The following is a 57,671-nucleotide window of genomic DNA, read 5'->3' on the forward strand; positions in this document are numbered from 1 at the left end:
TCGAGGGTTGAAAAGCCTATATCAACGATATGAATATCTGCGTCAAACTTAATTGAACCGCCGTATACCGAACGGTACGTACGGTGGTGTGAGAGGTCGGGGGTTAGTCACCCCCTCCTACTCGATTCATTAATATTTTTACAAGGGTAGAGGTATCCATTTCTTAAAACGAAATGCTTGTATACTCCTTTACAAATTCCCAGGGTATTCGATTCTGGCAAAAATTATTAAATCTATTATTACTAATGTTAATTTATATTGTTTTGATCTTACCTCGTAAAAGTAAGGAATAACCATTAAATCAATATACAGTATTTTGTTAGATTTGTATCTACTATATATTGATGACTCAGAAAACGGCTGATATAATATGATATCAGCGAGAGGGGGGGATTTACTAGTGGGTAAAATAATAGGAAAGGAGGGAAATGAATGGTAAAACGTATTAGTGCTTCAAGGATCAAAAGTCAAATTCGTAGTGTTGAAAACAAGATGAAGAGAGACTTTAAAAAGGCAGAGCGTGATTTTAATAGAGAATTAAAGAGATTTGAAAGAGAAATAAAAAAGAGTTTTTAATGTGCTGCAACACATAAAAACTCCCAAGAAAAATTTAGATAACCCTATCTTAACTTTTATCTAAGGATAAAAAAAGAGAGAACAAAAGTTTTAGTATTCTAGCTTAAGGAAAAGCAAGTTAGGAAAAATTAAAGTGTAATGAATGATAAAATTTTGCAAAGAATGGAGCTAAAATAATGCCGAGCGTATCAATTTTGGAATTTAAAATAAAAAATCTACGTTCTGATATAAATCGTTTAGAAGGAAAGCGTGCAAATGCGATAAAGGACGAAAGTAATTCAATAAAAAAAATCAATAATGCTAACACGTCGTTAAATAGAACGAAGAGTGTGGCTGCAATTTCTTCCAAATTAAAAGAACTAGAAAGGGAAAATAGAAAAATAGAAAAAGCAAAGGGAGAACAGGCAAAAATTATGTCAGAAATCTCGAAAAAAAGCACACAATTAAATAAAGCGTTAGCAGATTTAGGCAAGGCTCAACAAAAAGAGGTTGAAAAAGTAAATGCCCAACAAGAAGAAAAGATTAACAAGTTATACTCCCAACAAAAATTTGAATTAGAAAAACTCAGTTTTTTACCAAGCGATGAATCAATAGAGTATAAGGAATATGATGTTTTTATATCCCATTCTGCTGATGATAAGGACAGTTATGTTTCGGAATTGGCTGAAGCGTTAAAAGCAGCTGGGGTTACAATCTGGTATGATACGGACAATATCGGTTGGGGGAAAAGTATAAGAGAAGAAATAGATAAAGGACTTGCTTATTCAAAATATGGAATAGTAATTATTTCCCCTAGTTTTATAGAAAAATATTGGACAAACTATGAATTGGATGGAATATTAAACAAGGAAAGCACAACTAGAACCCAAATGATACTGCCTATATGGCACAACGTGACAGCAGATGAAGTTAAGAAATATAGTTACTCTTTAGCAGGTAAACTAGCTCTTAACACGGCTGTAAATACAATAGATGATATAGTTGATAAAGTAAATGCTCTGATAAAATAATAAACTCGAGGAACAGTTCAATACAGATTTTTGTGAAATGAACTCTTCTAGAGAAAGCTTCAGGTCTATTCTTCTGCAAAATAGCTTAGGTATAATTCCTAAGCTATTTTCTTTGCGAGGATTAGCGCTGTCATTATGGAGACTAATGGGAACTTTTTTACCTAAGGTTCTCAACTAATAAATCTTTTAATTATTAATTTATATACAAAAGATTTTCCACATTTAAATATAGTCAAACCTCTGTACTATTTATAATTAAGTACAGTTCTGAATAAGAAGAGTACTGAATATATTATTTTGATGAATGGATTTGTTTAAGGAGGAGGAGTTTTATTTGAAAAGGAAGTTATTAATTGCTGTATTGGGTCATCGGAACTCTGGGAAATCAGAAACATGGAAAAAACTTTTCAATGATCCCAACATACGAACAGCACAGAAATCACTTAGATCACTTCAAGTTGGTCCAAATGGGGAATATACCGATGTTTTTCTGATTAACGGTTCACCACAGGAAAGAGGGAGAACAGTTGATGAAATCATTCAAGTAAATTGTGATCCTGAAATTATATTATGTTCAATTCAATTTAAGAAAGATGCAATCAATACTTTAAAGTATTTTCAGGACAAAAATTATTTTATATATTTACATTGGCTTAATCCTGGATATAACGATAGTTACGAATACCCTGATTCGGAAAGTATTATCCCAGAGATTTTAAAAATGGAATCCGTTATTGGAAAAAGAAATGGGAAAGTTAATGCAGATAAGCGAGTATTAGAAATCCGGAATTATATATATGACTGGGCTACAAGAAACGAATTATTAAAGAAAAAAATTATTAAGAGTAAATAGCCAAAGAGCGGATCATTACTATGATGGTTCGCTTTTTTTATACCGCACTATATGTATGACGGTATATTTAAGGGTCACCCCAGGGGTATATATAAAACATAAGATATTTTGAAAGGATAATTTCTATAATTTGAGTTATATAAGTGAATAAAATTTCCTATAAAATGGATAAAAATTACTGAGCTTTTGTTATAATGGTGGTAACTATTTATCTGGGCAAGGGAGGGCTTGGCTATGGAGATTTTTAACAACACTTCTAAAATTGTTAAAGATGATCTGGTTAAAGAAATAACACCTGGGAGTCGTATTTCTATCGCGGCTGCTTATTTCTCTATTTATGCTTACCAAGAACTAAAAACACAACTAAAAGATATAGAAACTTTGGAATTTATCTTTACTTCTCCCACATTTGTTACTGAGCAATTTCCAAAAGAAAGACGAGAATTTTACATACCAAGATTAAAGAGAGAAACTAGTATATATGGTACTGATTTTGAAGTGAAATTAAGAAATGAGTTAACACAAAAATCAATTGCTCGAGAATGTGCAGAATGGATTCAGAAAAAGGTTACTTTTAAAAGTAATTCTACGCAAGATAGCATGGGTGGGTTTCTTAATCTTCAATCGAGTGATAAGCAAATTACATATATGCCCTTAAGTGGATTTACAACAGTAGATATGGGTTGTGAACGAGGAAACAATGTTTACAATATGGTAAATAAATTTGATGCTCCTTTTAGTAATGAATACATACGATTGTTTAATGATATTTGGGATGACAAAAGCCGTCTTCAGGATGTTACTGAACAAGTCATAGAGATTATTTCAACTGTTTACCAAGAAAATTCTCCTGAGTTAATTTATTTTATGACACTATATAACATCTTCAATGAGTTTTTAGAGGACATAACAGAGGATGTATTACCAAACGAAGCTACAGGATACAAGGAGAGTATAGTATGGAATAAGCTATATAACTTTCAGAAAGATGCTTCACTGGCTATCATTAATAAATTAGAACAATATAATGGTTGTATTCTAGCGGATAGCGTTGGCCTTGGTAAAACATTCACTTCGTTAGCAGTTATAAAATATTATGAAAATCGTAACAAGAATGTTCTTGTACTTTGTCCAAAGAAGTTGAAAGACAATTGGCTCACATTCAGAGGGAATTTAATTAATAATCCCCTTGCTAAAGACCGTTTAAGGTATGATGTTCTCTTTCATACAGATTTGTCACGGGAAAAAGGTGATTCAGTGATTGGCTTACCTCTAGATCGCATAAATTGGGGAAATTATGACTTAGTAGTAATTGATGAATCCCATAACTTTCGTAATGGTGGTGCTACAACTGGGGAGTATGGAGATAAAGAAAATCGATATTTAAGGTTGCTTAATAAAGTAATAAAACCAGGTGTAAAAACAAAAGTCTTAATGCTGTCGGCAACCCCTGTAAATAACCGTTTTCTTGACTTGCGAAATCAATTAGCTCTTGCGTATGAGGGCCACTCGGACTTAATAAATAAAAAGCTAAATACTAAAACAGATATTGATACAATTTTTAGACAAGCACAGAAGGTATATAACTCCTGGAGTAAACAACCACCCGAGACACGTACTACAAACTCATTGCTAAAACAATTAGATTTTGATTTTTTTGAAGTGCTTGATAGCGTCACAATAGCCCGCTCAAGGAAGCATATTCAACGTTACTATGATACTACTGAAATTGGTAGTTTTCCCAAACGCAATGAACCAATTTCAAAACGTCCCCAACTGACTACTTTAAATAATGCAATTAATTATGAACAGATATATGATCAACTTTCTCATTTAAACCTATCTTTGTATACACCAACTAATTATATACTCCCAAGTAGGTTGAGTAACTATATTGATTTGGACTCGGAAGATAGCAAACGCCTATCCCAAAGTGGACGTGAAGAGGGTATTCGTCGTTTAATGAGCATCAATTTGTTAAAGCGGATGGAAAGTTCTGTTCATTCATTTAAATTAACTGTAAAGCGTATTTATAATCAAATAATAGAAACGTTGAATGTTATAAAAGAATATCGTACTAACCAGGAAATTATAATACGAGATTATAGCGCATTTGATGAATTCGACTTAGATGACCAAAATATAGATTTATTTACTGTAGGAAAAAAATATAGAATTGATATAAACGATATGGATTACTTATCCTGGCAACAGGATCTAGTTGCTGATAAAGAAATTTTGGAGTTACTGATTTTAATGGTTGAAGACATTACTCCAAAATTTGATTGTAAACTGAATGAACTTATAGACGTTATCAGTCATAAGGTTACAAAACCTATAAACAACGGTAATAAAAAGGTTATTGTTTTTACAGCATTTTCTGATACAGCCGAATATTTATATGAAAATGTTAGTAATTATGTTAGGCAAAAATTCGGGTTAAATAGTGCACTAATTACAGGTTCAATTGAGGGGAAAACTACAATTCCTAAGTTTCATAATGATATGAATACTATCTTAACCTGTTTTTCGCCTGTTTCAAAAGACAAAGCACTAGTTATGCCGAATGATGAAAATGATATAGATATCTTAATAGCAACTGATTGTATTTCTGAAGGTCAGAATTTGCAGGACTGTGATTACTGTATTAATTATGATATACATTGGAATCCTGTACGTATCATCCAACGTTTTGGACGTATAGACCGTATCGGTAGTAAAAATTCAGTTATACAGTTAGTCAACTTTTGGCCGGATATAACACTAGATGATTATATTAATTTAAAAAGTCGTGTAGAATCTAGAATGCGTATCTCTGTTATGACATCAACAGGTGATGACGATTATATTAATCAGGATGAAAATGGAGACCTAATTTATAGACGAAAACAATTGGAAAAGCTTCAAGATGAAGTAGTCGATCTTGAAGAAATGACAACAGGCATCTCAATTATGGACCTTGGTTTAAATGAATTTCGTATGGATTTACTTGCGTATATTAAAGAAAACCCGAATCTCGAAAGAACCCCTCTTGGGATTCATGCGGTTGTCACTGGAGAAACTCCAGGAGTTATTTTTATCTTAAAAAACACAAATAAATTAGGTAATGAAGAAAGTCATAATCGTTTACATCCATTCTATATCGTATATATTTCAGACGAGGGTGAGGTTGTTACAAATCATCTTGAACCGAAAGAAATTTTAGATTTAATGAGATATTTAACGCGTGACAGAAAAGATGCTGATATGAAGGCATGTAGTATTTTTAACAAGGAAACCAATGACGGTAAAAATATGAAACATATATCAAATTTATTGCATGCAGCAATTTCAACCATTATCAGTGTTAAAGAAGAAAGTGATTTAGACAGCTTTTTTGGAACAGATCAAACAACATTCTTAACAGATACCATTTCTGGACTTGATGATTTTGAATTGATCTGTTTTATGGTGGTGTTAAAATGTTAACATTTCCGAAAAAGTCTAAAGTTGGTCGTATCATGCCAAAAGAAGCTTTTTACAAACACCTTACACTTAAAGGTGATATTCGAGAAAAGTTCGTTTCTGATATTAAACGAATCGTGTTAGAGTATAAACTATCACCTGATACACTAAATATGGAGAAAGGTGAAGAAGTAGCTGAAATCTTGGTGCTCTCACTTGAACTAAAGAAGAAAGAGCTTGATTATCGAACAGTTGAGGCTATTGCAAGGCAAAATTCGCATAAGCTTCTTTTCATAATTAAGTATCAAGACCTGGTTCAGTTATCACTATATTATAAGAAGATATATAAAACTGACTGGATACCAGAACAAGATACTTCTCTGAAGGTGACTGGTTTCAATCTTGATTCAGTTTGGAATGGTTTAGTTGAGCAGGTAGCTGTAAGAGAGGATATAAAAATTACTCAGGATAATATTAGTGTTTCTGAAAGGCTAGAACAACAAGAGAGAATAATAAAATTACAAAAAGAAGTAGACAAATTAGAGAAAGCTTCGAGAAATGAAAAACAACCGAAAAAGCGGTTTGAGTTGTATACAAAATTACAAGATTTAAAAAAGAGATTAGAGGACGAGAAGGGAGATTGAAAATGGATAAACTCAAAATGCAGTCAACAAATAAAGTGGCTGAGAATGTAAAAAAAATAGCTGAACTTTTTCCAAACACATTAACAGAAGTTATTAAGGAATATCGAAAAGATGGCTCGCCCATCATGGAGTATGCTATAGATTTTGACTTGCTAAGACAGGAACTATCCGACGTATTAGTAGAAGGTCCGGAGGAAAGATACCAATTCACATGGCCAGATAAGAAAAGTTCTATATTGTTATCCAATGCACCAATTGCTAAAACTTTGAGACCTTATCGTGAAGAGAGTGCTGACTTTGATAATACAGAGAACCTATATATAGAGGGGGATAATTTAGAGGCATTGAAGTTACTGCAGGAGACCTATCTGGGTAAAATTAAAATGATTTTTATAGACCCTCCCTATAATACCGGGAATGATTTTGTTTATGAAGATGATTTTGTACAGGATACACAACAGTATCTTGCGAATAGTGGTCAGTATGACGAAATGGGCAATAAACTCATGCAAAATACTGAAAGTAATGGTAGATTTCATACTGATTGGCTAAATATGATCTATCCACGAATGAGGTTGTCAAAGGATTTAATGGCTGATGATGGGGTAATTTTTATTAGTATAGACGACAATGAAGAAGAAAATTTAAAAAAGATATGTAATGAAATCTTTGGGGAAGCAAATTTTGTTGCAACAATAGTTTGGAAGCACACTCAACAAAGTAAAAATGATGAAAGACATTTTTCACGCCAATTTAATTACATATTAGTATACTCCAAGAACAAGGCGTTATTGAAAGACTTTTATTTTGATAGAACTGAAGAAGATAATAAAAATTACAGTAACCCAGATAATGATTCAAGAGGATTATGGAGAAGTGGTGATGTCAGAAGTCCAAATTATAGAAAAACGCTTTGTTATAACATAGTTGCTCCTAATGGATCGGTAATTAATCCACCAGCAAATGGGTGGAGATGGTCTGAGGAAAGTGTAAAAGAGAAACTTAAAACTGGAGAAATCATTTTTAAAAAAGATTTCACCGGAATTATTAGGAAAATTTACCTTTCTGATCAAAAGGGTAGAATACCAGAAAATTTATGGGAAGGAGGAAGGTTTGGTACTACACGTCAGGCAACAGCAGTAATAAAGGATTTGTTTGGTGGCAAGCAAGTATTTGATACTCCTAAACCAGTTGAATTAGTAAAGAGTATGTGTAAAATTGGTACGAATAAAGAAGATATTGTGTTAGACTTTTTCTCTGGATCAGCTACTACTGCACATGCAGTTATGCAGATAAATAATGAAGATGGCGGAAAACGTAAGTTCATTATGGTTCAATTACCTGAGGAAGTAGATGAAAAAACTGTTGCATATAAAACAGGTTATAAAAATATATGTGATATAGGAAAAGAGCGTATACGTCGAGCTGGGAAAAAATATTAGAAGAACAACCAGAAAGCAAAGGTAAATTAGATACTGGCTTTCGTGTTTTAAAAATAGATACAACTAACATGCAAGATGTGTATTATAAACCTAGTGAATATGATCAAGGGTTACTATTAGCGCTTGAAGAAAATATTAAAACAGGTCGAACTTCAGAGGATTTACTTTTCCAAGTCATGTTAGATCTGGGGGTACTTCTCTCCAGTAAAATTGAGGAAATAGTTATAAAGGGTAAAACGGTTTATAATGTTGCAAATGGATACTTAATGGCTTGTTTTGATACCGATGTTACAACTGAGTTAATTACTGAGATTGCAAAAAAACAACCGTACTATGCTGTTTTCCGTGACAGTAGTATGGCTAATGATAGTGTAGCGACAAACTTCGAACAGGTCTTTAATACCTATAGCCCAACAACTATAAGAAGGGTTTTATAGAGGAGGGGCTTCTGTGAAAATCAAATTTAAAGTACAACAATATCAAACGGATGCTGTAAAGAGTGTAGTTGAGATATTCTCTGGACAACCTTATATTGACCGCATAAAGTACAGAAGGGATTTAGGGATAAAGCCCCAACAAAAACAACTCACATTAGATGGAGAATTAGAAGATAATAACGAAGATAGTTCTGCTGGTTTTAAAAATGCTGATTTAGCATTGGCAGACGAGAAATTACTATTAAGTATTCGGAATATGCAGGCACAAAATAACATAAAACTTTCGGAGAGCTTGATAAAACATCTTGGTAAATGTAGCTTGGATGTTGAAATGGAAACTGGTACTGGTAAGACATATGTTTATATTAAGACTATTTTTGAACTTCAAAAGAAATATGGTTGGAGCAAATTTATCATTGTTGTTCCTTCAATTGCTATAAGGGAAGGTGTAAAGAAGAGTTTTGAAATGACTCAAGACCATTTCATGGAGCACTATGGAAAAAAAGCCCGTTATTTTGTTTATAATAGTAAGAACCTAGATGAGCTTGATAACTTCAGTTCTAGTGCAGGAATAAACGTCATGATTATAAATATTCAGGCATTTAATACCACGATGAAAGAAGGAGGTAGAAGTAAAGAAGCGCGCCGAATTTATGAAAAATTAGACGTTTTCGGAAGCAGAAGACCAATCGATGTTATAAAAGCCAATCGACCAATTCTTATCTTAGATGAACCTCAAAAAATGGGTGGAGAAAAGACACAAAATGCTCTAGCTAATTTTAATCCACTTTTTTGTTTAAATTATTCTGCTACTCATGCACATCAACATAACCTAGTGTATGTTCTAGATGCCGTAGATGCTTATAATAAAAGATTGGTAAAGAAAATAGAAGTAAAAGGGTTTGAAGTGAAAAATCTTAGAGGGACGGACAGATATTTATATCTAGAAAATATAATTATTTCCCCTACTAAACCTCCAATGGCAAGGATTGAATTAGAAAGAAGTTATCAAAAATCTATAAAACGTGAAACTCGCATGCTTGCTATAGATGATAATTTATACTCGATATCAAATGAAATGGAGCAATACAAAGGTTATCATATAAGTGATATAGATCCAATTCAAGGTACTGTTATATTTACTAATGGTCAAGTTTTATCTCGTGGCGAAGTTATTGGGGATGTCTCAGAGTCTGATATGCGCCGAATTCAAATTCGTGAGACTATCATCTCGCATTTTGAGAAAGAAAAACAATTGTTTGAACTAGGTATAAAAACACTTTCCTTATTCTTTATTGATGAGGTTGCTAAATATCGAAAATATAATGATGATGGTGATGAGATTAACTCTGAATATGGCGAAATGTTCGAACAAGAATATATAAATATCTTAAATGATTATATTACACTTGAAGATACACCTTATGTAAAGTATCTACAAAACATTGAACCAAGTAAGACTCATACAGGTTATTTCAGTATTGATAAAAAAGGTCGAATGATAGACAGTACTACAAAAAGAGGTTCAGATGAAAGTGATGATATTTCGGCATACGATTTAATTCTAAAAAATAAGGAGAGACTTCTTTCATTCGAAGAACCTGTCCGCTTTATTTTTTCACATTCAGCATTACGCGAAGGATGGGATAATCCGAATGTGTTCCAAATTTGTACATTAAAGCACGGGGGGATTAGCCCTACGCAAAAGCGACAAGAGGTAGGAAGAGGATTAAGACTTTCTGTAAATAAACATGGTGAGCGAATGGATGTTGAAAGATGTGGCAGTTCAGTGCACGATATAAATATGTTAACTGTTATTGCTAGTGAGGGATATAGAAACTTTGTTTCCGACTTACAGGTGGGTATCAAAGAAGCATTGTATGATCGACCGTCCAAAGCTACACAGGAATACTTTACAGGTAAAACGGTAATAGTCGAAGGACAGCCAGTAATCTTAGATGTTACAAATGCTAAATCTATTTATCGATACCTTATTAAAAATGACTATATTGATGATCATGATAATGTAACAGAGTCTTATCGTGTAGATTTAGAAAATAATTGTTTAGCACCAGTTCCAGATCTGTTACGACCGATGGTTGAGGGTGTACACATGCTAATTCAGAGTGTCTTTGATGAGAGTGTGCTTGATGATATGATTGATGATGGTAATCAGACAAAAATTCAAGATAATCCATTAAATGATAACTTTTACAAGAAAGAATTTCAGACTTTATGGAATTATATAAACCACCAATATGCCTATTCGGTTGAATTTGATAGTGAGGAACTTATTAAAAAGTCAATTAAACATCTGAATGAGAATTTACGTGTATCTCAACTTAAATATACTGTCACGAGTGGGAATCAAATTGTAGACCTTGATGAACATTCCATAGCTCGTAAAGATAGCTTTGTGGAGGAAAATACCAGAACAGAAACATTAAAGTATGCTGAAACAAGTCAGATTAAATATGACTTAGTTGGAAAAATTGCTGAAAGTACAACACTGACACGTAAAACAATTGTAGCAATATTAACTGGAATTGAAAATTATGTATTTGCTATGTTTAAACACAACCCAGAAGAATTCATTACAAGAGCAATTAGGCTAATTAAAGAACAAAAGGCAACTATGATAGTGGAGCACATCTCATATGATCAGATTGAGAGGCAATACGATAGTAGCATATTCACAGCTGGAAAAGGTACTGTTGAGATAAAAAAAGCTTTCAAAGCAAACAAACACGTTCAAGACTATGTAGTTACAGATGGATTAGCAGCAAAAAGTGTTGAAAGGCGTTTTGCAGAAGATATGGACAGAGCAGACGAGGTTTGTGTATATGCGAAATTACCTAGAGGCTTTTCAATTCCTACACCAGTCGGCAATTATTCTCCAGACTGGGCGATTGCATTTAACGAAGGAACAGTAAAACATATCTTTTTTATTGCAGAAACAAAAGGCTCCATGGAAAGTATGGACATAAGACCAATTGAAAAAGCTAAAATAGCATGTGCGAAAAAGCTTTTCAATGAAATCTCAACGAGTAACGTTAAATATCATGACGTTGATAGCTACCAAACAATGCTAGATGTGATAAGTGGATTATAATTGAATAAGCAATTTGTAACATTTGACAGGGTACAATATGTATCCTGTTTTTTTATATCACAGGTGTGAAGTTGAATTACATTATAATTCACGTTAGCTTGCTGTGACTCTCAACTAGGTAATTAACTTTTTAGGTTGAAAGTTTTTTGTTATGTTAGCAAAAATGTCGCAATAAATCGGTTGCTACCTCCTTTTCCAAGGTCTTGTCACAAATAGAATGAAGAATCGCCAAAATTTTACAAAAACTTTCAAATCTATAGTATTATAAAAGGGAAATAATGGTTTGTTGGGTGGAAGTAGAAAAACTTTATATACTTATAAACTTTTGAAAGGGGTTTCTTTTATGATTGAGATTGAATTTCCGGTTTTAGAAACAATTCATTTTAAAGAACCAAAAAATAAAAATATTATTAAGCAAATTATCGCTCCCTCTAAGAAGATCCAAGTGAAGGTTTTATCTAAAAAAGATGGAGCAATTGTTGTAAGCAATAATAAAACAAAATTCTATATAACAAGCTTTTCAAGAGATATCCCTGAACAATATGACTATGTACTTTTATCAAGTGTAAATCCTGTAAATGAAATTTTTTTTATAAAAACTGTAAAGTGGTTAAAACATCCAAAATTAAATGGATATAGTTGTGAAGCGGTTTTACAGTCATGGGAAAGTGCTTTTAATTATAAACTGGAAGATAGTAAAAATAATATTTTTGGTCTGCGTAAACCACAGTTAGGTGGATTACATAAAATAATGGGGCACCTTCAATTACCATTAGATATAGGTACTGTGGTTATGCCAACGGGTACTGGAAAAACAGAGACAATGTTATCTACTCTTGTAGCAAATAAATGTGAAAAGTTATTAATTACTGTACCGAGCGATTCTCTAAGAGAACAAATTGGGGAAAAATTTCTTTCGTTAGGCCTCTTAAAAAAGTTTGGTCTAGTGGATAAAAAAGCTTTATATCCTAGAGTTGGCATTCTAAAACAAAAATTTAATTCATCGAAGGAAGTCTTAGATTTTTTTAATCAGAGTAATGTTATAGTAACAACAATGAAGCTTGTTGCAGAAAGTATTGAAGAACACCAAAATATAATATCGAAAATAACTACAAATATCTTTATAGATGAAGCTCACCATGTTAAAGCTGCAATGTGGGATAATTTCAGAAAGTATTTTTCAAATAGCAAAGTACTTCAATTTACTGCTACCCCGTTTAGAAATGATGGACAAAGACTAGATGGTGAAATTATTTTTAATTTTCCCTTAAAAATGGCTCAAGAACAAGGATATTTTAAAAAAATAGAATTTTTACCGATTAGAGAGTACGATGCTAGTAAGGTAGATAGTTTAATAGCCGAAACAGCTGTAAAGCGGCTTAAAGAGGATACTTTTAAGGGGTATCCGCACATACTTATGGCGAGGTGCTCTACGAAGCAAAAAGCAATAAGGGTATTTGACTTATATAAGAAATATGTAGAATTTAATCCAGTACTAATCTATTCAAACATAGCTGGGAAAAAAAATATTTATGAATCTATAGTAAATAAAAATCATAAAATAATTGTTTGTGTTGATATGTTGGGTGAAGGGTTTGATTTACCAGAATTAAAAATAGCTGCTTTCCATGATATCAGAAAAAGTTTACCAATTACACTACAGTTTACTGGTCGATTTACTAGAACAAAATTTGATGAAGATCTAGGGAGTGCGTCATTTATTGCTAATATTGCTGATCTAACAGTAAAAGGGGAACTTGAAAATCTTTATGCTACTGATGCTGATTGGAATTCGATTCTTTCAGATGTTAGTAACAATAAAATTGATGAGGAGTTTGAATATAAGGATTTGTTAAAGGGATTTTCAAAGCTCAATCATTCTGAGATACCATTTCAAAATATTCGCCCGAAGTTAAGTACAGTAGTTTATAAGTCTAATAGAAAGGTTTGGAATCCAGATAACTTTTCAAATGGAATGCCACAATATAACAAGTACAAGTACAAGTTTTTTGATATTAACAAAAGTGAAAATATGGCTGTTTTTGTGTATGCAAAAGAGCATTACCCAGATTGGGTATACAATAAAAATATTTATAATTTAAGTTGGGATATTATTGTGGTTTATTGGGATTCTGATAGCAGTTTGCTATATATCAATAGTTCAGATAATGGAAGTCTATATAAAGCATTGGCCGAATCACTTGTTGGAAAAGATTCAATATTAATTAATAAACTAGAAGTTTTTAAAGCCTTTCATGAGGTGAAGCGTATAAAGTTGCAGAATGTAGGACTTAGATTATTTTTAGGAAGAGATATAAGGTATCGAATGAGTGTTGGAAGAGACGTTGGAGAAGCAATGAGTCTGGCAGAAAAACAAAGCGGTCAGAAAGCATATATAGTTGGTAGTGGTTATGAGGGAGGTTCAAAAGTAAACATTGGTTGCTCTTACAAAGGGAGGATATGGACAAGAAAAGAAGGTGATTTACTTCAATTTAAAAATTGGTGTTCTAATCTAAGTAAGAAGTTAACGAATGACGATATAGATCCTAACCAAATATTGAAGGAGACACTTGTTCCGGAAATGATATCTGAAAGGCCTAATTCTTACCCAGTTTGGATTGATTGGGATTTAGATATGTATGACTCATCGGAAACAAGATTTAAGTTTATGATTAATAATAACGAATATGATTTGTCAAAATGCGAAATCAACCTTCATAATCCAACGGAAGATGGGGATTTGTTATTTGCATTAGAGTCTATGTATGATCGCATAATATTTAAAATTCACCTATTTGAAAGAATAGTAGATGAAATAGCATATTCTGATTACAAAATAACCCAAATTTCCAAGGGGAGTGTTAAAGTTAAATATGGGAATAAAGAGGATGATGTTATTGATTTTTTTGAAGAGTTTTTACCAACCATTTGGTTTGCGGATGGATCAGCATTAAGAGGTAATGAATATGTAGTATTAAAGCAAACTATTGGATTCTATCCCAAAGAGGAAATTGAAACAATTGAATGGAAAAATGTTGATTTAAGTAAAGAGTCACAAGGTGTCTTTCCAAAAATAAAGGAATCAATACAGTATTTTTATATTAATGAATTAAAAAAGCTTGATTTCGATATCATATATGACGATGATTACTCAGGAGAAATTGCTGATATTATTACTATAAAGGTAGAATCTAAAGAAATATGCGTTAGATTTTACCATCTAAAATATGCATTAGGTGGGGTAGTCAGTAATCAAATTAAGAATTTTTATGAAGTTTGTGGACAAGCTCAAAAGTCAATTCATTGGAAGCATAAGAGTGGGGAAGAATTTATATCTCACCTATTAAGGCGGGAACAAAAGTCAATGAAAGGCGTGAAGTGCTCTAGATTAGAAAGAGGTACTAAAGATGACCTTGAAAAGATTTTTAACTTAGCAAAGAAGAAGCTTCCAATGAAATTTGAGGTATATATTGTTCAGCCCGGTTTATCAAAGTCCAACGTATCAGGAGATATATTAACGCTATTAGGTGTAACCGAGAGTTATTTAAAAGAAACATCAGCTACGAACTTAAGAGTAGTTGGTAGCCATTAGGTGTTAAATAATGAGGGGAATAAAAAGATAATTGCTGGGAGGCTTCTTTTTTCATTTCTTGTGTAACATTGAGATAAACTTTTTTTCGAATTTGAACATGTGTATATCCAAGTCTGTCCATAAAGTACATTAGTACATTTTACTTTGGATGATTTTAACAAATTTTTGTCGAAGTAGGTTTATTGAAAGCAAATAACAGAGTATGAGTTTAATTGTGAAATTAACTCTGGATTATTTTTATAGCAAGTCTGTAATGGTAGTGGTTTTATTGGAGGTGCAAAATGTCTAATGTAACACTATTGATATTGCGAGCGCTTTTGGAGTAATACTTTTTGTTCGTTCATTTATTCAACTTCACTGAATTAAAATACTCAACAGTTGAGCTCAATGCTTATAGTTGTTGTAAATGAATTTTTGGATCAAATTGAAAAGAGTTGACTCAGAATTAAAATTTTTCTTTTTTAAACCTTTTTACAATTTTCAAAATCAGTTATCAAGAAAAGGAATGAAGTAAATGTCAAATGATAGCGAAATACCAATTCTTTGTGAGGAAAGGTTTACAATATGTCTAACAGATTTTATTGGTGAACAAATAGTTACTGAAAAAGTAATTGTTGAATTATTAAATAAGAATATTACAGGTACGATTAATATAGCTGTTCTTAAATATTCTGTTAGTAAATTTGCTGACTTACTAAAGAATATTGCTGCAAGAAATATAGGTGTTGCTGAGAACATTCATAGAATTAAGTTATACCAACCAACTAAATTGAATTCAAAAGTCATCGTTGATGAGGCTAATCTAAACTTAGAGGAAGATATGGTACTGATCTATGGTGCCGAAAGGCTTTCTGAATTTTCTTTAATGCCAAATGTTGAAAAAGAATACGGACAAATAAAAATAAATTTATATTCTTCAGATCAAGTAGACATTGAAACAGGCATCTCACAGCTTGCTGAAATAAACGATTTGTTAGACCATCGAGTTTCTAACTTCGTATCTATTTTTGAAACTGGTTTAAATATCGCTAGAAAAGTTTTTGAGAAATACGAAGATGATAAGGGAATGGAAATTAATGTAATGTTCCGAGTTCAAGAAGAACCAAATAATATAAATATAAGTGAGTGTATCAAAAAAATAGAAAATATGAAGGTAAAAGAAGCAATTACCTTTATAGATCAACAAGACAAGTTACTCAAGGAGGATAAAGACTTATTAAGATTTATTACATATTTAAATAATGGTTATAAAGAAGAATGCCTAAAGGTTCTTCAGTCCAACTATGGTTCATTAAATAATTCAATGAAGTTGATATATGCGGAATTACTAAATAGTGGAGAACAGTATTGTGTATCCTACCAAATTTTAAAAGAGTTATATCATGAAGATAAATGGTTAGTAGGTTTGCCGAAAGCACTTATTATTTCTTCAAGGTATTTGAATGCCAATGAAAGAGAGAGTTTAATTGAAGAAATATTGGAATTGGGTTTAATAGATATTTTCCTATTGCAAGAATGTGCTAATTTTTACAATAAAATAAAAGACTATAAAAAATCAGGTGAATTATTCAGAAAATTATTTAGTGTAACTAATGATAAATATTTTGAGTTGTTAGCTAGAACTTCTGAACTTCAAAGTAACCCTCCAAGTAAGGGACATGATGCAGAAGGGTATCTCCTAGCAGTTTCTATAGATGAACCAGAATTGCAAAATGAAGTTTTTTATAGATGTGCATTAATTTGGAAGTTTATTTACAATAGTGCATATAAATTTGCAGAGTATATGTTTAAAATAAAACTTTCTTATAACTTTGATCACTCTAATGAAGTAATAAATCAAAAGATGGAAATTTTAGGAGATCTATATAATGTAGAAAAAGGATTAAAGCTAAAGCCTTTAGATAAAGAACGAGATAACGATATATTAATATCAAAAAGAATTGATCTAGTTATTGATGAACTTGAATACCTATTCATAGAGGATAACGGACATAACTTATTAAGAGGTTTTATAGATGATACTCAAAGTAAAGGTTCTTGGGAAAAAGGTTTAGTAAAAAAACTAAGGCAGCAAATCTTTGATTGGAACAATGTAGATTTGGCAGGGATAAATGATAGTTTTGATAGATATACTGAAAGTGACTTGTCTGAGCTTAATTCAAAAAATGCAATTCGTTTAATTAGAAAATATAAAACTAAAAAAACTCACGCGAAGAAAGATATTGAAGAAACGATTAATGGATCCATTATATTAGCCAACCAAGAAGGGGGAAAGCTTAATGAATTGTGGTTAAGATTTGAAGCCGCAACTTGGTATTCTTATTTAGGTTATTATCAAGATGCAAATAACATTGCTTTAACACTATTAAATTATTCCAACCGTATAACAGATGATTATGTTCTTAGGGATTATTCTTTTGCATTAGGAATTGCAGCTTGGGGAGATTCTCAATATAGATTGGGTAGAGAAGTTGAAGGAGTAATTTGCGCCATCGTTGCAATCAAGAAAGGAATTATTTTAAAAGATTATTATCTTATTGATAAGGGTCTAACAATTATACAATTATGGATTTCTAATAATAGTATCTTTGGTTCAGAAGATCGGGATAAGTTCCAAAACTTCCAAGAAAAATTCACAGGTACTATCGAGGGTACGGATAATAAGTTAGTTAAGATTCAAGGTTTTATATTGAAAAAAGAATGGGAGAAAGCATATGAGCTATTAAAACAATATATAATAGTTTTTGAAAATGAAGAAGATGAAGAATGGGCAATTCATTTCTCAAATTATATATCGGTATGTATTGAAAGTGGGAAAAAAGATGAAGCATTGGAACTACTGTACAATAAAGCATTGAAAGCAGCTCAGTTATTAGAGGTCCGAATGGACATTAGATGGAAAAGCCTGCTAATGTGGTCCCAAATTTTGTTTGCAGAGCGGAATTCACATTACAATTTATTAGACATCTTACTAATAAATAAAGATTTATTAAAAATAGCTGTAGAAGATGTTGAAAAGCAAAGGGTTAGTATGTTTCATAGAGAAGAAAGAGCAAATTTAAGTGATCAAACAAACTCACTCTTAAGAACCTATGTTGAAACCCTTTCTATTCTACATAAGTTAAGGGAGACTCCTGAAGAATTAAAGAGTAGTCTTGAGCAAGAAGTAATACTAAATTTAATAAAGGTTGCTCCGAGAACTATTGCTGAGAAGAAGCTTTACAATGGGGAAGTTTCAGAGGAAACAGAGAAGAAATTTAATCAGTACCTTACTTTGTATGATGAACTTATGAGAATAGAAGCTGATATTGAGAGTCATGAGTATCAAGAAAAAACTCAAAAGTTTGATTTATTGCAACAAGAGTTATTGTTAAGCCACCCCTATTTAAAAGCTTTACCGGTAATAGAAGTAAATGATATTTCAAAGATTCAAGATAAATTACTGGATAATGAAATATGTTATCAATATTGTTTAACACCAATGGGCATGGTATATTTATTGATTACGAAAAATGAAAAAGAATTTGGACATATATTTTTAGATTCTAAAAAAATAAAACAGATTGCTAATCAACTAGGTGAAACTTTCTCATCAAGTTTTGATATTAAAAACATTAGTCAGGTAGAAGAATTATGTAGTAATCTTTCAGAACCAATATTTTATCCTCTTCTTAATCAAAAGTATGTAGAAAAAATTGAAAACCTATTTATTTGCCCAGATATGTCAATTCCTTATTTCTCAACTTCTTTAATTAGAACAAAAACAGAATGGTTCTTACACTCTGTGGATGGTATTTATAATCTTCTATCAGTTGCTAATCTATTAGAACGCACAACAATAAGTGTTGAAGCAGAAGAAAATTGCAATATATTGACTATTGGATCAAGGTTGCCAAAAGGAGATGGAGCAATTCCGATAGCAGAAAGATGGGCTAAAGAAAATAAAACTTATTTTAAGGAAATAATAAACGATTTTGGGAAAAGTAATAAAATAGTTATAGATACGTTAAAGATAGAAAAGCCAACTTTATATACTATGATAGCGCACGGTGTAGAAGAACCTGATGTAAGCAGTGAAAATGGAGCGTTTCTAATTCTAGGTCCAAATAAACAATACTTATCAATTAGGGATATAGAAGATATAAGTACATATTCAGATAATATGTTTTTAATTACCTGTAGGAGTGGTCAACCCTATACTGATAATATGCAATCAAGCAACAGTGTATGGACCAATATGCTGTCTCAGAAAAATAATTCAATACTATGTAGGTGGGATGTAGATATAAGACCATCAATAATTATCCTAGAACATCTTGTTTCCAATGACGATAAACCGATTTGTCATCTACTTTGTGAAGCACAAAAAAAATTAATCCAATCAGAAGAATGGAAAATGCCATCTGCTTGGGCTGGATTCGAATATTGGGGTATCTAAATATCTAATAGAGGAATAAGAAATTGCTAACATTTTGCTAACGCAATCCAGTAAAAAACGGTAAAATAACGTTAAAGATGTTACAGTAAGAATTTAACAAAATCCTGATATACGGCACTCTAGGCACACCATGTTAAAGATATTACACACTCTCACCTTAGGGGAGGCATGATGTGATGACCACTCAAACCCTTGATATATAAGGGTTTTGAAATGATTTGCTAACAAAATGCTAACATAGGTAAAGAAATAGGGGCTTCTCATGGTTGAACAAACTAGTGAGAAGCCTCTTTTGTATTTTAGGTTCAATTGTTGATACTTCTGTCTGATTTAGTAGTGTTGAAACAGAGTTGGCCACAACACTTTATCACCACCTTGCATGACATAGTAAGCAATAAATTTTTCGCTAACTTGCTTTTGAGTCACTTGCTTTTTAATGTAAATGCAATCTGTAAAAAAATAGATTTATATTGGATAAATTTGTTATATATTGTAGAATTATATTTAGGACAAAGACGCAAAGAAGGTACATCGAAGAACAAGCAGAAGTTTACACTCTTTTTTATTAAGGGGAACTTCTGTTTTTTTAGTGCTCCGTATGCTCTTTGCTAAATGTAAAGAAAAGGAGTGAAGAATTTGAAATATTACTTCAAACAATTTATTAAAGAAAACTACTCTAGTAAGTCTGATGGTTATCTCTTCATATTATGGGCCGTTATTAAAAATATTGGTAAAGAGAATAGATTACATCAATCTATAAAGAAAGAATTAGAAAAGTTAGATATTGATAATTTCAACTTTGATAAAAAGAAAGAAATATCGAGTAGGATTGTAAACCGAATGAAGGCATCACCTGAGAAAGCTAGTGGTAAAGATTATTCAGGCCTAAAATCTATACAAATCAAAAACTTTAAAGGTTTTGGAGAATTAAGTGAACAGGATAGAGGTACATATATAGCGCTTAATGCAAATAAAAATATATTCTTTGCTCCAAATGGTGGCGGTAAAACTTCCTTTTGTGAGGCGTTTGAATATGCATTAACAGGTGATGTAAAAGAGGCTAAAAGGCGTGGTGTTAATAAAAAAGATTATATTACTCGTAATGGCAAAAAAGAGGAAATTAGTCTTCAATTTATTGATTCTCAACTAGAGTTAAAAAAGTTAGATGAACACGATAAACAATTTTTCCAACAATGTTTTATTGAAAAAAATAGATTACAAGAGTTTTCCTTGCTAGGCTCTAAAGATACTGGAGTAAAAGAAAAGGATGTAATTGCTATATTACTAGGATTGACTGACCTAGATGAACTGATTTCTTCTTTTGCTCAGTCAACAAGCTTTAATGTTTTAAGAAACGATATTCAAGATAAAATTAAACAGTTGGAATCGGATAATAAAACAAATGTTTCACTTCTTAAAGAATATAGTGAAGATTTATTAAACTTGAAAAAGGAAGTATTTAAATATTTAGAGGAAGGAGAAGAAGTTACAACTGAAACAATTAACGAAAAAGCTGATAAAAATAAGGAAAAAATAAAAGAGTATGAAGAGCGGATCAAAAAGTTATCTGAAAATCAATTACCTGAATTGAATATGGAAACATTAAGAAGAGAGATTGTTGATTTTAAAAGTAAGGTTAACGAATACCATGAGCTACAGAAAAGTTTGCAAGAACAAGTAGAAAAATTAAATCTTGAAAATTTCTATAGTGTATTATTAGAAATTAAAGATATTTCAAACGGGAAGTGTCCTGCTTGTGATACGGATTTGGAAAATGTCACGAAGAACCCTTTTAATAAAGCAGCTGCAGAGTTAGAGGATCTAAAGGAAATAAAAAGAGTAAAAAGTAAATTTGTTGTGCTTGAAAATAATTTATTGGACCAATGGTACAGTTGGTGCATAGATGTGATTAAAAATTATCAAACTTGTATTCAATGTTATACCGAATTATCAAACGAGGCATTTAACGATACTATCAATGTACTTCGAAACAAAATCAGAGACCACTCAAAACAGTCCAAGTTAAAGTTTATTGAAACTTTTAAGGATGAACTTGAAATCAAACAGAGTGAACTCAAACAATTTAACGAAATATATACCGAAACTAGTAAAAAGCATAAAAACGTTCAAAATGAAGTTGATAAGCTGCAGAGAGAAATAAAAGGTATTAGAGATAAAAACCAGGTATTAAATACAATTAAAGTCCAGATTACTTCGTTGGAAGAAAAAATGGATAAAGTTAATAAGGAAAATGAGAAATATGAAAAAAAGGTGGAGAAACTAGAGCGTTTAAAGGTTAAAGAAACTAAATATAATAGCCTTGTTACCGATGTGCAGAAAGCTTATAAGGAATTTTATCAAGACTTATTATTATTTAAAGTAAATGTAGAGAAAAAACAAATTGATCAAATCGGTGATAGAGTTCTGAAATATTATCAATATATTAATAAAAATGATGACCCATCAGAATATATAACAAAAATTAGGTTTGTACTGCAAGATAATAACTACAGAATTCAATTGACATTAAATGACTCTAATATAGAGAAAGATGCATATGCTTGTTTAAGTGAAGGTCATTTAAGGTCATTAGGTCTATCTATCATGTTAGCCGTTGCTGAGAAAAACAATGTGCCGTTTTTAATATTTGATGATGTTGTTAATGCAATTGATAGTGATCACCGTGCTAATATTTTAGAAATGATATTTAATGATAAATTCATAAAAAAGACTCAAATGATTATTACTACCCACGATAGATTATTCTGGGAGAGATTTTGTAATTTATATAAACGTTACTTAGCTAAAAAGAAAAATGAAGATTTCCAAATAAGCAATATATTTTCGTATACCAATAAAGGAACAATTCTCATGCAACACAATGTTGGATTTGAAGATAAAATATTAAAAGCACTAGAACAATATGATATTCGACAAGCTTTAATTTATTGTCGCATATGGTTCGAAACGTTGGCTACTGAATACTGTGTCGATAAAGAACATAAAATAACAGGAAAATTTTCAAAGGGAGTACCTTCAAATTTATTAAAGCCTACATTAGAAAGCATTTATGATGTGTTAGTAGATAATTTAGGTTCGAACTCATGTATTCAAAAAATAAGAAAAGATCTAATTAACTGGCGCGGACAAAATCAAGAACATCATGCCTTCGAAGAGAACAGTTATAACTTTGTCCACTCCAAAACTAGCGATGAAGTTAAAATTGTTTTTGAAGCAGTTAGAGACTTAGCAGATTTATTGTTTACAGAAAAACAAATAGACTATGTGGAAAGTTCAATTCAAGAACTTGAAAGAGTGTTTAGAAGCTTAGAGGCAAAACTAAATAATTCAGGTTTTATAACTAATGCCCCTATAACAGACATTGAAGAAGCTAAAGAACAAAAGTTAAAGGCTGAGAAAAGCTTAGATTACTATGAAACTAGAAGAGGAAAATTAAAAATGTTTACTGTACAACAATAACATATAAAAAATAAAAGACCATCCTGCCAAAACGGTGGCTGGATGGTCTTTCTAAAATAACTCCCCGTCAAAGCGGTGACTGGAAGTAATACATGATATAATATATGTAAATTATAATGCAATATTCACTTATAGTCAAGAGGGTGACGACTTTTGAAATACTCTATCTTTTTCGATGAGTCAAATAAATTAGATGCAGAGAAAAAATACTCTTATTATGGCGCGTATGGTGCAGAACAAAATAAGTGTGAAAAAATAGTAGGAGATATCCAACAAATATTAAGGTTGACTGGTAAGAAAAGTGAATATCATTTCACTGAATACAACAATGATAAGGATATTGCTCCATACTTATATTGTTTACATCATTTCCTCAAAACAAACTTTCAAATCAACATTTTTGTTGTAGATAATGATATAGCATTAAACTATGCTAAAAGGGCTGATATTTCAGTTACAGAATTACGTAATTTGTTTTACGTCAAAATTCCCGAAAGACTTTTTTACGGTTTGACTAGAGGTCTTTCAGATGATTATAGAACGGTTGAAATTGTTGTTGACCACAGCCCTGAATACGGAAAGATGAGAGTATATTCAAAGCTAAAACAGCAAATGAATGCACATGCAATTTATCGAGGAATGAAATATTATGTTAATAAAGCCTGGTATAAGGACTCCCATAAATCAATCCCTCTTCAAATTGTAGATTTATTTATGGGAATTGTTGTGTTTTTAATGGAGAAGTCTTACCTGAACATTGAAGACGATAAACCAATAATTAAAAGTGATCTTATTTATCGCTTTTTAATCGAAGGCAATAATATAGATTTATTTCAGAAGCAAATCAATATCTTTAAATGGGATGGAAAAAAAGATATTATTCATGAGGTGGATATTTCAGAATATTTGTCTCAATTTATTGTTTTTAAAACACAATATGATGTTGGAGAAATGACGAAGATTTCCAATATTAAATTACCAAATGAAAGTACTAAAGATTTACGGATAAAATTGGGATATACGAATAATCAATTAAGGATGTTACTTGGATATCTTGACCAACTAAATGGCAAGGGAAGAAATACCTTTATCATGCAAAATTACTATAATGAATTTTAGTTTATGCTAACATTTTGCTAACGCAATCCAGTGAAAAACAGTAAAATCCCGTTAAAGATGTTACAGTAAGAAATTAACAAAATCCTGATATACGGCACTCTACGCACACCAAGTTAAAGATATTACACACTCTCACCTTAGGGGCGGCATGATGTAATGACCGCTGAAACCCTTGATATATAAGGGATTGCCTATTGTTTGCTAACAAAATGCTAACATAGTGAAAAATAAAGGAGGCTTCTCGTGAGTTCAGCGAACTTATGAGAGGCCTTTTTTTCATTTCTTGCGTGACATGGAGATACATGTTTTTTGTGCTTTACCTGATCCTGCAAAAGCAGAAGGGACTAAAGCGAATGAAGGGCTTAACTTCTGTAACCAGCTTTTCGCAATTGAAAGAGATATTAAAGATTTAACTTATGAAGAAAGATATCAGATACGGTTAGAACAGAGCAAACCAGTTCTAGACGCTTTTTCGGCATGGCTTCGAGAACAAACTCCAAAAACTCTGCCGAAAAGTGCATTAGGAAAAGCGATCAAATACTGCCGTAATCAATGGGATAAGTTAGTAGTATTTTTAGAGGACGGTCGTTTGGAGATAGATAATAACAGAAGTGAGCGTTCGATTAAACCTTTCGTAATTGGCCGAAAGGCTTGGATTTTCGCAAATACACCGCGAGGCGCAAAGGCTAGTGCCGTTACGTATAGTATTGTGGAAACAGCTAAGGAGAATGGACTTAACTCATTTGCTTATCTAACTTATCTAGATTCACCGTATAGTGAACTATTAAAATATGGGATGTACGAGGAGCTATTTATTGACCATTTAGATGTTTATGTCTATTCACGCAGCTTTAAGGGTCAAAGGTTACTGGTGATCACCAATTTCTCAAATAAAGAAGTACAGTTGAATATCGGGGAAAGGTTAAAGGAAATTGTACTTGGAAACTATGAAGATACTTTATTGTTGAATGGAAATGTTACGGTTCGACCGTATGAATGTATGGTTTATGAGCTGGATTAATAGACAAAAATTTCATCATTGAATTAAAGGTTGGATCCTACTCGTTTTACATGTGTATCGTCTCGTTGATAGAAAAAGTAGAGTAATGGCAGCTGCTATCCATTGCAATATGTTTCTATATTAAAGTAAAATAATTATATGAAAATGATTTCATGTTCTTGAACAATGGAGTGATCGACAAGTGGCTACCATATCAGATGTTGCAAAATTATCAGGATTATCAAAAACTACGGTTTCGCGTGTGATAAACAATCATCCGTACGTTTCGGACAAAAAGAGAGAGCGAGTTCTAAAGGCGATGAAAGAGCTTGGTTACATACCAAACCCTTCCGCAAGAAGGCTAAGGGGGCAGTTAACTACAACGATAGGTGTGATTGTACCAAGAATTGTGAACCCATTTTTTGCTCATTTAGTAAATTCTATTGAACAAGCTGCGTACAAAAAGGGATATCAAATGTTAATTGGACAAAGTTATGAAGATAAAGAAAAGGAATTAGCCTTTTTAAATTTATTAAAAACAAAGCAAGTTGATGGAATTATTATGACTTCAACTGAAAATGATTGGGACATTATTGAATCGTATAACGAATATGGGCCGATTATTTTATGTAATGATTATATTAATCAAGAGGTAGCTCCTATGATCAGGTTGGATCAAACAAAAGGTGCATATTTAGGTGCGAATCATTTAATAGAACGTGGACATCAAAAGATTGCGTACTGTACAGGTGGCTTGTTTGATGAGCAGGGGAAAGGGAAAGATCGTAATCAGGGGTTTCAAAAAGCACTAAGTGAGGCAGGAATTAAGATTAATCCAAAATGGATTTTCATCGATCAACATACGATTGAAGACGGTAAGCATGTACTAAGACAAATTTTAGAGATGGAAGACCGCCCAACTGCTATTTTTACCGGCAGTGATGAAGTGGCAGGTGGGATTATCATTGAAGCAAAAGAGCATGGTCTATTAATTCCTAATGGCCTAGCTGTTATTGGATTTGATGATCAACCGATTGCGGAAATACTAGATCCAAAACTAACGACCATTCGCCAACCTGTTGATCTAATGGGGGAAAGGTCAATTGAAGTAATGGTTGAATTGCTGGTGAATCCAGAAATGGAGATAAGAAATTACGAGCTCCCAATAGAATTAATTGTACGAAAATCGACATAATGTGTAAGTTAATTCTAAATAAAGAACAACAAAGTGAAGCTTTTTAATTGTTTCACTTTGAATTTTCTTTTACAAGGAAAGCTTGATATAAGTGTATTACAGAGTAGTGCTTGTATGGTGTGTATAATTTTTGAGTGTGGTAATTTCAAAAGAAAGCGTTGACAGAGTTTAATGGTCAAAAGTATAATAAAAATCAGAAATCGGTTCGATAATCAAGACGGAGTTTTTTTATAGTGTAGTTAATCATCGACGAAACTATATAAATTTTTTTATCTGCATATGGAACCGATACCATATTAATATTTGTGGTTGCGGTTGTCATTTTTTTATAAACCGGTTGGTAGATTGGATTAATTAACAGGTTTATAACTTCGTCTAATATGGAACCGATACCACTACTGAAGCTTAGCTAATGGAGGGAAGAACATGGAAAAGAAGTGGTGGCAAAAAGAAGTAATTTATCAAATTTATCCGAAGAGTTTTTATGACTCAAATAATGATGGGATAGGGGATATTAAAGGGATTACGCAAAAACTAAATTATTTACAGTCTTTGGGAATTACGATGGTGTGGATTTGTCCAATTTACAAATCACCTATGGCTGATAACGGTTACGATATCTCAGATTATTATCAATTAAATCCAGAGTTTGGAGAAATGAAAGATTTGGATGAGTTGATTGATAAGGCGAAAGAAAAAGGGATTAAGGTTGTTCTTGATCTTGTTATCAATCATACATCGGATGAACATCCATGGTTCCAAGATCTACTTCAGAATCCAAAGACAAGTAAGTATAGAGATTATTATATTTTGAAATCAGGAGAAAATGGTCAACTTCCTACTAACTGGCGCTCTGTTTTTGGTGGAAGCGTATGGGAGCCTTTGCAAAATACAGATGAGTATTATTTCCATTCATTTGATGTGAAGCAACCTGATTTAAATTGGGAGAATAAAGAAGTCAGAGAAGAGCTATATAAAATGGTGAATTACTGGCTTGATAAAGGCATTGCCGGCTTTAGGGTAGATGCAATAACGTTTATTAAGAAAGATCAAAACTATGATAACCTTCCTGCTGATGGATTTGATGGGCTTGTCAAATGTACAAAGAAGGCCCGTAATCAGCCAGGGATTGAAGACTTTTTACATGAATTAAATGACGAGACATTCTCCAAATATAACTGTGTAACAATTGGCGAAGCTCCTGGAGTACCTTATGAGCAGTATGGGGATTACATCGGAGACAATGGGTACTTCTCAATGATTTTTGATTTTAGATATGCAGACCTTGATGTTGCTTCAGGCAGTGAGTGGTTTAGAAGAATTGATTGGAATGTCTTAGATTTAAAGAATTTAATCTTTACGAGTCAAAAGGAAATCCAAAAAGCTGGTTGGGGAGCGAACTTTTTAGAAAATCATGATCAGAACAGATCGATCAGCAAGTATATAAAAGAAGAAGAGAACCGAAACTTCTATTCAGCGTCTATGCTAGGTGCAATGTTTTTCTATCTTCGCGGGACTCCATTTATCTATCAAGGTCAAGAAATTGGCATGACGAACTTTGAACGTAAAAGTATTGAAGAGTTTGATGATATCTCTAGCATCGACCAATATTATCGTTCTATGAAAGAAGGCTTTAGTGAAGAGGAAGCACTTAACTTTATTAATTTACGAAGCCGTGACAATTCTAGAACGCCATTTCACTGGAGTAACAAGGAATATGGTGGGTTCTCAGAAGTCAAGCCTTGGTTAGGGATGAATGAGAATTACGCATTGATCAATGTGGAACAACAAGAGAAAGATCCGAATTCAATTTTGCAGTTTTATAAAGAAATGATTAAAGTTAGACAGTCGAGCGATGCAAATCAATGTTTAATTTATGGAGAAATTGAACCTATTTTAGAAGATCATCCGACGGTTGTTGCCTATAAACGGAAGCTTGGGAATGAAGAAGTTGTTTGCTATTTCAACTTTTCGTCTGAGGATCAAAAAGTCGAATTTGAACATAGCAATTATAATGTTCTATTAAACAATTACAAAGAAGAGAAAGAGTCCCTATTCGAACAATTATGTTCATTAAAATCTTACCAAGCACTAATACTCCAAAAGAAAGAAGCTGGTTATGATGAGTGAAAATAAGTACGAACGTATAGGAAAAGAACTGATACAAATTATCGGCGAAGATAATATCGAATCCTATGTTCATTGTGCAACAAGACTACGATTTTCTGTTAAAGATCGGAAAAAGATTGATGATGAGGCCATTGAGAAAATTGATGAGGTGAAGGGTGTATTTTATAATGCGGGTCAATATCAGGTCATTTTAGGTACTGGAACTGTCAATAAAGTCTATTCAGCTTTAAGAGGAGGTCGGCCAGATGAAGAGGAGGAGCAAGAGTCCTCGTCTTCTAATAAGGAAAAGGGTATCAGGAGGGCTGTACGAACGTTAGCTGATATTTTTATTCCGATCATCCCAATTATTGCTGCAACGGGTTTATTCCTTGGTCTAAAAGGTGTTTTGACAAGTGATGCGTTCTTAGGGTTAATTGGAAAGAGTATTGAGGATATTCCTGAATATCTTTTAACTCTAATATCTGTTCTAACAGATACTGCATTTGCTTTCTTGCCAGCTTTAATCTGTTGGTCTGCTTTTAGAAAATTTGGTGGTATGCCGGTCATTGGTTTTGTACTTGGATTAATGCTAGTTTCTCCTTCGCTGCCAAATGCATATGCAGTAGCAGACATCAACAGTGGGGTAGAACCTATTATTGCTTTTGGTTTCATCCCAATTGTTGGGTATCAAGGTAGTGTGTTAACAGCTTTAGTTGTAGGGTTCTTTGGAGCGAAACTTGAGAGGAAGTTACGCGCTGTCATGCCCAATGCTTTAGACTTAATTTTTACTCCGTTCTTTGTTTTACTATCTATGATGATTACTGGTTTACTTATTTTAGGACCATTATTACATTTTTTAGAAGCGGGATTAGTGGCAGTTGTAATCCAGCTTATAGATATTCCTCTTGGTATTGGAGGATTATTGATTGGCTTTATTTACCCGTTAGCGGTTATGACAGGGATGCACCATTTATTTATTATGATTGAAACTACTATGCTTGCTAACACTGGCTTTAACCCTTTAATTACTCTATGTGCGATGTACGGCTTTGCGAATGCGGGTACATGTTTAGGAATTACAGTAAAAGCGAAAAAAAGTACAGTAAAGGTTACAGGAGCGAGTGCAACAGCAACTCAGTTGCTAGGGGTTAGTGAACCAGCCTTGTTTGGGGTCGTGATGAGGTATAGTACGAAACCGCTTTATGTCATGATTGCTTGTTCAGCCGTTGGAGGTGCCATTCTCTCTTTATTGAATGTTCAAGCAAATTCATATGGTTTAGCTGTCGTACTTTCTCCTTTAATGTACATTTATGATTGGAGTCAGCTTCTTGCTTACCTTGTTGTATCCGTGATCATTTTTGTTGCTGCGTTTGTAATCACTTACTTATTTGCTGTACCAAAAGAAGTTATGGTCGAAGATGAAGAGGTAAAAGTTAGGAATGTGGGATGATTACTAATAAACAGTTGAATCTGTATGATAAAAATGAGTTGCCGTCGCAACTCATTTTTATCATATTTTTCTAATTAAAAGAAGTTCTTCGTGAAGAAGAGTTACTTTTAATCAAGTTGTAAAATTGATTAAAAAGGTAACCCCACTATATCCTTCTATCTGCGAGTACCATTTAACACATGTGGAGTGTAGAAACAAGGATGCATATTAAAAGCGATGATTAAGATTTTTTGTTTCTTTACTGGTGTGTTAAGTAATTTATCAAACAAAATGCTAACATAATGAAAAATAAAGGAGGCTTCTCGTGAGTTCAGCGAACTTATGAGAGGCCTTTTTTCATTTCTTGCGTCATATGAAGGTTCACTAGCGATACTAAAAATTTGATTACGGTATTCTAGAAGAAAATCATATAACACAACAAATCTTTACAGAAAGAACCCGGATTAAATTTAAATATGAACAACGTTTATTTGTATTTAAGCAAAAGTTCATAATCACACGTTTTAGACCGTAATCAGTAATCATTGTTAGACAGTCTGACGTGCGGTTTGATGAGGGGGGAAACTCATAAGAGGTCCCCTACTTATTGTATGTATCTTCTAGTAATATTATAGATTTATTGACATATTTCAAAGATTTCAGAGGAGCTCAAAGTGCATGGAAGCACGGATTCCTATTCTTCCATGGTGTTATATATATCTATTTTTAATAGGTAGCCGGTTCCATAGGCGATCCGTTAACATAATACACCTTAAACGTAACATAAACGGTTTCTATAAATTGATACGGAATACATAATGAATTTGTAACAAAAACATTTGATATCTATTGAAGTCTTTTCGATGCCACTGTTTGCTACAGAATTATATTTTTTTCTGAAGGTTGAATGCGCTTACTTTAAAGACCTTTAAACTAATGGCGGTATTCTAAAACTAGCAGTCTGAATGGAAAATTCAATAGGATCTAAATGTAATAAAAAATGGGAGGGTTTACATGATGAAAAAGAAGCTTTTATCGGTTTTATTATGCATGTTATTAGTAGTATCCTTTGCTAGCGTTGGTTTTGCCGATTCCACTACTTATGAAGCGGAAGACGCTAATTTAGTAGGGGCAACGTGGGCTAATGAGAATGAGGATGGAGTTGGTTTTGTAGGTGGATATGATAACCCTAGTTCTGATTGGGTGGAGTTTACAGTAACGGTTTCTGAGACTGGAACTTATGAAGTGGAGCTATCGTATGCTACTCCAATGGACAACGCCTCTGTGGCAGTGCATGTTAATGGAGGAAGCGCTACTGTTGTACCAACACCATCTACTGGAGATTGGGCTGATGGTGGTTTCCAAACCATTACTTTCGACCTTGACCTTGAAGAAGGTGAGAACTCTGTAGTATTTAAGCAAAACACAGAGTATGTTCAACTTGATTACATTAAAGTTTTTGGTAATGGAGAAACAGCTGTTGATGAAGAGGCAAGTGAAGAAAATGAAGGAGCAGCCGTAAACCCAGAGACTGGTGATGCGGGAGTCGCAATCTACTATGTAATTGCAGCTCTTGCTCTTGTTGGATTTGGTACATTAGTAATTACTAAAAAGAAAGTTGCAAATCAAGCATAATTTTATTTCTAACTGGAAATTGGCGGCATTTATGTCGCCAATTTTTTTAAAAAGTTTCGGAGCAATGTTTAGGGAGGAGGGAAACAGGTTGAAAACGGAATCAATACGACAGAAGAGAACAAGTTTGGTAAAACTCGGGATGGTTTTGTTTGCGGCAGTCTTTCTCTTTTCTGGGTTTATGATTACTACCTATTTTGTAGACAGGGCTAAGAGCCAGGCGGCATACGACTCCCTTCAAAATGTGTACTATTCTTTCGCAGACATGGAAGAGGAGGATCAAGCCCAAGCTGAGCAACATGGTGATAATACAGACACAGACCTTCAGAATAATGTCATGGCTAGTTTCCACCCCCTCTTAGAAAAAAATGAGGATACGGTAGGCTGGATCCGTATTGACAATACGGTGGTTGATTACCCAGTTGTACAGGGTAATGATAATGAGTTTTATCTAAATTACACGTTTAATAAAGAAAAGAATAAATCAGGCGCATTGTTTATGGATTTCCGGAACTCAATTGACTTCTTAGATCAAAATACCATCATCTACGGTCACAATATGATGGATGGCTCCATGTTCGGTGAGTTGAAGAAGTACCGAAATGAAAGCTTTTTCGAAGAAATCAACGTCATTACCTTTGATTCCTTATATGAGGAAATGGAGTGGGAAATATTTGCAGTGTTTTTGTCGGACACATCCTTTAACTATATAAGACCAAATTTTCCTGACGAAAATGCCTTTCAACAGTTTATCCAAACAGTGGAAGAGAAAGTGCTGTATTCAACGGAACTGGAAATTACTAATGATGATCATATATTAACGTTGTCCACTTGCGCTAGTGATTTCGATGATGCCCGTTTAGTCGTGATGGCTAAACGGGTAGATAATTAATTTAGTAGTCGATGCTAACAAAAGATTATGAAAGCGGTTAAAAAACACCGGGAATACGACTATGTGGAATTCCAAAATGTATATGCTCCAGCTGATGGCACTTATGCATTAAAGATTTCCTATGCAACACCAATGGATAACGCGTCAGTTGCCTTGCTTATCAATGGTGAGGAAACGGTGCTAACAACTCCGCCAACTGCTGATTGGGCCATTTTTAATACGAAGCTAATTGCCGTTGATCTTCAAGAAGGGGATAATTCTTTACTGTTCACCGCTCAAGAAGGGTTTGTTCAAATAGACTATATTGAGGTTTTAGGTGAAGTTGGAGAGGAAGGGCTCGACGAATTTGTAGAAAATCCTAAGACGTATGATAATGGGATATTACTATATGCCTTGTTAGCTTTAATGTTCCTTGGTGGCTTTGCTGCTACATTTTTGGTGAGAAAAAGAATGGCAGGCAACGATTTAATAGAATAGTTGTTTTGGTCAAGAATTTCCCAGTTTAATGGACATTACTAGTCTATTAAACTTTTTTTATTTTGGTAAACCAGGGAGAGGTGTTATTTATTAATCTTGGAAAATAACATTAAACACCATTGCCGAACTTCGGAGAATACAACGCTTTCAATAAGTAACAAAAGACACCTTTTTCGTAACGTAATGAGTTTCGACAAATTGCTATATCAAACATAATAAAGGAGAAATAACTTACTGAGGAGGAACACAGAATGAAAAAACAAAAGCAAATTTTACTTCTGCTTGTCTCTATGCTGCTTATTTTTGTAAGCGTTGCATGTTCATCAAAGGAAGAAGCGAGCAGTTCCACAAATGGGGATAATCAAGTGGATGGAAATGGAGAAGTAGTAGAAAGAACCGTCATTGATTACTGGCACACTTATGGGGAGCAAGAAGAAAGAGTACTTTATAACGAAATTAAACCTTTGTTTGAAGAGGAGTTCCCTCAATACGAGCTTAAACTTACAAGAATGCCGTTTGAAGGATTAAAACAACAGGTTATTACAGCTGTCGCTGGTAGTGCAACACCGGATCTTATGAGAATGGATATTGTTTGGACAGCTGAATTTGCTGAAATGGGTGCATTAGTGGATGTAAGTACGTTAGATGGTTTCGAAGAAGTAAAGGAACAGTTATTTGAAGCACCAATGTCTACAAATTTTTATGATGGCGGTTATTATGGATTGCCGTTAAACACCAATACTAAAATTGCTGTATATAATGAAAAACTATTAAATGAAGCAGGTTTCACTGAGCCCCCTGCCACAATGGAAGAGTTAGAAGAGGCAGCACGTGCTTCTGTAGCTGCAGGTTCAATGGGTGGTATTGGTATTTTGGGACTTGGACAAACTTGGGAATGGTTGCCATATTTCTGGAGTTTAGGTGGTACATTGACAAATGACGATTTCACTCAGTATGAAGGATATTTAAATAGTGAAGCAAGTGTAAACGCTTTAGAAACAATTTTAAGTTGGCATGAAGAAGGACTAGTTACTCCAACTATTTTAAACGGACAACCTGGTTTTTGGGAAGGGATTGAAAGAGACCACTATATGATGATTAACGATGGTCCATGGTACTTCTCCATTCTAGGTTCAGACCAAGCGAGACCAGACCCGCTAGATTATACAGTTTTCGGTCTTATCCCTGAAGGTCCTGCTGGAAGTATTTCCCCAATTGGTGGTGAAAATATTTCCATATTCCAAAGTGCAAAGAACAAAGAAGGAGCTTGGGAGTTCTTAAAATGGATGACGTCGGAAGAACCACAAGCGATTATGGCTAAGGGAACTGGTCTAATTCCAACGAACATGGAAGCAGCACAAGACGCTGAATTTTTACAAATACCTTATGTCCCTTACTATGTGGAACAATTACAAACGGCGTTACCTCGAACTCCAACTCCAAAATGGTCAGAAATTGAGGAGCACCTTTCATTGAATATTGAAATGGTATTCAGAGGTGAAATGGATCTCCGCGAAGCATTGGATGATGCCGCAGCAAAGGCTGATGAATATTTAAGCAAATAAAAATAGCATTGGCACTTATAACCTCATTGTTGATTAGGAATCTATTGATTAGTGAACGGTGTGAGTGACAAGAGCCTCAATGTAAAGATAATCGCACCGTGGAGTGTGAAAAATTCAATTTTCAAAAGAACACTTCATAAATAAGGTCTTGTTGAAGTGTTCTTTTTCCTTAATTTTTCTGAAAAAGAGGTGTTATACATGCCACAGTTAAAGGAAGAAGCACCAACTACCTCTTTAATGCCAAATAAACCGACTAAAGAACAAAAAAGAAAAAACTTTAAAAAAGGTTTAAACCAATGGAAAGAAGTCTTGCCTTTCCTAATATTAGGCTTAATTGGAACTGGTGTCTTTGTTATATACCCGCTATTTAAGGGGGTTGTTATGAGCTTTCAGGATTACAGTCCTTTTCCAGGTGCTGAAAATCCATGGGTAGGCTTTGACAATTATTTAAGGGCATTTGAGGATCGGAAATTTTCTTATGCGGTTCGAAATACGGTTTTAGCCATCGTCGTTACTGTACCGATTGTCTGGTTTTTGGGGATATTTTTTGCCTCATTAATCAATTTAACATTTGTAAAGTTTAAAATAACGTTTCGGACATTATATTATCTTCCAATTATTACCTCTTGGATCGTTATTGCATTTTTATTCCAATATTTGTTTGCTTCTGGTGAGTATGGGTTTATTAACTACTTATTCTATACGAAGCTTGGTATTTTCAATGAACCCATTGGTTGGTTTCAAAATCAATGGACAGCTTTAGTGGTAATATGGCTTTTCCATATATGGAAGACAGTTGGTTGGGCAGTCATCGTTTATTTAGCAGCTTTACAAGGGATACCAAAGAATCTTTATGAAGCAGCGGAAATTGACGGGGCATCTGCTATCGATAGTTTTAGATTTATCACTATACCAATGGTTGTTCCCATCACAATTTTTGTTATTATTCACCTCATTATGGGGGCTTTCAACATTTTCCCTCAAGTTTACTTTCTAACTGGTGGGGGACCAATGAATCAAACAGAAGTAATCCAAACAATGATTTATACGGAAGCGTTCCAACATATGAATTTTGGTTATTCTTCTGCCCTTGGGGTAATGATGGGTATCGCTATTTTCCTAGTTACATGGACGCAGCAGAAAAAAATAGGAAAGCAAAATTACTATTAAACTATGACAAGGAGGGATACCGTTGCAGCAGAGGGTACATTTTTTCTGGAAGTTTGTCGTATACAGCATGTTGCTAATTGGCGTCATTTTGTTTATCTTTCCGTTTATTTATATGATTTTAACTAGTTTTTTACAAGGAGCCTATACGCTCCCAAGACCACATGAAGTATTATCGGCAAAACCGAGCCTAGACAACTATAAAGAGGTTTGGAATAACCATAATTTTGCCCGTTACTTCATGAACAGTATGCTCGTAGCTGGAGTGGCTATGTTTGGAAGTCTCTTTATTGGCTCCCTTTCGGCATATGCGTTCGCGAGATTTGAGTTTCCATTTAAGGAATTATTGTTTCGAATATTCTTATTCACGTTGATGATTCCACTAGTATTAGCGATTGTGCCGCAATTTACGGTGATTAATAGCTTGGGTCTTGTTAATACGTATTTAGGTCTTTGGCTAATTTATATTGGTGGCGGGGTTGTTGGAACGACTTTTTTCTTACGGGGATTCTTTGAAACGATTCCTAAGGATTTAGAAGAGTCCATTATCATCGATGGGGGAGGAAACTGGCGAATTTATTGGAATATATATCTGCCTCTTTCGAAACCTGCCCTTGGTACAATGGCGATATTTGCTTTTTCAGGAACGTGGGATGAATACTTTGTAGCATTATCGATTATTAAAGAGGAGTCATTGCGAACATTACCAATCGGATTGATGATGTTCCAAGGCCAATACGCCAGTAACTGGTCGTTAGTATTTGCGGCTTCCTTGATCGCGATTCTCCCAGTAATCATCCTTTATATTATTTTCCAAAAGAAATTTGTCCAAGGTGGACAAACAGATGGTGCCTTAAAGGGTTGATAACAGGTAATTACACATTGAACGAATAAGAATGAAGGGGGATTTACCAGTGAAAAAAAACGTCGTTTTATTTGTTAGTTTGTTAATTTTTTTCGTCCTTCTTGCAGGTTGCTCCAATTCTTCTAAAGATATGGTGTTGTCGGTAGAGGCGGAAACAATGGAAGCTGGAAAGTGGATTGAACTTGTTACGAAGGACTTAGCAAGATATGAACCTGGTGATACAGTGAAATTTGAGCTTTCTTTACAAGAGGAAGTGAAGCGTGGGGAATTAGTCGTCCGCTATAAACATTTAAATGAAATCGTCGCTGAGCAGGAAGTGAAAGTGGATGGCAAGAGTATTACTTGGGAATGGACACCTGGAGGAGATGACTTCACAGGGTATATGGCAGAGATTTATTTAGTAAGCTCAGGGGATGTCATTGACTATGATACAATAGCGGTAGATGTATCATCTGATTGGGCGAAGTTCCCTAGATACGGTTATTTAGCCGATTTTTACGGAATGGAGGAAAGTCATCAACAGGACGTGATTGCGAACCTAAATCGTTTTCACATAAACGGCCTTCAATTTTATGATTGGCACGATGTTCATGAGCAGCCCGTTCCTTTTGATGAAAATGGCGATGTAAAAACGATGTGGTATGATCTGGCTAACCGTGAAGTATATCTTGAAACAGTGGAGCGGTATATTGATTTAGCCCACGAAAGAAATATGATGGCCATGAACTATAACCTATTGTTTGGTGCAAGCGAACATTTTGAAAATTACGGTGTAAAAAAGGAGTGGGGAATCTTTAAAGATCAATTCGCTCAGAATCAAGATATTCACCCTGTTCCACCAGCCTGGAAATACGATATTCATTTATTTGATCCAGGTAATGAAGATTGGCAAAACTTAATGATTGAACGTCAGCGTGATGTTTTTGAAAACTTAAACTTTGATGGTTGGCATGTGGACCAGCTTGGAGATCGTTCACCGTGGTACACATTTGATGGGGAACTAGTTGATATGCCACGAGGGTATCGCTCTATTTTGGAAAAAACAAAGGAAGAATTGGATGTAAGGTTAGTATTAAACGCAGTATCCATGTATGGTCAAGAGGAGATTGCCAAGTCTCCTGTAGACTTTTTGTATGTGGAATCTTGGGATGAACCATTATATGAGGATTTGAAGGAAGTAGTTGATTATAACTGGGAGCTGACAGATGGAGAGCTTGCTACGATCTTTGCTGCATATATCAACTTTGATCTTTCTGACTCCTTAGGGAACTTTAATACTCCAGGTGTTTTATTTAGAGATGCGGTGATCTTTGCCGTCGGAGGTCATAACATATCCCTTGGGGAAAATATGTTGTCGAAAGAGTACTTCCCACATAAGCGATTAGAAATTACCGACGAATTACAAGAAGAGATGATAAACTATTATGATTTTTCTGTAGCCTATCAAAATCTTCTCCGTGACCGTGTAGTGGATGTGGAAAGGAAGGTTACTTCCAATGACCTTGCTATCAGTCATGATGCGGAGATGGGAACTGTCTGGAACTTTACGAAACAAAAAGATAATAAGGACATTCTCCATTTCCTAAACTTTGTGGATGTAACTTCCCTCGAATGGAGAGACACGGATGGAACGCAGCCAGAGCCTCAACGCTTTGAGGACATCAGCTTTGCTGTTGAAGTGGACAATGAGGTGGAAAAAGTATGGTTTGCCTCTCCCGATGTTAATAAAGGTGCTTCCTTTGAGTTAGACTTTAGTCAAGAGAATGGTGAGCTTACCTTCACCCTTCCTTCATTGAAATATTGGGATATGGTGGTTATCGAATACAAATAGCTGACCGTGCTTGTGTTCATATTGTGATATAGCTATGATGTTTAATAGACTTTAGAAATACAGCAATAAAGGGGGTCAAACGATGGGCAACAACAGAAAAACTAGTCATTTTGCAACGAAAGTTGTCATCGTCATTTTGCTTGTTAGTTTGATCCCAAATGTACTAAACAGTATTTTCTATTATGTTTCATCATCTAGTATCGTTAAAGAAAATGTAAGGGAATCCACGCTGCAAATTGCTCGTCAAGCAGCCGATTCCCTTTCACATATCTTTTTAACAGGTAGTGATATGTCTGATCTTATTTATAGTAATAGAATGTTGCAAGATATTGTGAAACAAGATTTACAGGGAAACCTTTCCTATATAAAGTACGAAGAAAATAACGAGTACATGTCCTCTTATTTAAACTCCAATATTTACTCTAGCTCCTTCATTCGAATGATCTATGTCATTAGGGACCAGGGTAAAAGCTGGGGAAGCGGGACTTTCTCTGAGTATAAATTATCCCAATACAACTTACAGGAACTAGATTGGGTAGAGGAATCCATCAAAGCAGATGGCGAGGTCACTTGGCAAGGACTACAATATGATAAATTCAGTGGTGCAGGGAATGTGAACACGGAATTCATTTTGCCTATCAGTCGTACAATGAAAGATTTTGATACGTTAACGAATATTGCCTATATTCAAGTATATCTTGACGGACAAAAGATACTTGAAAGAATTAGTCAAATAAAACTAGGGGAGACAGGCCGTTTTTTTGTTGTGGATCAAACGGGGATAATTATGATCGATGGGGAAATGGATAATCTTCATCAACTTGTTCCAAATGAAGAGTTAAAAGACTATATTTTGACCGGAGAAGAGATAGAGTTTGAATTTATTTCTGAAGGGAAACCACATTATGGTGTAAAGCAACCCCTATCGAACGGGTGGACGTTAGTAGGAGTCGTACCGATCCATGAAATTACAGGTGAATTAAATAAGATTCAATCCATTACTATCGCTATGTCCTTATTGTTTATGCTCCTTGCCATTATCGTTGGATATCTCTCTGCAAATAGAGTAACGGAACCAATTAAAGTTCTCACGACTCAAATGAAGCAGGTAGAAAAAGGCGATTTCAACGTGAAAACGAAGGTACAAACAACGGATGAAATCGGGGTAATGAGTAAACAGTTTAACACAATGATCGAACGTCTCAAAGACTTGATCCAACAAGTAAAGATCGAGCAAACGAACAAGAAAGAAGCTGAGCTTCGTGCCGTGAGACATCGCATCAATCCTCACTTTTTATTTAATACGTTAAGTACAATTAAATGGCTGATGAACTTGGAACAGTTCCAGCGTGCTAATCTTGCTCTGTCCGCCCTGACTAGGCTCCTTGAAGCAAATATGGGGAAAAAGGGTACCTTTATAACCGTGAATGAAGAGCTTGATATCATTGAAAAATTCATTGAGATTCTACAAATTCGTTATGAACAAACCTTTCACTTACATCTGGACATAGAGCCTGGAGTGAATGAAGTGAAAATTCCGCAAATGCTCTTACAGCCAATTGTGGAGAATGCTATTTTTCATGGGATTGTTCCTACTGGGAAAGAAGGGTCCATTTATATTGATGGACGCAAAATTGCTGACGGAATAGAGTTAGAAGTTCGCAATGATGGAAAAGTTATGGATCAAGAAATATTAGCAGAAATTGAACATGCAAAGGACACACACAAGGGATTTGTGGGGATCGGTTTGCTTCATGTCTTCGATTCAGTCAATCTCTATTACTCGGCCGATTCGAAGGTGGATATAACAAGCACGGCAAATGGAACAAAGGTGAGGCTGACATTGAAATCGGAAGATAGAGGTGGGGAAGATGTATAACATTATCATCGTAGATGATGAGCCAGTCATCCGATTTGGGTTAAAAGCTTCTGTTAATTGGGAACAAGAAGGCTTATCTCTTATCGGGGATTATTCCAATGGGGAAGAAGCATGGACAGCGATGGAAGACAACCATGTGGATATTTTAATAACGGATATTAAAATGCCTGTCATGGATGGCTTGACGTTAATGAAAAAGGCAATTAAACGTTTTCCGAAGCTAAAGGTTATTTTAGTCAGCAGCTACAATGATTTTGAGTATGTCAAAGAGGGGTTAGTCCATGGGGCGGTAGACTATGTGTTAAAGCACACGTTAGAACCGGAGGAGTTTATCCATGTCATCCGCAAGTGTGTCTCCAAAGTAAAGGAAGAAGAAAAGATCGAAGAAAAGCTCGATATTGTGAACAAATCTACTCATTTAAAGGAAAGAAAAAAGCTAGAGCAGGATGTTAAGCGATTCCTTCTTCTTGGGGAAGAGCATGTGCAACATATCAGTATCACCGATTTCTTGCCTGGGCCTTTTCTGTTCATTTATATGAAAATGAATCACGTAGAGAAATTGGAGGCACAGTATGGCTTTCTATATAAAAGCTTGATATTAGAAGAAATTCAAGAGGCCTTTTATACGAATCGTGAGAACGGCATTTGTATCTTAATTGGGGAAAGTGATGTTCTTTTCCTGTTAAATGATGTGAGTAACCCTGTACGTGCCATTCAGCAGCTGTACCAAGATATGATTGACGGTAAAGATATGAGTTTTTCCTTTGGTTATGATATGATTTATCGTTTGAATGAACTAAATAAAGGATTCCAACGAAGTTTTTCTGCATGTGAGAGGCGCTTCTTTTACCCAGAAAAATCGATATTTGACTATCAACCAAAGGAAAAGCAATTAGTAACCTTAAATTTTGAACAATTAAAGCAGTTTCTTTTACCTTATGATGAAAAGAAGATCAACGAGTTTGTGGAAGATCGGTACAAACTATGGAAGCAAGAAATCATGGAGCCTTCCGAGATAAAGGAGGAAGCTTGCAGTATCCTGACTAATTTATTTGCTAAAAAGCTCGATCATGTTTTGCTCTTAGATAAATGTGCCGAAATCAAGGGGACGGAATTACTCGACGAGCTCACTACTTTACTGTTGGAGCAAATAAAAGAATGCAATCTCCTCATTACCGAGGAACCATTAAGGGCAAATGCTGATAATGAATTGATGGATAATGCCTTCGACTATATTCACCAACATTATACGGAAGAGTTAACCTTGAAAATGGTGGCCGATCACATTCATATTAGCCGAAATTATTTCAGTATCTTATTTAGGAGGCAATGTGATCAAAAGTTTATCGACTATGTAATTGAGTTACGGATTAAAAAGGCATCAGAGCTTTTAAGGGATACATCACAAAAAGTCTATGAAGTGGCGAAAAATTCTGGATTTAATGATGTGAAATATTTTAGTAAGCTTTTCAAAAAAATGACTGGTCATACTCCTGGGAGTTATCGGTCAAAGCATCAAAACTGAAAGGGGGGGGGCGATTGCGAACAATAATACAATTATGTTTACTGATTGCTGGCATGACGTTGGTGGGATGCGGTAACCAATCTATTATCGAAGGACAACCTGCGACCGATAACGGTATTTCTGAAAAGGAAGAATTGGAAGTATGGCACACGTATAGTGAACAGGAAACCTATGTTTTTGAAAACATCATTATTCCTTTATTTGAACAAGATTATCCTAACATTAGGATTAGGTCTGTACGACAATCTTACAATGCACAGCTCAAGTCTACTATTATTGGTCGTGCATCGATGAACAAACCTCCTGATGTTGTCCGTATGGATATTGCCTGGGTACCTACCCTTGCCAAGCTTCAGTTATTATATCCTGTCAGTCAGTTTGGTGATTTTGAAGAGGTAAAAGAAAGACTATATGAAGCTCCTTTAGAGGTGAGCTATTATAATGGAAATTATTATGGTATTCCTTTAAATACGAATACAAAGGCAGCAATTTATAATCGAGAGTTGCTTAAAAGGTCAGGTTACGATAGACCACCGGAAACGATGAAGGAATTGATGGACGTAATTGAAAAACAGCAGCTTACCATTGCGGTGCAGGATGTTAGCCCCTGGGAAACGTTGCATTATTTTTATGGGCTGGGCGGTATGTTGATGGATCCAAGCTATACGCATGCCCAAGGGTACTTGGATAGCGAAGAAAGTATCAACGCGGTAAAAAAACTACTGGAACTTCATAAAAAGGGGCATTTTGCTCCCCATATATTAAGGGGAAATGCCAATACGTGGCAAGGGGTAGTGGACGGAGCCTATTTCATGATTGATGATGGACCGTGGTTTTATAGTGTCCATTCCGATGACTATATTGAACACATAAATGAGCGAACCGTTGTCGCACCTTTTCCCATAAGTGGCGGAAAAAGGGCCATATTAGGCGGTGAAAATTTAGTGATTTCCAAAGGGAGCAAGCATCCTGAGGCAGCTTGGACCTTTGTGAAGTGGATGACGGAAATACGTCCACAAACATATTTGGCAGAAACGGGATTAATTCCGTCCAATAAAAATGTGGATTTATCCAGTATCTATGGAGATAAGCCTTATTTTAAAACGTATGTGGAAAGTTTGGAAGAGGTTGTCGTAAGGCCTCCTGTTGCACAGTGGCCAAAAATAGAAGAAGTTTATATTTATTATTTTCGGCTTATTTTTTCCGAAACAATGAGTGTTGAGGAAGGGCTAAAAGAAGCAGCGGTGAAAATAGATGAATTATTAATTGAGAAAGAGGGGAAATAAAGTGGAAAAAAAGTGGTGGAAAGAAAGCGTTGTATATCAAATCTATCCAAGGAGCTTCAAAGATAGCAATGGAGACGGGATTGGCGACTTAAAAGGGATTACTTCGAAACTGGATTATTTAAAGGAATTAGGGATCGATGTCTTGTGGTTGTCACCAGTTTATAAATCGCCAAATGATGATAATGGTTATGACATTAGTGATTACCAGGCGATTATGGATGAGTTCGGAACGATGGAAGATTGGGATGAGCTATTGGCAGGATTGCATTCACGAGGGATGAAGATGATGATGGACCTGGTAGTAAACCACTCCTCCGATGAGCACCATTGGTTTGTGGAATCCCGCAAATCAAAAGACAATCCATACCGTGACTACTATATTTGGCGACCAGGAAAAGATGGTCAAGAACCAAATAATTGGACGTCCTTCTTCAGTGGCTCTGCTTGGCAGTACGATGAACATACGGATGAATACTTCCTTCATCTCTTTAGTAAAAAACAACCGGACTTAAACTGGGAAAATCCGAAGTTGAGACAAGAAGTGTATGACATGATGACATGGTGGTTAGATAAAGGAATTGATGGCTTCCGTATGGACGTAATTAACCTTATTTCCAAAGCAGATGGACTGCCTAGTTCCCCAGGTGGAAAGCGATATGACTGGGGTGGAGACTACTTTATGAATGGACCACGGGTTCATGAGTACCTTCAAGAAATGAATAGTGAAGTTTTGTCTAAATACGACATGATAACAGTTGGCGAATGTCCAGGTGCCTCTACGGAAGATGCTGCCCAGTATGCAAATAATGAAGGTACGGAGTTAAACATGATCTTTACGTTTGAGCATATGGATATCGATTCTGGCCCTGGCGGTAAGTGGGATGTGAAACCTTGGAAGCTTGCAGATTTAAAGGAGGTCATGTCTAAATGGCAATATGATTTGGAAGGGAAGGGCTGGAACAGTCTTTATTTAAATAACCATGACCAACCGAGAATGGTTTCCCGTTTTGGAGATGATGGTTCTTACCGAGTGGAATCAGCCAAAATGCTTGCTACTTTTCTTCATATGCTGAAGGGAACGCCTTATATTTATCAGGGCGAAGAAATCGGCATGACCAATGTTCGCTTTGATTCCATAGAGGAGTACAATGACATTGAGATTCATAACATGTACGGAGAAAAGGTGATCGAAGGAAATGAAGATCATCAGAGGGTGATGGAAGCGATTTATGTGAAGGGGCGGGATAATGCCCGAACGCCAGTACAGTGGGATGATAGTGAGAATGCCGGATTTACGACGGGCACTCCTTGGTTAAAAGTAAATCCAAACTACAAGGAAATCAATGCGAAAAAAGCATTGGAAGACAAGGATTCGATTTTTTACTATTATCAAAAGCTAATTCAATTACGAAAAGAGCATGACATCATCGTTTACGGAAAATATGAACTTATATTGGAAGACAATGAACAAATTTATGCTTACACTCGTTCGTTAGCTGATGAAAAGTTGCTTGTTATTTGTAACTTCGCTGGGGAGAACGCTACCTTTACGTTGCCTAATGACTTAAAATATGGCTCGAGAGAGTTATTGATTCATAACTATGAAGTGGACGCTCATGAAGAGATTTCGAACTTTGTATTGAAGCCATATGAGGCACGGGTATATCTTTTGAATTAAAGGATAGTCGGAATCGGAAACTTGATATTTTTTAATGTAAAAACCGGGCGGATGCCCCGGTTTTTTTTTAGATGTATTGATGTGTTTTTGTAATTTAGTGTTTTATTATCTCCAAAGTGTGTCTGTTGTTAACCGCTTACAAGATCTTACTTTTTATTGGTGAATATATCTATAAAATGGAGGTTAGAAAGATAAATTGGAGGATTCATATGAGTATACTATCGACAACAACGACAGTGAAACGATGTTTATTATTTTTTACTAGTGTGTTACTTCTTAGCGGCTGCTTCAATGCCCAGTCAGCAGATAAAAGAGAGGATGAATCAGTGGTGATTGATGTTGAAACTATTGAAGTGGGAAATTGGTTCCAAGGTGTGTCCACGGATCAAGTAGCTTATTCTCCCCACGAGCCAGTAACCTTTAAACTTTCATACAATGAAGAAGTGGAAAATGGGTATATTATTGTTCAATATAAACACTTAACTGAACTCGTTCATGAGCAGGTGGTAGATTTAAATGGTGACGGGGGGGTTACTTGGGAATGGACGCCACCTAATGACGACTTTACTGGTTACATGACGGAAATTTATTTAGTAGATTCTGAAATCATTATCGATCATATGAATATTGCCGTAGATGTATCTTCTGAATGGACAAAGTTCCCAAGATACGGCTATTTAGCGGATTTTGACGAAATGGATAAGCAAGAGCAGATAGAGGTAATGGAAAGGTTAAATCGATTCCATATTAATGGGATTCAATTTTACGACTGGCAAGATAGGCATCATGATCCATTAAGGCTTGAAAATGGAGAACTTGCATCCCATTGGCAGGATATCGCAAATCGAACCATTTCAAGACAAACGGTGGAAACCTATATAGAACTAGCCCATGAGAGAAATATGAAAGCAATGAATTATAACTTGTTATTTGGTGGTAATGAGAATTACGAGGCAGATGGCGTCAACAGAGAATGGGGGTTATTTAAAGACCCAAATCAAGTAGCACAGGATTATCATCCACTACCGGATTCTTGGAATTCCGATATATTTTTATTTGATCCGTTTAATGTAGAATGGCAAAATTATATTTTAGGAAAGCAACAGGAAGTATTTGATACTCTGGCATTTGATGGCTGGCATGTGGATCAGTTGGGTTATCGTGGAACCGTCTGGAACTGGGAAGGAGAAGAAGTGGATCTTGCCAAATCCTATAAAGTGTTTATGGATGAGGCAAAAACTTCCCTTGATGTATATTTAGCTTTAAATGCCGTGTCCATGTATGGGGCACAGGAAATTGCCCAATCAAATGTTGACTTTTTGTATGTGGAAGCTTGGGATCAAAGGAACTATCAGGACTTAAAAAATATCATAGATATTAATTCTCAGTATAGTAATGGACGTTTAAATACGGTCCTTGCTGCTTATATGAACTACGATCTTGCTGGGGAAACGAAAGGTGAATTTAATACATCTGGTGTATTATTTACGGATGCAGTTATTTTTGCTTCCGGCGGTGCGCATATAGAGCTAGGGGAGAATATGTTAGGTAGAGAATATTTCCCTAATAAAAACTTATCAATTCCAGATGAATTAGAGGCGAAGCTTATACACTATTATGATTTTTCCGTTGCCTATCAAAACCTGCTACGCGACAACGTGGCAGAAGTTGAGAAAGGAGTAAAGTCAGATGATGTTACCATCTCTTCATACGGAGAAATTGGTTCTGTTTGGAATTTTACGAAGCAAAAAGATAATAAAGATATATTGCACTTTATTAACTTTACAGATGTGACTTCCATGGAATGGAAGGATGGCATGGGAGAACAACCTGCACCTCAATTGAAAGAGGATATTATGGTAAAGGTGACTACCAATCAGAAAGCTCAAAAGGTTTGGTTAGCATCACCGGATTTATACAAAGGTTCTGCTTTTGAGATTGAATTTGAGCAAGTGGGAAATGAAATAGTATTCACGATGCCATCATTAGAGTATTGGAATATGGTAGTTATTGAATAAGATAAGTAGTTATTTTCATACTAATTAGTTAATAAGAAGGAAAGAAATGGCAAAAGGATATTCTGAAAAAGGTGAATAAATATGGATGAAAAATGGTTAGTTGGTGTTGGTCGGTTGGTACTAGAAGAGATGACTTCTACAAATACTTTTAGCTATTTAAGAGAATACTACAATAAGCATCAATCGTTAACAGCAAAACATGTTTTTGATATAGCAAATGAAAAAGACGAAATTGCAACCAATGTAGTAAATACAGTAGCATTAAATTTAGGAGTAGCTTTAGCTAACTTAGCTAATAGTTTAAATCCAGAGAAAATTATTATTGGTGGTGGAGTTTCAAAGGCTGGAGATGTATTACTAATACCTTTGAAAGAGCAGTTTTCTCGTTTTGCATTTCCAGCAGTTTTGGATGGTGTAGAAATGACCATAGCAACACTAGGTAATGATGCAGGTGTAATTGGTGGGGCATGGTTAGCGAAGGAAAATTTTATTAATTAAGTATTGTTTAATTTCATTAGTTAGAAGTCAGAAGTCAGAAAGAAGTAAACCTTTAGAAGATTATTTATTACGATACTTAATAAAAGCATTACTTTTACTTGTTCAACTAATAAAAGAGTAATCGTATTAAAATGAGCTAAAATGCTAACATTTTGCTAACGCAATCCAGTAAAAAATAGTAGAACCTCGTTAAATATGTTACAGACAGAAATTAGCAAAACCTTGATATACCGCACTCTACGCACATCACGTTAATGATATTACACACTCTCACCTTAGGAGCGGCATGATGTAATTCATGCTCCTTGAATCCTTTGGGATCAATGGTTTAGAAGCTTGATGACTCAATGAGTCACATGAGACGATAAAAAATTTAGAGGTTTTGCATGAGTTGAGAAAACTTTTGCGAAGCCTCTTTTTTCTTTGTTTGGTTACAGAACTTCCCGAACGTGAAAGTCCATCTCCCACAGATGTGGGAGTAACAGGTGGCGATCAATGCAATATTATTGAAATAAGATAGACAATCCACATAAATTTCTAAAATTAATCCTAGCCCCACAATTTTATATAAATTATTGTATACTTGAATAAGAACAAGAATTATAAAAGCTTTGTAAAAGGTAAATAGTGAGCAAGAAATAGCCGCTAAGGTGGTTTGGATTATAGAAGCATGTCGATAATGAACATAAGGGCTACCGAAAACATATTAAGAATTAATTTATTTTTTAAGCAACGTATTACATACATAAGTATCTTAAACTCTTTTTATATAAGGAATTTAAATCAAAAAAGGATGAAAAATAAACTTTTTTAACATCAAGACAAGACAACAGTGGAACGCCACATAATAAAAAAATAATGTAGAATTGGAGACGGACTTATATGAATGTGAAAAATCATCAAGTAGCCGTATTTGCCCTAGGAGGAATGGGTGAAATCGGGAAAAATATGTACGCTGTACAATTTCAAGACGAGATTATTATTATTGATGCCGGATTAAAATTTCCGGAAAATGAATTATTAGGAATTGACTTAGTTATTCCTGATTATACGTATTTAGTGAGGAATGTAGATAAAATTAAAGGGCTATTCATCACTCATGGTCACTTGGATCATATTGGCGGTATTCCATATCTATTACGCCAAATTAACATCCCTATTTACGGGGGAAAGTTAGCATTAGGATTAATCCGTAATCAGTTAGAGGAACATGGCTTATTACGCAAAGCGGAGTTAAGAGAAATTAACGAAGATGGGATCGTGAAATTTCAAAAGACATCTATTTCATTTTTTAGTACGACACATAGTATTCCTGATTCTTACGGTATCGTTGTAAATACACCAGCTGGTAATATTGTCCACACTGGTGATTTTAAATTTGACTTTACACCTGTTGGAGCTCCAGCAAATTTGTCTAAAATGGCTAAAATTGGAGAAGAAGGAGTTCTTTGCTTACTATCGGATAGTACAAACAGTGAAATACCAGGATTTACAATGTCTGAACGAAAAGTTGGAGATAGCATAAACCAGATTTTTCAGTCTGTTGAAGGAAGAATTATTTTCGCCACGTTTGCATCCAATATTTACCGACTGCAGCAAGCTGTAGAAGCGGCGGTTAAATACGGCAGAAAAGTTGCGGTTTTCGGTCGAAGTATGGAAACAGCTGTAAATTTAGCTATGGAGTTAGGATATATAAATGCACCGAAGAATACATTCGTTGATTCCTCAGAGATGAATAAAATCCCTAGTGATCAATTAGTCATTCTATGTACCGGAAGTCAAGGAGAACCTATGGCAGCTCTTTCACGTATTGCCCATGGGAGACATCGCCAAATTCAAATTATTCCTGGGGACACAGTAGTATTTTCTGCCTCACCAATTCCGGGTAATGCGTTAAGCGTAAACAAAATAATTGATCAATTGCATCGCGTGGGAGCGGAGGTTATCCACGGGCCATTAAATGATATTCATACATCAGGGCATGGTGGACAAGAAGAACAAAAGCTTATGCTTCGCTTAATAAAACCGAAGTATTTCCTGCCAATCCATGGGGAATATCGTATGTTAAAACAACATGTTAAATTAGCGAACGAGTGTGGAGTTTTAGAGCAAAACTGTTTTATTATGGAAAACGGTCAAATTTTAGCAATGGATAAAAGTGAAGGAGGTCTTGCAGGGAAAATTCCATCTGGCGCAGTATATATAGATGGAAGTGGTATTGGAGATATCGGGAACATTGTTATAAGAGACCGCAGGATTCTTTCGGAAGATGGACTTGTTGTAGTTGCTGTCACTATAAACATGAAAGAGTTTAAGGTGATGACTGGACCCGATATCATCTCTCGAGGCTTCATCTACATGCGAGAATCCGGAGATTTAATTAAAGAAGCTCAAGGAATGGTTTCTAATCATCTGAATGGATTAATGGAAAATAAAACAACACAGTGGTCTGAAATTAAAAGTGAAATATCAGGTCTCCTCGGACCATTTTTATATGAAAAAACAAAGCGTAAGCCAATGATTCTCCCTATTATTATGGAAATTTAAATTATATAAAGAGGTTGTCGCAAAACAAAGTACCGACACTAAAATAAGAGGGTGGGACAAAAGTGTCTGACACCACGCGGATCCTACTAAATATAGACGTAAAGATTTATCATATGTCTATATTCGGTGTCTAGCGGTGTCTGACACTTTGTTTTGTCCCATCCTCTTTTAAGTACTACATTATAAACTAAGCATATTTCTATTTCAATGACTTCGACAGGTTCTCCGCCATCAGCTGGTGTAAAATAATACACGCCCATAGTTACAGCTTTATTTCCTTCAATTAAAACCCCTTCATTTTCCCATTGTACATCTGTCCAAGGTGCAATAGCAAAACCACTATCCTCAGAAATATCTCCACCTATGAAATAAGACATTGCACTCTCAAAGGTACCGCGATGACGCTCTTCTAAAGCTAAAGTTGGTTTGAAAAGAACATCGCTCATATCATAACCATAGAAATGTTCGATATGTTCAGTAGCGGCAGCTTCATAGTCGCCACCCTCGCTGTATACATTTCCGATATTTACAATTCCTTCACCCCAGCTTGTTTGAAAATCCAAAACTTCCTGCTCTGTAATTACATGCGTTGCTTCAGCAGATCCTGCTTCTGCTTCCGGCTCACTAGAAGTAGAGTCCGAACAAGCTACTAACGTCATTGCTAAAAAAGTAGCCCCTAAAATTGATGAAATCCCCTTAAATTTTTTCAAATTTTAACACCCCTTAAAAATTTTGTAAATATTGTTTTTTTTTTACAACAACGTCTATAAGTATAGTTAACCCCATGTTTACAGTCAATAGTTTTTTATCTAAATGTTAACTTATCTACCTAAATAACTCATAGTTAAATAGTTTTTACTAAAATGGTATAATAAACTAAATGTACACAATTTTAATAAGGAGGAAAGCTATTCATGCCTGACTTTAAATCAAGGTTTAAACGTTTAAGAAAACAAAACAAATTAACCCAACAAGAAGTAGGAGATATAATTCGGGTTTCAAAGGTCGCAGTCTCGGGTTATGAAAACGGCAATCGTTCGCCAGAAACTGAGACACTGAAAAGAATTGCTACCATGTTTAATGTATCAATTGATTATTTAGTAGGGTATTCGAATATTCCTAGCCATGGCGATGATAAAAATTCCGATGCTTATTATCTAATTTCTGATATAGGACTACTACAAGGAAAGTACAAACTCATTATTGAGGATGAAATCGTAGACGAGGAGTTACTAAAAGAAACACTTGATTTTATAAAAGCTAAAAGAATAATGAAAAATATGCGTTAATATATTCTAAAAATTATTTTTACTATAAATTCTTTTGTTATTAAATTTAAAAAAGTTACAGTGATGTTCTAGTTTTGAATGCATTTAAGGACGAGGGGACATCGTTTAGTTTATAGCTAAAGTGCTCGAATTTTGTCGAATTATTAGCTATTGACTAAATAAGAAGTATATGAAATTATAATTATAGACAACCACAGTTAGTCCCCCGGATCTTACTCACATTTATAAATCCACTTAAAAACTTCAGAAATAGATAAATACACCCTTACTTTATAAATAACTTCGCAACTTCGATGGAACCCACCTTAATACCTTTTTCTCTTCCAAACGCTTTTGATAAAAATTTTTATATAAAAACAAAACTTGAAAGGAGTGGTAATACAAGGAAGTTATTTTTTTACTACTCGAGTGAATTTCATTAACTCTAGGCTGATTAAATTATTTCTTGATCTACAAATGTAAAAATTTGAAGGAGGAATTTTAATGGGACACGATATTTCAGGAGTTAATAAAGTAGGAAAAGAAATTGCTTATGCACGTTTTAGTATGGGGAATTATAATGCTACCATTTTATACAGTGTACTTGATGCTGACGAATACTACGCAGGTGTTAGCGGATCAGGCGGCAGTTCAACTTTCTCAATACAACAAATGGAAAAGGCATTGAATACTTTCAATCAATTATATAATAATGAGGATTCTATGTCAGAAAATGATTTCTTAACTTGGGATAAAAAACAAATCGTAGAATTTCTACAAAATTGCTTAGCAACAGCAAAAGAAGAAGGGAGTGTACGAGTTTATTTTGGCTAGTTGTTTTTTTGAGGCTTCTCAAAGGTTGATAAAACTTTTGGGAAGCTTCTTTTTTTATTGTCTAGGTAACTATAAAAGGCAAATCATTTGTGCATAACATTTTAACACGAAAGTTGTCTAGCTTTAGAACTTAGCTTCTCAAGCGTTTCGGTCCATCAAGATTAGCCTATTCGCGAGGGAGGATCGAAGAGAAGACAATACGTTGCTGGCCCTCCAACGCTTGTCGAAGCTTACCGAAGCGGCTTGCGCTTTACTTGTTTCTTCGATGATCTGTTTTGTATCGTGCAAAAAGTATGTAAAAGAATATAGGCGCCGGTTTACAAAAAAAATATCCTATGTTATTATTTAAAATATTAAAAACGTTAAATAAAAATTTAACAAAATTAATAAAAGGTAAAATATAAACTCAACAGGGAAATGGATTGAGGTGTGTCTCGGAAAAATGAAGAGACATCAACTGTATTCTGCAGAGGTCTTTTGGGGTAGATATAATAATGTTCTCGTTTTGACAAGAGTTAGAAAAATCTAGATTGGAAGAGTACATAGAAACAAAACATAGTTATCGTAACCCCAACCCTGAGTCGGTTTTAGCAAGTTGTAAAAAAACTATCAAACTATTGATTGTAGTGGCGAAAATGACGAATTATGAAATTCATTGAATATAGTTTTAATCACTTCATTGAATTCTCAACATCCAAGGAGGTCTGTAAGATGAAGAAAACATATGACTTTGTTGTAATTGGTGGCGGTAGTGCCGGTTCTGTACTCGGCAACCGTCTAAGTGAAGATGGAACACGTAGTGTCCTTGTTCTAGAAGCAGGGCGTAGTGATTTTTCATGGGATTTATTGATTCAAATGCCGGCAGCTTTGCCGTTTCCTGCCGGGAAACCGTTCTACGACTGGAGATACGAATCTGACCCTGAACCTTATATGAATGGGCGACGTGTCAAACATGCCCGGGGCAAGGTGCTCGGCGGTTCGAGCTCAATCAACGGCATGATTTATCAACGCGGCAATCCATTGGATTATGAACGTTGGGGAGCAGACCCAGGTATGGAAACGTGGGACTTTGCGCACTGTCTCCCGTATTTCAAACGCCTGGAAAATGCTTTAGGCTCAGATCCAGAGGATGAACTTCGTGGCCACGATGGTCCTCTTAAATTAGAACGCGGACCAGCAAAAAATCCTTTATTCCAGGCCTTCTTTAACGCAGCAGTCGAAGCTGGATACTCACGAACCCCTGATGTAAACGGTTTTCGCCAAGAGGGATTCGGCCCGTTTGATAAGCATGTGTACAAAGGAAGACGTTTGTCAGCCTCACGTGCATATCTGCATCCGGCTATGAAACGTGAGAACCTCACTGTGAAAACACGTGCTTTCGTTACAAGTATCGATTTCAATGGTAACCGAGCTAAAGGTGTGACATATCAACGAAACGGGAAAACTCACCAAGTTAATGCAGGTGAAGTTATACTCGCTGGTGGTGCAATCAATACACCGCAGCTACTTCAACTGTCAGGTGTGGGTGATGCGGAGCACTTGCGCTCACTTGGCATCGAACCGGTAGTTGATCTTCCTGGTGTAGGTGAAAACCTTCAGGATCATCTTGAAACTTATATTCAATACTCTTGTCCAAAACCGGTTTCAGAACAGCCTAACTTAAATAAACTTCGTATGCCGTGGATTGGTTTACAGTGGTTGCTCGGTCGCAAAGGTCCAGCAGCAACCAACCATTTCGAAGGTGGAGGATTTGTTCGTTCGAACGAGGACGTCGACTATCCTAATTTAATGTTCCATTTCCTACCAGTAGCGGTTCGGTATGACGGACAGAAAGCGGACACTGCTCACGGCTTCCAGGTACACGTCGGACCTATGTACTCGGATGCTCGAGGGACATTAAAGATTCGTTCGAAAAACCCTAAAGAATATCCGAGCATGGTCTACAACTATCTCTCGACCGAACAGGACCGACGTGAGTGGGTTGAAGCGGTAAAAATTTCAAGAGAAATTATGTCCCAGTCAGCGATGGCACCTTACAATTCAGGAGAAATTTCACCTGGTCCTTCTGTTCAAACGGATGAGGAGATTTTGGATTGGGTGGCGAAAGATGCCGAGACTGCACTTCATCCGTCGTGTACGGCAAAAATGGGGCCAGCTTCAGATCCTATGTCTGTCGTAGACCCGCAAACGATGAAGGTCCACGGGATCGACAATGTACGAGTGGTCGATGCATCTGCTATGCCTTACGTAACTAACGGAAATATCCATGCACCAGTGTTGATGCTGGCGGAAAAGGCGGCAGACTTAATCCTTGGGCGTAAACCGTTGGAGCCTATTGAGGCCGACTTCTACCGTCATGGAGTACATCCAGCCGACGCAGGTACAGTAAAAGCTTAAGTTATATACGTTATTATAAGAAGGCCCTTTACACAAAAAGAAAAGGTTGTCCCCAAAGTGTGAGACACTTTGGGGGCAACCTCTCTATTATTTCTCTAAACTATTAATCTACTTTATTTTACCCATTCATCAATCAAATCTCGATTCTCTTCAATCCATTTTACAGCTCCATCAAAAGGGTCTTCTGCACTTTCTACATATTCGATAAGCTCGCCAATTTCTTGATCATCCATCTTCCAGTTATTAAACCACTCGCTCACTTTAGGATATTCTTCTTGGAATCCGTGTCTTGTAGCATGGTGAATTTTTTCTACACCACCGAATGTTTTTTGCGGATCTTCTAAGAATTTCAAGTCATGTTTGGAGAATGCCCAGTGTGGACTCCAAAGTGGTACGACGATTGGTTCTTCATTTGTTATTGCATTCGCAAGCGCACCTAACATTGCAGGTTCAGAGCTTGCTAGTAGTTCAAATTCAAGACTATAATCTTCAATTAAATCTTGAGTAACTTCCATCGTACCTGCGCCAGGATCGAAACCAATAATTTCTCCATCAAACAGTTCTTTATGTTCATTCAAATCTTCTACACTATTAACTTCTTCTAAATAGGTTGGAACAACAAGCCCTACTTTTGCATTATCAAACCAAGTAGCTTCTGAGAAATAAACAGTATCTTGATATCTTTCTAGATAATTTGCATCTTGGACCGGTAACCATATTTCTAAACTAACATCTAGATCGCCAGTTTCTAAAGCTGACATCGTAACACCCATGTCCAATAAGTTTAACTTCACATTGTAGCCTTTTTCTTCTAAAATAGCTTTCCACATATTAGTTACGGCGATATTTTCAGCCCATAGTATTTGACCAATCGTTATTTCCTCACTATTTACCTCTGAACTGACCTCTGTTTCTGGACCAGCTTGTTCACCTTGTGTTTCCTCACCAGTGCTTCCGCATGCTGTCAATACAGCAACCATCAGCAACGCAAAAATAAAACTAAGTTCTTTTTTCCATTTGTTCATGTAGAAAAACGCTCCTTTGTTTTTGATTTTAAATATTATAAACGTTAAATATGTTTTAAAAAAATTTAACGTTATAACAAAACTGAACTAATCTATTCTTATGTAAAATAGATAAGTGAAACATTGAAATAGTAGGTGGCCTATAGGGACTTAAAGGTATATTTTTATATACTACCTTAAAGAATTGCACCATTCAATATTATTGTCGTTGAGTATCTATATGTCGTTGCGCGTTAATATGCTCGCAACGACATATAATTAGATAGGGCTCAAGTTTAGGTAATGATGAAACTTACTCACCTAATAACTTCTTTTCGAATTAATCTTGATGATCTTTAGGTATAAACTCAAATATTTTACCACTTCTTATATTTGCAACTAAGTGTTCCAACCAGTGATAGTATGTTTTAGATTCTTCTAATTGATCATAGTATTTTTTAGCATCTGCAACAATTTCAGGTGTGCTGGTAGAATCTTTTATGACATTTATTAAATCTTCTTGTGCTTCTTTAATTGCTTCCATGTTCATTTTTACTTCTCGTTCCCACATTTGACAATAAAACACCATAAATGAACGGAAGAAATTTTTCTCAGCTACATAGGTATGTTTCCTAGACCCTCGTGTAAATGTTTTTTTCACCATTTCAATTTCTTGGAGTTTACGGACACTAGTACTCATACTCGGTTTACTCATTTCAAGCTCCGTACGCATTTCATCAAGAGTCATCTGTTCTTTAAAGTACATCGTTGCATATAAATTTGCTGCAGCTGGTGTTACACCATATAAATCCATGGTCTCTGCGATAGCGCCAATGACTTTGTCTTTCGCTTCTTCTATTTTAATTCTGGATTTTTCAGTAGATTCACTCATAAAGTCGCTCCTTCGATATAAAGTAAAGCGTGTTAAATTTTTTTAAAATCTTCTTTACAAACTTTATGATACCGTGTTCAAATTAAATGTCAAATGGAAAACGTAATTTTAGCCAATTGCAATTGTTTACTAACGTAGTAATCACAACCTTTCTAGTTAATTTTAATATTTTCTAAACTTTTATGTTTTTAATATATTTTTGACAGCCCTAAAAAGACATGTTATTATTTGTTCAAAACGTTAAATAAATTTTTAATAAACTTAATTTATAGAAAATTGGAGCTGATAGATTTGAAGCTAAAACAACAGCAATACATAAATGGTAAATGGGTGGGGGCGAACTCAGGTAAGACACGTGAAATTATTAATCCATTTAACCAGGAAGTGATTGCTACTGTTCCAGAAGGTGATGAAAGCGATACAAAAGCAGCAATCGCTGCAGCAAGAGCAGCATTTGATAACGGAGAATGGCCTTCTACCCCAGCAACAGAGCGAGGGACGATCGTAAGGAAAATTGCTGAATTAATAGAAAGAGATAAAGAAGAACTTGCTAGATTAGAGTCGTTAGATACTGGTAAAACAGTAGGGGAAAGCCGTGGAGATATGGATGATATCGCTGGAGTATTTCGTTATTATGCTGAGCTTGCAGATAAAGATGGCGGAGAACTGATCGATTCCCCAGTGCCAAACTCTATTAGTAGAGTAGTTCACGAACCAGTAGGTGTTTGTGGTCAAATTACACCATGGAATTATCCATTACTTCAAGCGTCTTGGAAATTAGCTCCAGCGCTTGCGACTGGAAATACTTTAATAATGAAGCCAAGTGAAATTACACCACTTACTACGATTAAAGTATTTGAAATAATGGAAGAAGCAGGAGTACCTGCTGGTGTTGCTAACCTAGTACTTGGTGCTGGTCACACAGTGGGTGCAGAGTTATCAAGTAACATTGATGTTGATCTTATATCCTTTACAGGTGGAATTTTCACAGGAAAGAAAATTATGCAAGCAGCAAGCGTTAATGTAAAGAAGCTTGCACTTGAACTTGGTGGGAAGAACCCTAACATTATCTTTGCTGATGCTGATTTTGAGATAGCTGTAGACCAAGCGTTAAATGCGGTATTCTTCCACGCAGGACAAATTTGTTCAGCAGGTACAAGACTGATTGTAGAAGAAAGTATTCACGATGATTTCGTTAACGCACTTGTGGAGCGAGTGAAAAAATTTAAGCTAGGAAGTGGATTTGAAGAAGATACACAAATGGGTCCACTTATTTCAGCTGAGCACCTTGCGAAAGTAGAAAAATATGTAGAAACAGGTATTAAAGAAGGTGCTACATTAGCAGTTGGTGGTAGCCGTCCAGAAGATCCAGAACTAAAAAATGGATTTTTCTACTTACCTACTATTTTTACAGACTGCACAACAGAGATGAGCATTGTTCAAGATGAAGCTTTTGGTCCTGTTATCACCGTTGAGAAATTCCGTACAGAAGAGGAAGCGGTAAAGCTTGCTAATGACTCTATCTATGGACTTGCT

The 57,671-nt window shown here is 35.0% G+C and carries 37 protein-coding genes and 1 pseudogene (1 of these 38 running past the window's edge); 35 read left to right on the top strand and 3 right to left on the bottom strand.

Annotated features, from left to right (window positions below; all coding sequences use genetic code 11):
* The first annotated feature begins 432 nt into the window (after positions 1–432).
* From BKP35_RS19400 to rnjA, 31 genes and pseudogenes are all read left to right on the top strand, one after another.
* Positions 433–576: a hypothetical protein gene (locus BKP35_RS19400; RefSeq protein ID WP_169819144.1), complete on the top strand. Its 144-nt coding sequence runs from the start codon at positions 433–435 to the stop codon at positions 574–576.
* 176 nt (positions 577–752) lie between these two features.
* Positions 753–1,586, top strand: coding sequence for a TIR domain-containing protein (locus BKP35_RS05455; protein WP_071312410.1), 834 nt, complete (start codon positions 753–755; stop codon positions 1,584–1,586).
* Positions 1,587–1,920: 334 nt separating this feature from the next.
* A complete protein-coding gene (locus BKP35_RS05460; protein ID WP_071312411.1) occupies positions 1,921–2,439 on the top strand; it encodes a hypothetical protein in 519 nt (172 codons plus the stop codon).
* Positions 2,440–2,673: 234 nt separating this feature from the next.
* Positions 2,674–5,907, top strand: a complete 3,234-nt coding sequence (locus BKP35_RS05465; protein ID WP_071312412.1) for a helicase-related protein — start codon at positions 2,674–2,676, stop codon at positions 5,905–5,907.
* Positions 5,901–6,527, top strand: coding sequence for a DUF4391 domain-containing protein (locus tag BKP35_RS05470; protein WP_071312413.1), 627 nt, complete (start codon positions 5,901–5,903; stop codon positions 6,525–6,527). Before BKP35_RS05465 ends, BKP35_RS05470 begins: the two co-directional genes overlap by 7 nt.
* A 2-nt stretch (positions 6,528–6,529) precedes the next feature.
* Entirely contained in the window at positions 6,530–7,969 is a 1,440-nt protein-coding gene (locus tag BKP35_RS05475; protein ID WP_245741872.1) for a site-specific DNA-methyltransferase, read from the top strand.
* A 68-nt stretch (positions 7,970–8,037) separates the two neighbouring features.
* Complete coding sequence (locus BKP35_RS19935; protein ID WP_245741873.1) at positions 8,038–8,406, top strand: hypothetical protein; 369 nt, start codon at positions 8,038–8,040, stop codon at positions 8,404–8,406.
* Positions 8,407–8,419: 13 nt separating this feature from the next.
* The gene (locus BKP35_RS05480) at positions 8,420–11,518 is read left to right on the top strand and encodes a type III restriction-modification system endonuclease (protein WP_071312414.1); all 3,099 of its coding nucleotides are present in this window, start codon (positions 8,420–8,422) and stop codon (positions 11,516–11,518) included.
* Between the two features lie 343 nt (positions 11,519–11,861).
* Complete coding sequence (locus BKP35_RS05485) at positions 11,862–15,110, top strand: DEAD/DEAH box helicase (RefSeq protein WP_071312415.1); 3,249 nt, start codon at positions 11,862–11,864, stop codon at positions 15,108–15,110.
* 514 nt (positions 15,111–15,624) lie between these two features.
* Entirely contained in the window at positions 15,625–19,548 is a 3,924-nt protein-coding gene (locus tag BKP35_RS05490; RefSeq protein WP_071312416.1) for a hypothetical protein, read from the top strand.
* A gap of 636 nt (positions 19,549–20,184) precedes the next feature.
* Positions 20,185–23,028: an AAA family ATPase gene (locus BKP35_RS05495; RefSeq protein WP_071312417.1), complete on the top strand. Its 2,844-nt coding sequence runs from the start codon at positions 20,185–20,187 to the stop codon at positions 23,026–23,028.
* A gap of 153 nt (positions 23,029–23,181) precedes the next feature.
* On the top strand, positions 23,182–24,147 hold the full coding sequence (locus tag BKP35_RS05500; RefSeq protein ID WP_071312418.1) for a DUF3800 domain-containing protein: 966 nt from the start codon (positions 23,182–23,184) through the stop codon (positions 24,145–24,147).
* 313 nt (positions 24,148–24,460) lie between these two features.
* A pseudogene (locus BKP35_RS05505) lies at positions 24,461–24,910 on the top strand (IS66 family transposase); the annotation flags it as partial.
* A gap of 33 nt (positions 24,911–24,943) precedes the next feature.
* On the top strand, positions 24,944–25,168 hold the full coding sequence (locus BKP35_RS20190; protein ID WP_337959633.1) for a cyclomaltodextrinase C-terminal domain-containing protein: 225 nt from the start codon (positions 24,944–24,946) through the stop codon (positions 25,166–25,168).
* 181 nt (positions 25,169–25,349) lie between these two features.
* Complete coding sequence (locus BKP35_RS05510; protein WP_071312419.1) at positions 25,350–26,342, top strand: LacI family DNA-binding transcriptional regulator; 993 nt, start codon at positions 25,350–25,352, stop codon at positions 26,340–26,342.
* Positions 26,343–26,768: 426 nt separating this feature from the next.
* Positions 26,769–28,472: a glycoside hydrolase family 13 protein gene (locus BKP35_RS05515; RefSeq protein ID WP_071312420.1), complete on the top strand. Its 1,704-nt coding sequence runs from the start codon at positions 26,769–26,771 to the stop codon at positions 28,470–28,472.
* Positions 28,462–29,901, top strand: coding sequence for a PTS transporter subunit EIIC (locus BKP35_RS05520; RefSeq protein ID WP_245741875.1), 1,440 nt, complete (start codon positions 28,462–28,464; stop codon positions 29,899–29,901). The genes BKP35_RS05515 and BKP35_RS05520 overlap by 11 nt, the downstream gene beginning before the upstream one ends.
* 993 nt (positions 29,902–30,894) lie before the next feature.
* A complete protein-coding gene (locus BKP35_RS05525; protein WP_071312421.1) occupies positions 30,895–31,515 on the top strand; it encodes a CBM35 domain-containing protein in 621 nt (206 codons plus the stop codon).
* 88 nt (positions 31,516–31,603) lie between these two features.
* Positions 31,604–32,404, top strand: coding sequence for a class B sortase (gene srtB, locus BKP35_RS05530; RefSeq protein WP_071312422.1), 801 nt, complete (start codon positions 31,604–31,606; stop codon positions 32,402–32,404).
* 27 nt (positions 32,405–32,431) lie between these two features.
* Positions 32,432–32,881 (top strand): CBM35 domain-containing protein, encoded by a 450-nt coding sequence (locus tag BKP35_RS05535; protein ID WP_084031482.1) that lies wholly within the window; start codon positions 32,432–32,434, stop codon positions 32,879–32,881.
* A gap of 251 nt (positions 32,882–33,132) precedes the next feature.
* Positions 33,133–34,446, top strand: coding sequence for an extracellular solute-binding protein (locus tag BKP35_RS05540; RefSeq protein WP_071312424.1), 1,314 nt, complete (start codon positions 33,133–33,135; stop codon positions 34,444–34,446).
* A 198-nt stretch (positions 34,447–34,644) separates the two neighbouring features.
* Entirely contained in the window at positions 34,645–35,616 is a 972-nt protein-coding gene (locus BKP35_RS05545; RefSeq protein WP_071312425.1) for a carbohydrate ABC transporter permease, read from the top strand.
* A gap of 22 nt (positions 35,617–35,638) precedes the next feature.
* The gene (locus BKP35_RS05550) at positions 35,639–36,478 is read left to right on the top strand and encodes a carbohydrate ABC transporter permease (protein WP_245741877.1); all 840 of its coding nucleotides are present in this window, start codon (positions 35,639–35,641) and stop codon (positions 36,476–36,478) included.
* A 49-nt stretch (positions 36,479–36,527) separates the two neighbouring features.
* Positions 36,528–38,309 carry a glycoside hydrolase family 66 protein gene (locus BKP35_RS05555; protein ID WP_071312426.1) on the top strand — a complete coding sequence of 594 codons (1,782 nt, stop codon included), beginning with the start codon at positions 36,528–36,530 and terminating at the stop codon, positions 38,307–38,309.
* An 82-nt stretch (positions 38,310–38,391) separates the two neighbouring features.
* The gene (locus BKP35_RS05560) at positions 38,392–40,188 is read left to right on the top strand and encodes a cache domain-containing sensor histidine kinase (RefSeq protein ID WP_071312427.1); all 1,797 of its coding nucleotides are present in this window, start codon (positions 38,392–38,394) and stop codon (positions 40,186–40,188) included.
* The gene (locus tag BKP35_RS05565; RefSeq protein ID WP_071312428.1) at positions 40,181–41,713 is read left to right on the top strand and encodes a response regulator transcription factor; all 1,533 of its coding nucleotides are present in this window, start codon (positions 40,181–40,183) and stop codon (positions 41,711–41,713) included. Before BKP35_RS05560 ends, BKP35_RS05565 begins: the two co-directional genes overlap by 8 nt.
* A gap of 14 nt (positions 41,714–41,727) precedes the next feature.
* Complete coding sequence (locus BKP35_RS05570) at positions 41,728–42,999, top strand: extracellular solute-binding protein (RefSeq protein WP_071312429.1); 1,272 nt, start codon at positions 41,728–41,730, stop codon at positions 42,997–42,999.
* 1 nt (position 43,000) lies between these two features.
* Positions 43,001–44,677, top strand: coding sequence for a glycoside hydrolase family 13 protein (locus BKP35_RS05575; protein WP_071312430.1), 1,677 nt, complete (start codon positions 43,001–43,003; stop codon positions 44,675–44,677).
* Between the two features lie 209 nt (positions 44,678–44,886).
* A complete protein-coding gene (locus tag BKP35_RS05580; RefSeq protein WP_169819145.1) occupies positions 44,887–46,695 on the top strand; it encodes a glycoside hydrolase family 66 protein in 1,809 nt (602 codons plus the stop codon).
* 81 nt (positions 46,696–46,776) lie between these two features.
* Positions 46,777–47,193: an ROK family protein gene (locus BKP35_RS05585; protein WP_071312431.1), complete on the top strand. Its 417-nt coding sequence runs from the start codon at positions 46,777–46,779 to the stop codon at positions 47,191–47,193.
* Between the two features lie 882 nt (positions 47,194–48,075).
* A complete protein-coding gene (gene rnjA, locus BKP35_RS05590) occupies positions 48,076–49,740 on the top strand; it encodes a ribonuclease J1 (RefSeq protein ID WP_071312432.1) in 1,665 nt (554 codons plus the stop codon).
* Between the two features lie 86 nt (positions 49,741–49,826).
* On the opposite strand, the gene BKP35_RS05595 is transcribed toward rnjA, so the two are convergent.
* Positions 49,827–50,450: a hypothetical protein gene (locus BKP35_RS05595; RefSeq protein WP_071312433.1), complete on the bottom strand. Its 624-nt coding sequence runs from the start codon at positions 50,448–50,450 to the stop codon at positions 49,827–49,829.
* 204 nt (positions 50,451–50,654) lie between these two features.
* On the opposite strand from BKP35_RS05595, the gene BKP35_RS05600 reads away from it, so the two are divergent.
* From BKP35_RS05600 to betA, 3 genes are all read left to right on the top strand, one after another.
* Positions 50,655–51,029, top strand: coding sequence for a helix-turn-helix domain-containing protein (locus BKP35_RS05600; RefSeq protein WP_071312434.1), 375 nt, complete (start codon positions 50,655–50,657; stop codon positions 51,027–51,029).
* Between the two features lie 483 nt (positions 51,030–51,512).
* Positions 51,513–51,842 carry a hypothetical protein gene (locus BKP35_RS05605; protein WP_071312435.1) on the top strand — a complete coding sequence of 110 codons (330 nt, stop codon included), beginning with the start codon at positions 51,513–51,515 and terminating at the stop codon, positions 51,840–51,842.
* A 711-nt stretch (positions 51,843–52,553) separates the two neighbouring features.
* Entirely contained in the window at positions 52,554–54,239 is a 1,686-nt protein-coding gene (gene betA, locus BKP35_RS05610; protein WP_071312436.1) for a choline dehydrogenase, read from the top strand.
* 113 nt (positions 54,240–54,352) lie between these two features.
* On the opposite strand, the gene BKP35_RS05615 is transcribed toward betA, so the two are convergent.
* Together BKP35_RS05615 and cudC are read right to left on the bottom strand one after the other, a co-directional pair.
* Complete coding sequence (locus BKP35_RS05615) at positions 54,353–55,264, bottom strand: glycine betaine ABC transporter substrate-binding protein (RefSeq protein ID WP_071312437.1); 912 nt, start codon at positions 55,262–55,264, stop codon at positions 54,353–54,355.
* A 319-nt stretch (positions 55,265–55,583) separates the two neighbouring features.
* On the bottom strand, positions 55,584–56,135 hold the full coding sequence (gene cudC, locus BKP35_RS05620) for a choline uptake/conversion transcriptional regulator CudC (protein ID WP_071312438.1): 552 nt from the start codon (positions 56,133–56,135) through the stop codon (positions 55,584–55,586).
* 291 nt (positions 56,136–56,426) lie between these two features.
* On the opposite strand from cudC, the gene betB reads away from it, so the two are divergent.
* Positions 56,427–57,671, top strand: partial view of a betaine-aldehyde dehydrogenase gene (gene betB, locus BKP35_RS05625; protein ID WP_071312439.1) — the 5' portion only. 228 nt of this gene lie beyond the right edge of the window; 1,245 of the gene's 1,473 nt are visible here — the first part of the coding sequence; the start codon lies at positions 56,427–56,429; its stop codon lies off the right edge, out of view.

This window comes from Anaerobacillus arseniciselenatis (assembly GCF_001865995.1).
In the GTDB taxonomy this organism is placed as follows: domain Bacteria; phylum Bacillota; class Bacilli; order Bacillales; family Anaerobacillaceae; genus Anaerobacillus; species Anaerobacillus arseniciselenatis.

Coding starts and splice junctions, on each gene's coding strand:
- BKP35_RS05535 (WP_084031482.1), top strand. CDS start 32,432: ATGAAAGCGGTTAAAAAACACCGGGAATACGACTATGTGGAATTCCAA.
- BKP35_RS05600 (WP_071312434.1), top strand. CDS start 50,655: ATGCCTGACTTTAAATCAAGGTTTAAACGTTTAAGAAAACAAAACAAA.
- BKP35_RS05475 (WP_245741872.1), top strand. CDS start 6,530: ATGGATAAACTCAAAATGCAGTCAACAAATAAAGTGGCTGAGAATGTA.
- BKP35_RS05565 (WP_071312428.1), top strand. CDS start 40,181: ATGTATAACATTATCATCGTAGATGATGAGCCAGTCATCCGATTTGGG.
- BKP35_RS05580 (WP_169819145.1), top strand. CDS start 44,887: ATGAGTATACTATCGACAACAACGACAGTGAAACGATGTTTATTATTT.
- betA (WP_071312436.1), top strand. CDS start 52,554: ATGAAGAAAACATATGACTTTGTTGTAATTGGTGGCGGTAGTGCCGGT.
- rnjA (WP_071312432.1), top strand. CDS start 48,076: ATGAATGTGAAAAATCATCAAGTAGCCGTATTTGCCCTAGGAGGAATG.
- BKP35_RS19400 (WP_169819144.1), top strand. CDS start 433: ATGGTAAAACGTATTAGTGCTTCAAGGATCAAAAGTCAAATTCGTAGT.
- BKP35_RS05585 (WP_071312431.1), top strand. CDS start 46,777: ATGGATGAAAAATGGTTAGTTGGTGTTGGTCGGTTGGTACTAGAAGAG.
- BKP35_RS19935 (WP_245741873.1), top strand. CDS start 8,038: ATGCAAGATGTGTATTATAAACCTAGTGAATATGATCAAGGGTTACTA.
- BKP35_RS05560 (WP_071312427.1), top strand. CDS start 38,392: ATGGGCAACAACAGAAAAACTAGTCATTTTGCAACGAAAGTTGTCATC.
- BKP35_RS05455 (WP_071312410.1), top strand. CDS start 753: ATGCCGAGCGTATCAATTTTGGAATTTAAAATAAAAAATCTACGTTCT.
- BKP35_RS05490 (WP_071312416.1), top strand. CDS start 15,625: ATGTCAAATGATAGCGAAATACCAATTCTTTGTGAGGAAAGGTTTACA.
- BKP35_RS05465 (WP_071312412.1), top strand. CDS start 2,674: ATGGAGATTTTTAACAACACTTCTAAAATTGTTAAAGATGATCTGGTT.
- BKP35_RS20190 (WP_337959633.1), top strand. CDS start 24,944: ATGTACGAGGAGCTATTTATTGACCATTTAGATGTTTATGTCTATTCA.
- BKP35_RS05545 (WP_071312425.1), top strand. CDS start 34,645: ATGCCACAGTTAAAGGAAGAAGCACCAACTACCTCTTTAATGCCAAAT.
- cudC (WP_071312438.1), bottom strand. CDS start 56,135: ATGAGTGAATCTACTGAAAAATCCAGAATTAAAATAGAAGAAGCGAAA.
- BKP35_RS05485 (WP_071312415.1), top strand. CDS start 11,862: ATGATTGAGATTGAATTTCCGGTTTTAGAAACAATTCATTTTAAAGAA.
- BKP35_RS05525 (WP_071312421.1), top strand. CDS start 30,895: ATGATGAAAAAGAAGCTTTTATCGGTTTTATTATGCATGTTATTAGTA.
- BKP35_RS05540 (WP_071312424.1), top strand. CDS start 33,133: ATGAAAAAACAAAAGCAAATTTTACTTCTGCTTGTCTCTATGCTGCTT.
- BKP35_RS05615 (WP_071312437.1), bottom strand. CDS start 55,264: ATGAACAAATGGAAAAAAGAACTTAGTTTTATTTTTGCGTTGCTGATG.
- BKP35_RS05470 (WP_071312413.1), top strand. CDS start 5,901: ATGTTAACATTTCCGAAAAAGTCTAAAGTTGGTCGTATCATGCCAAAA.
- BKP35_RS05515 (WP_071312420.1), top strand. CDS start 26,769: ATGGAAAAGAAGTGGTGGCAAAAAGAAGTAATTTATCAAATTTATCCG.
- BKP35_RS05520 (WP_245741875.1), top strand. CDS start 28,462: ATGATGAGTGAAAATAAGTACGAACGTATAGGAAAAGAACTGATACAA.
- BKP35_RS05605 (WP_071312435.1), top strand. CDS start 51,513: ATGGGACACGATATTTCAGGAGTTAATAAAGTAGGAAAAGAAATTGCT.